Annotated in this window: 56 protein-coding genes (2 of these 56 cut by a window edge); 43 read left to right on the top strand and 13 right to left on the bottom strand. The window is 41.3% G+C overall.

Going from position 1 to position 57671, the window contains the following annotated elements:
* The 6 genes from CLV38_RS03100 to rpiA all read left to right on the top strand — a co-directional run.
* On the top strand, positions 1–568 hold the 3' portion of the coding sequence (locus CLV38_RS03100) for a Gfo/Idh/MocA family protein (protein WP_106191380.1). The gene continues 353 nt to the left of window position 1, outside the view; only the last 568 of its 921 coding nucleotides appear in the window; its start codon lies off the left edge, out of view; its stop codon occupies positions 566–568.
* Between the two features lie 195 nt (positions 569–763).
* On the top strand, positions 764–1894 hold the full coding sequence (locus CLV38_RS03105; protein WP_106191383.1) for an ABC transporter ATP-binding protein: 1131 nt from the start codon (positions 764–766) through the stop codon (positions 1892–1894).
* On the top strand, positions 1887–2696 hold the full coding sequence (locus CLV38_RS03110) for an ABC transporter permease (RefSeq protein ID WP_106191385.1): 810 nt from the start codon (positions 1887–1889) through the stop codon (positions 2694–2696). Before CLV38_RS03105 ends, CLV38_RS03110 begins: the two co-directional genes overlap by 8 nt.
* Entirely contained in the window at positions 2696–3523 is an 828-nt protein-coding gene (locus CLV38_RS03115) for an ABC transporter permease (protein WP_106191588.1), read from the top strand. The genes CLV38_RS03110 and CLV38_RS03115 overlap by 1 nt, the downstream gene beginning before the upstream one ends.
* On the top strand, positions 3523–4593 hold the full coding sequence (locus CLV38_RS03120) for an ABC transporter substrate-binding protein (protein WP_106191388.1): 1071 nt from the start codon (positions 3523–3525) through the stop codon (positions 4591–4593). The genes CLV38_RS03115 and CLV38_RS03120 overlap by 1 nt, the downstream gene beginning before the upstream one ends.
* A gap of 92 nt (positions 4594–4685) precedes the next feature.
* The gene (rpiA, locus tag CLV38_RS03125) at positions 4686–5363 is read left to right on the top strand and encodes a ribose-5-phosphate isomerase RpiA (RefSeq protein ID WP_106191390.1); all 678 of its coding nucleotides are present in this window, start codon (positions 4686–4688) and stop codon (positions 5361–5363) included.
* Between the two features lie 807 nt (positions 5364–6170).
* Here rpiA and CLV38_RS03130 read toward each other — a convergent pair.
* The 3 genes from CLV38_RS03130 to CLV38_RS03140 all read right to left on the bottom strand — a co-directional run bounded on the left by CLV38_RS03130 (position 6171) and on the right by CLV38_RS03140 (position 9644).
* A complete protein-coding gene (locus CLV38_RS03130) occupies positions 6171–7277 on the bottom strand; it encodes an IS4 family transposase (protein WP_106191392.1) in 1107 nt (368 codons plus the stop codon).
* A 134-nt stretch (positions 7278–7411) separates the two neighbouring features.
* Positions 7412–8362, bottom strand: coding sequence for an L-threonine 3-dehydrogenase (locus tag CLV38_RS03135; protein ID WP_106191395.1), 951 nt, complete (start codon positions 8360–8362; stop codon positions 7412–7414).
* Between the two features lie 88 nt (positions 8363–8450).
* A complete protein-coding gene (locus CLV38_RS03140; RefSeq protein ID WP_106191398.1) occupies positions 8451–9644 on the bottom strand; it encodes a glycine C-acetyltransferase in 1194 nt (397 codons plus the stop codon).
* A 189-nt stretch (positions 9645–9833) separates the two neighbouring features.
* On the opposite strand from CLV38_RS03140, the gene CLV38_RS03145 reads away from it, so the two are divergent.
* The 4 genes from CLV38_RS03145 (at position 9834) to CLV38_RS03160 (ending at position 12722) form a co-directional block, all read left to right on the top strand.
* Positions 9834–11135 carry a pyrimidine-nucleoside phosphorylase gene (locus CLV38_RS03145; RefSeq protein ID WP_106191400.1) on the top strand — a complete coding sequence of 434 codons (1302 nt, stop codon included), beginning with the start codon at positions 9834–9836 and terminating at the stop codon, positions 11133–11135.
* A gap of 112 nt (positions 11136–11247) precedes the next feature.
* Entirely contained in the window at positions 11248–11952 is a 705-nt protein-coding gene (locus CLV38_RS03150; RefSeq protein WP_106191402.1) for an AzlC family ABC transporter permease, read from the top strand.
* Complete coding sequence (locus CLV38_RS03155; protein ID WP_106191405.1) at positions 11945–12268, top strand: AzlD domain-containing protein; 324 nt, start codon at positions 11945–11947, stop codon at positions 12266–12268. The genes CLV38_RS03150 and CLV38_RS03155 overlap by 8 nt, the downstream gene beginning before the upstream one ends.
* A 16-nt stretch (positions 12269–12284) precedes the next feature.
* Positions 12285–12722, top strand: coding sequence for a GNAT family N-acetyltransferase (locus CLV38_RS03160; RefSeq protein ID WP_106191407.1), 438 nt, complete (start codon positions 12285–12287; stop codon positions 12720–12722).
* 60 nt (positions 12723–12782) lie between these two features.
* Here the strand turns inward: CLV38_RS03160 and CLV38_RS03165 are convergent, their stop codons facing one another.
* From CLV38_RS03165 to mvk, 5 genes are read right to left on the bottom strand one after another with little or no spacing between them, the layout of a single operon-like run.
* Positions 12783–13283: a hypothetical protein gene (locus tag CLV38_RS03165; protein WP_106191409.1), complete on the bottom strand. Its 501-nt coding sequence runs from the start codon at positions 13281–13283 to the stop codon at positions 12783–12785.
* Positions 13284–13343: 60 nt separating this feature from the next.
* Positions 13344–14396 (bottom strand): type 2 isopentenyl-diphosphate Delta-isomerase, encoded by a 1053-nt coding sequence (gene fni / locus CLV38_RS03170; RefSeq protein ID WP_106191412.1) that lies wholly within the window; start codon positions 14394–14396, stop codon positions 13344–13346.
* A 21-nt stretch (positions 14397–14417) separates the two neighbouring features.
* Positions 14418–15488: a phosphomevalonate kinase gene (locus CLV38_RS03175; RefSeq protein WP_106191414.1), complete on the bottom strand. Its 1071-nt coding sequence runs from the start codon at positions 15486–15488 to the stop codon at positions 14418–14420.
* A 16-nt stretch (positions 15489–15504) separates the two neighbouring features.
* Positions 15505–16491: a diphosphomevalonate decarboxylase gene (gene mvaD, locus CLV38_RS03180; RefSeq protein ID WP_106191416.1), complete on the bottom strand. Its 987-nt coding sequence runs from the start codon at positions 16489–16491 to the stop codon at positions 15505–15507.
* On the bottom strand, positions 16484–17437 hold the full coding sequence (gene mvk / locus CLV38_RS03185; protein ID WP_106191418.1) for a mevalonate kinase: 954 nt from the start codon (positions 17435–17437) through the stop codon (positions 16484–16486). The genes mvaD and mvk overlap by 8 nt, the downstream gene beginning before the upstream one ends.
* Positions 17438–17645: 208 nt before the next feature.
* Here mvk and coaA point away from each other — a divergent pair, with 208 nt between their 5' ends.
* From coaA to CLV38_RS03235, 10 genes are all read left to right on the top strand, one after another.
* The gene (gene coaA / locus CLV38_RS03190; protein ID WP_106191421.1) at positions 17646–18569 is read left to right on the top strand and encodes a type I pantothenate kinase; all 924 of its coding nucleotides are present in this window, start codon (positions 17646–17648) and stop codon (positions 18567–18569) included.
* A 20-nt stretch (positions 18570–18589) separates the two neighbouring features.
* The gene (locus tag CLV38_RS03195) at positions 18590–18886 is read left to right on the top strand and encodes a DUF3221 domain-containing protein (RefSeq protein WP_106191423.1); all 297 of its coding nucleotides are present in this window, start codon (positions 18590–18592) and stop codon (positions 18884–18886) included.
* Between the two features lie 158 nt (positions 18887–19044).
* Positions 19045–20031 carry a GGDEF domain-containing protein gene (locus CLV38_RS03200; protein ID WP_106191426.1) on the top strand — a complete coding sequence of 329 codons (987 nt, stop codon included), beginning with the start codon at positions 19045–19047 and terminating at the stop codon, positions 20029–20031.
* Between the two features lie 90 nt (positions 20032–20121).
* Entirely contained in the window at positions 20122–20859 is a 738-nt protein-coding gene (locus tag CLV38_RS03205) for a WecB/TagA/CpsF family glycosyltransferase (RefSeq protein WP_106191428.1), read from the top strand.
* Positions 20856–21941 (top strand): glycosyltransferase family 4 protein, encoded by a 1086-nt coding sequence (locus tag CLV38_RS03210; RefSeq protein WP_106191431.1) that lies wholly within the window; start codon positions 20856–20858, stop codon positions 21939–21941. The genes CLV38_RS03205 and CLV38_RS03210 overlap by 4 nt, the downstream gene beginning before the upstream one ends.
* Before the next feature lie 135 nt (positions 21942–22076).
* Positions 22077–23561 carry a nicotinate phosphoribosyltransferase gene (locus tag CLV38_RS03215; protein WP_106191433.1) on the top strand — a complete coding sequence of 495 codons (1485 nt, stop codon included), beginning with the start codon at positions 22077–22079 and terminating at the stop codon, positions 23559–23561.
* 44 nt (positions 23562–23605) lie between these two features.
* The gene (gene nadE / locus CLV38_RS03220) at positions 23606–24433 is read left to right on the top strand and encodes an ammonia-dependent NAD(+) synthetase (protein WP_106191591.1); all 828 of its coding nucleotides are present in this window, start codon (positions 23606–23608) and stop codon (positions 24431–24433) included.
* 93 nt (positions 24434–24526) lie between these two features.
* Complete coding sequence (gene nagA, locus CLV38_RS03225; RefSeq protein ID WP_106191436.1) at positions 24527–25663, top strand: N-acetylglucosamine-6-phosphate deacetylase; 1137 nt, start codon at positions 24527–24529, stop codon at positions 25661–25663.
* 10 nt (positions 25664–25673) lie between these two features.
* Entirely contained in the window at positions 25674–26372 is a 699-nt protein-coding gene (locus CLV38_RS03230; RefSeq protein ID WP_106191594.1) for a glucosamine-6-phosphate deaminase, read from the top strand.
* A gap of 27 nt (positions 26373–26399) precedes the next feature.
* The gene (locus CLV38_RS03235) at positions 26400–27110 is read left to right on the top strand and encodes a GntR family transcriptional regulator (protein WP_106191438.1); all 711 of its coding nucleotides are present in this window, start codon (positions 26400–26402) and stop codon (positions 27108–27110) included.
* A gap of 60 nt (positions 27111–27170) precedes the next feature.
* On the opposite strand, the gene CLV38_RS03240 is transcribed toward CLV38_RS03235, so the two are convergent.
* Positions 27171–28238, bottom strand: a complete 1068-nt coding sequence (locus tag CLV38_RS03240) for an LCP family protein (protein WP_106191441.1) — start codon at positions 28236–28238, stop codon at positions 27171–27173.
* A gap of 134 nt (positions 28239–28372) precedes the next feature.
* On the opposite strand from CLV38_RS03240, the gene CLV38_RS03245 reads away from it, so the two are divergent.
* The gene (locus CLV38_RS03245) at positions 28373–29455 is read left to right on the top strand and encodes a glycosyltransferase family 4 protein (RefSeq protein WP_245920524.1); all 1083 of its coding nucleotides are present in this window, start codon (positions 28373–28375) and stop codon (positions 29453–29455) included.
* A 67-nt stretch (positions 29456–29522) separates the two neighbouring features.
* Here CLV38_RS03245 and CLV38_RS03250 read toward each other — a convergent pair whose 3' ends face one another.
* Together CLV38_RS03250 and CLV38_RS03255 are read right to left on the bottom strand one after the other, a co-directional pair.
* Entirely contained in the window at positions 29523–30611 is a 1089-nt protein-coding gene (locus CLV38_RS03250) for an LCP family protein (RefSeq protein ID WP_106191443.1), read from the bottom strand.
* Between the two features lie 141 nt (positions 30612–30752).
* A complete protein-coding gene (locus CLV38_RS03255) occupies positions 30753–31388 on the bottom strand; it encodes a YigZ family protein (protein WP_106191446.1) in 636 nt (211 codons plus the stop codon).
* Between the two features lie 135 nt (positions 31389–31523).
* Between CLV38_RS03255 and CLV38_RS03260 the strand changes: the two genes are divergently transcribed.
* The 17 genes from CLV38_RS03260 to CLV38_RS03340 all read left to right on the top strand — a co-directional run bounded on the left by CLV38_RS03260 (position 31524) and on the right by CLV38_RS03340 (position 51603).
* Complete coding sequence (locus CLV38_RS03260) at positions 31524–32381, top strand: DegV family protein (protein WP_106191449.1); 858 nt, start codon at positions 31524–31526, stop codon at positions 32379–32381.
* 144 nt (positions 32382–32525) lie between these two features.
* Positions 32526–33872, top strand: a complete 1347-nt coding sequence (locus tag CLV38_RS03265; RefSeq protein WP_106191452.1) for an ATP-dependent helicase ComFA — start codon at positions 32526–32528, stop codon at positions 33870–33872.
* Positions 33873–34057: 185 nt separating this feature from the next.
* Positions 34058–34561, top strand: coding sequence for a ComF family protein (locus tag CLV38_RS03270; RefSeq protein ID WP_106191454.1), 504 nt, complete (start codon positions 34058–34060; stop codon positions 34559–34561).
* Positions 34562–34710: 149 nt separating this feature from the next.
* On the top strand, positions 34711–35277 hold the full coding sequence (gene hpf / locus CLV38_RS03275; protein ID WP_106191457.1) for a ribosome hibernation-promoting factor, HPF/YfiA family: 567 nt from the start codon (positions 34711–34713) through the stop codon (positions 35275–35277).
* Between the two features lie 175 nt (positions 35278–35452).
* Complete coding sequence (secA, locus tag CLV38_RS03280; protein ID WP_106191459.1) at positions 35453–37918, top strand: preprotein translocase subunit SecA; 2466 nt, start codon at positions 35453–35455, stop codon at positions 37916–37918.
* 71 nt (positions 37919–37989) lie between these two features.
* Positions 37990–39097 (top strand): peptide chain release factor 2 gene (gene prfB / locus CLV38_RS03285; RefSeq protein ID WP_170068799.1). Its coding sequence is split into 2 segments (ribosomal slippage): positions 37990–38061 and positions 38063–39097, totalling 1107 coding nucleotides; the frame shifts between segments, so codons are not numbered across the junction.
* 562 nt (positions 39098–39659) lie between these two features.
* Positions 39660–40346, top strand: a complete 687-nt coding sequence (gene ftsE / locus CLV38_RS03290) for a cell division ATP-binding protein FtsE (protein ID WP_106191464.1) — start codon at positions 39660–39662, stop codon at positions 40344–40346.
* On the top strand, positions 40336–41223 hold the full coding sequence (ftsX, locus tag CLV38_RS03295) for a permease-like cell division protein FtsX (RefSeq protein WP_106191465.1): 888 nt from the start codon (positions 40336–40338) through the stop codon (positions 41221–41223). Before ftsE ends, ftsX begins: the two co-directional genes overlap by 11 nt.
* Positions 41224–41288: 65 nt before the next feature.
* Positions 41289–42461, top strand: a complete 1173-nt coding sequence (locus CLV38_RS03300; RefSeq protein ID WP_106191468.1) for a C40 family peptidase — start codon at positions 41289–41291, stop codon at positions 42459–42461.
* A 155-nt stretch (positions 42462–42616) separates the two neighbouring features.
* On the top strand, positions 42617–43819 hold the full coding sequence (locus CLV38_RS03305; RefSeq protein ID WP_170068800.1) for a PDZ domain-containing protein: 1203 nt from the start codon (positions 42617–42619) through the stop codon (positions 43817–43819).
* Positions 43820–43957: 138 nt separating this feature from the next.
* A complete protein-coding gene (locus tag CLV38_RS03310) occupies positions 43958–44254 on the top strand; it encodes an ArsR/SmtB family transcription factor (RefSeq protein ID WP_106191473.1) in 297 nt (98 codons plus the stop codon).
* Position 44255: 1 nt separating this feature from the next.
* A complete protein-coding gene (locus CLV38_RS03315) occupies positions 44256–45392 on the top strand; it encodes a cation diffusion facilitator family transporter (RefSeq protein ID WP_106191476.1) in 1137 nt (378 codons plus the stop codon).
* Between the two features lie 60 nt (positions 45393–45452).
* A complete protein-coding gene (locus tag CLV38_RS03320) occupies positions 45453–46118 on the top strand; it encodes an HD domain-containing protein (protein ID WP_106191478.1) in 666 nt (221 codons plus the stop codon).
* Positions 46119–46282: 164 nt separating this feature from the next.
* A complete protein-coding gene (gene uvrA / locus CLV38_RS03325) occupies positions 46283–49135 on the top strand; it encodes an excinuclease ABC subunit UvrA (protein WP_106191480.1) in 2853 nt (950 codons plus the stop codon).
* Positions 49136–49239: 104 nt separating this feature from the next.
* Positions 49240–50943, top strand: a complete 1704-nt coding sequence (liaX, locus tag CLV38_RS03330) for a daptomycin-sensing surface protein LiaX (RefSeq protein WP_106191483.1) — start codon at positions 49240–49242, stop codon at positions 50941–50943.
* Positions 50944–50967: 24 nt separating this feature from the next.
* Complete coding sequence (locus tag CLV38_RS03335) at positions 50968–51270, top strand: PspC domain-containing protein (RefSeq protein ID WP_106191485.1); 303 nt, start codon at positions 50968–50970, stop codon at positions 51268–51270.
* A gap of 3 nt (positions 51271–51273) precedes the next feature.
* A complete protein-coding gene (locus CLV38_RS03340) occupies positions 51274–51603 on the top strand; it encodes a phage holin family protein (protein WP_106191487.1) in 330 nt (109 codons plus the stop codon).
* Between the two features lie 133 nt (positions 51604–51736).
* Here the strand turns inward: CLV38_RS03340 and CLV38_RS03345 are convergent, their stop codons facing one another.
* Together CLV38_RS03345 and CLV38_RS03350 are read right to left on the bottom strand one after the other, a co-directional pair.
* On the bottom strand, positions 51737–52552 hold the full coding sequence (locus CLV38_RS03345; RefSeq protein ID WP_211295407.1) for an ABC transporter permease: 816 nt from the start codon (positions 52550–52552) through the stop codon (positions 51737–51739).
* A 16-nt stretch (positions 52553–52568) separates the two neighbouring features.
* Positions 52569–53513: an ATP-binding cassette domain-containing protein gene (locus CLV38_RS03350; RefSeq protein ID WP_106191490.1), complete on the bottom strand. Its 945-nt coding sequence runs from the start codon at positions 53511–53513 to the stop codon at positions 52569–52571.
* Between the two features lie 283 nt (positions 53514–53796).
* Between CLV38_RS03350 and CLV38_RS03355 the strand changes: the two genes are divergently transcribed.
* From CLV38_RS03355 to galU, 5 genes are all read left to right on the top strand, one after another.
* Positions 53797–54546, top strand: coding sequence for a MerR family transcriptional regulator (locus CLV38_RS03355; RefSeq protein ID WP_106191493.1), 750 nt, complete (start codon positions 53797–53799; stop codon positions 54544–54546).
* 178 nt (positions 54547–54724) lie between these two features.
* Complete coding sequence (hprK, locus tag CLV38_RS03360) at positions 54725–55663, top strand: HPr(Ser) kinase/phosphatase (RefSeq protein WP_106191496.1); 939 nt, start codon at positions 54725–54727, stop codon at positions 55661–55663.
* A 14-nt stretch (positions 55664–55677) separates the two neighbouring features.
* A complete protein-coding gene (gene lgt, locus CLV38_RS03365; protein WP_106191499.1) occupies positions 55678–56553 on the top strand; it encodes a prolipoprotein diacylglyceryl transferase in 876 nt (291 codons plus the stop codon).
* 22 nt (positions 56554–56575) lie between these two features.
* A complete protein-coding gene (locus CLV38_RS03370) occupies positions 56576–57577 on the top strand; it encodes an NAD(P)H-dependent glycerol-3-phosphate dehydrogenase (protein ID WP_106191502.1) in 1002 nt (333 codons plus the stop codon).
* Positions 57578–57618: 41 nt separating this feature from the next.
* On the top strand, positions 57619–57671 hold the 5' portion of the coding sequence (gene galU / locus CLV38_RS03375) for a UTP--glucose-1-phosphate uridylyltransferase GalU (RefSeq protein WP_106191504.1). The gene runs 883 nt beyond the window's last position; only the first 53 of its 936 coding nucleotides appear in the window; its start codon is at positions 57619–57621; its stop codon lies beyond the right edge, outside the window.

The raw sequence follows: 57671 nt of genomic DNA on the forward strand, positions 1-57671 counted from the left end.
GATCGGCTTTAACCGACGTTTTGCTCCGCAAGTCAACCAGCTTTCAGAGATAAAAGACAAAAATATGCTGATTGTTCAGAAAAACCAATTCGCCGCTACTGATTTTTCTGTCAGGTACCGTATATACGATTTGATGATCCACCCGATAGACACAGCTGTTTATCTGATGGATGACCCATCATTATCGATCACTGCTTCTGAAGTCGTCGTGGAGGATGATCAGTTTAAGCGTGCGTGGGTCCTTTTGAAGTCTGCTCAGACTACAGCACTCGTTTCCGTAAATAATGAATCAGGTGCAAAAAGAGAAACCCTCGAGCTTCAAAGCCCTTCAGGAACGTATACTGTTGATAATCTGACAGAACTCTCACGATTTGATCAGAAAGGAAAGTTCAGTCAAACCGCAGGAGACTGGACAGAGACACTCGAAAAAAGAGGGTTTCACCCCATGATCGAGGCTTTTTTAAGTGCTTTGGAGAATAAAACGGTAATGCCTGTTTCAGTAGAATCCGCTTTGATCAGTCACACCATTTGTGAGGACATCATTTTGACCTATGAAAATAAGAAATAAAAGGGCTGTAGCTATAAATTCCATATATTAAAAACGAACAAAACGATTATTTTGAAACAGATTAGTCAGGACTGTCAATTTTTCAACAAATTTGAGTATCACGCGCTTTAAAAAATTGAATAAATATTGCTTTTCACCCCTTAATCGCTATAATTATAAAGGTTAATTAAATCGGTTATAAAGGGGTGTTTTTTGTTGACTGAAGAAATAATTGTTTCCTTCGATCAGGTTGAAAAAAAATATGATAAAGAAAGTGTACTAAAGACCATCACTTTTGAATTGGAAAGAGGCAAATTTTATACTTTACTGGGTCCATCCGGATGTGGGAAGTCCACTATACTGAATTTACTGGCTGGATTTACGTCCCCTACTGAGGGCTCTATTTATTTGAACGGAGAGGATACAAAAAACACCCCTCCAAACAAACGGAAAGTAAACACTGTTTTTCAGGACTATGCTTTGTTCCCACATATGAACGTGTTTGATAATGTCGCGTTCGGATTGAAAATGAAGAAACTCTCAAAAGAGGACATTAAAAAGAAAGTTAGTGCTGTACTGAAATTAGTCAGACTGAACGGATATGATGAACGTGAAATTACAGGTATGTCCGGTGGTCAGAAGCAACGTGTGGCAATTGCACGAGCTTTAGTCAATGAACCAGATGTGCTTTTGCTGGATGAACCCTTGTCTGCTTTGGATCTCAAACTGCGCACAGATATGCAGTATGAACTGAGAGAACTGCAGCAGCGTCTGGGCATCACTTTTTTATTCGTTACACATGACCAGGAAGAAGCACTCGCGATGAGTGATGAAATAATGGTCATGAATGAGGGTGAAATCGTTCAGACAGGGACACCTATCGATATTTATGATGAACCCATCAATCGTTATGTTGCTGACTTTATTGGTGAAAGTAATATTGTAAAAGGGCGAATGATAGAGGATTATGTCGTATCTTTTGCAGGCAAGTCTTTTCAGTGCGTCGATGGCGGGATGAATCCCGATGAAAAAGTGGATGTCGTGATCAGACCGGAAGATCTGGTCTTAACTGAAGCAGAAAAGGGTGCCTTGCAAATCAGGGTAGAGACGCAATTATTTAGAGGTGTTCATTACGAAATTGTGGGAATGGACAATGATGGTAATCAATGGATGGTGCACTCCACTAAAAAGACTGAACCCGGAAGACGTGTTGGCTTACAATTTGAACCTCAAGATATCCACATTATGCGAATTAACGAAACGGAAGAGTCATTTGATGAGCGGATCGAAAACTATTCAGCACCTGCCTCCTTTTCAGTTGAGGAAGGAGACAGGTTAGATGGTTAAACAAAGGAAGCTTTTGTCTGTCCCATACTATTTGTGGATCCTGCTGTTTGTCATATTTCCCGTTCTCTTACTGTTGTTCCAGTCGTTTCGTGGACTTGACGGGTCGTTTACATTAGTTAATATTCAAACATACTTTACCTCTCGTGTCTATTTAACGATGACGCTGCAGTCGTTTATCTATGCGTTCCTTATTACGGTACTGACGCTGACTATCAGTTATCCGGCAGCCTACTTTTTAACGCGGACAAAAAACAAGCAATTGTGGCTGCTTGTACTGATATTACCGACCTGGATGAACATCCTGCTCAAAACTTACGCCTTTATAGGGATTTTGAGTCAGACAGGAATGGTCAATCAATTGCTGGACTTTATGGGACTTGGTGCACAACCGTTACTTTTTACCCGGATCAGTTTTCTGATCGTAGCGACTTATATTGAAATCCCGTTCATGCTGCTTCCTGTATTCAATGCGATTGATGATATAAATGATTCCATGGTATATGCTAGTCGTGACCTGGGAGCCAGTGAATGGAAGACATTTTCCACTGTGATTCTGCCCCTTTCGCTGTCAGGCGTAAGAAGTGGTGTACAAGCGGTATTTATTCCTTCTTTATCTTTATTCATGCTGACCCGTCTTATTGCCGGAAACCGTGTGATCACATTGGGAACAGCCATTGAGCAGCATTTTCTGGTCACTCAGAACTGGGGTATGGGTTCGACAATGGGGATTGTACTGATCATCATCATGTTCGCCGTCATGTATCTGACCCGTAAACGCAAGAGAGGGGTGGCGGTCAGATGATCAAAAATAATAAATGGGCTTCACTATATCTAGTTGTCGTATTCATTCTGCTGTACACACCGATTGCGTATCTTATATTCTACTCATTCAATGAAGCGGGCACGATGAATCAGTTCAGCGGCTTTACCCTTGAGCATTACGCTGCTCTCGCGGAAGACACACGACTCATGATTATTGCGCTGGATACTATTCGAGTAGCGCTGCTTTCAGCATTGCTGGCAACGACTATTGGGACGCTCGGGGCGATTGGTATTTATTATTCCAGAAGGCGCGAGACTCAGAATCTCCTTTTAGGCTTCAATAATATTTTACTGGTATCGCCGGATGTTATTATTGGGGCCAGCTTTCTGCTGCTCTTTACTGTCGTCGGGTTCAGATTAGGGTTTTACTCTGTCCTTCTGTCTCACATTGCGTTCAGTATACCGATCGTTGTTCTTATGGTCCTGCCGAGGCTGGAAGAAATGAATGAAAACATGATTACTGCAGCCAAAGACTTGGGTGCGACTAACTGGCAGGTCCTCAAGGAAATTATTTTACCAAATATCACACCTGGTATTTTAGCTGGTTACTTTATGGCTTTTACGTATTCGATAGATGATTTTGCCGTTACCTTTTTCGTTACAGGAAACGGGTTTGCCACACTCTCTGTTGAAATCTATTCTAGAGCAAGGCAGGGCGTCAGTCTGGAAATTAATGCGTTGAGTACAGTTTTATTCCTGGTAGCGTTCAGTCTGGTTGCAGGTTATTACTTCATTCAAAAACAGCAGAGAACCAGAAAGCTGGCGCATATGGATCCGACAAATCATGAGAAAGCGGTGACGCCATAATGAAAAAATTAGTGAACCTGTCTTTACTCATTATCGGACTTTCAGCAGCTGCTTTTGCCGGTGGTCGACTGATTGAACAGGCACAGGGAACAGGTGGATCGGATGTCTTTCATCTGTATAACTGGGGAGACTACATTGATTCAGATTTGATCGATCAGTTTGAAGAAGAGACCGGCTACCGTGTTGTTTATGAAACATTTGATTCAAATGAAGCCATGTACACCAAAGTTCAGCAGGGAGGGACCGGCTATGATCTGGCTATCCCGAGTGAGTATATGATTGAGCGGATGATCGAAGAAAATCTGGTGGTTGAGCTGGACCATTCCCGAATAGATGGACTTGACCATATTGATTCCGATTTTCTGAATTTGAATTTTGACCCTGGGAACCGGTATTCAATTCCTTATTTCTGGGGGACGTTAGGGATCGCCTATAATGAAGACATGCTGGAAGGCTTCGAACCAGAAAGCTGGGAGGATCTATACCGTCCAGAACTGGCGAACAGTATACTCATGATCGATGGAGCTAGAGAAGTCTTAGGCATTGGCCTTCAGACGCTTGGCTACTCATTGAATTCAACAGATAACAGTGAACTTCAAGAGGCGACCGAACAGCTTCGGGGATTGTCTCCCAACATTAAAGCACTGGTAGCTGATGAGATAAAAATGTATATGATTCAGGAAGAGGCTGCCATTGCGGTGACTTATTCTGGAGAAGCTGCGGATATGATGTGGGAAAATGAATCGATTGTATACATCCTTCCAGAAGAAGGCTCAAATCTCTGGTTTGATAATATGGTGATTCCTCATACAGCTCAGAATGAAGAGGCAGCCTATGCGTTCATTAATTTCATGCTGGATCCTGAAGTTGCGGCTCAAAATGCTGATTATGTTGGGTACAGTACACCCAATGAAACCGCCATGGATTATCTGCCGGAAGAAACCATTGAAGATGAGCAGTTTTATCCAAGCGAAACAATGATGGATAACCTTGAAGTCTATGAAAATCTCGGACTCTATCACACAGGGATTTACAATGATCTGTTTCTGGAATTTAAAATGATCAAATAGTTGTAAAGGAAGCTGGGTTCCTATTTTAGAGTCCTGGCTTCCTTTTTAGTATGCTATAATTTAATTACTATACGTGTAAAGGGGTCAGTACAGTGAACTTGAAAAAAATGGTGGGGTATAAGGCAGCGGAATTTGTAAAAGATGGCATGATCGTTGGACTGGGAACAGGCTCAACAGCTTATTATATGGTAGAAGCTATTGGCAAACGGGTCAAAGAAGAAGGCTTGTCGATCATTGGAGTGACAACATCACATCGCACAACTGAGCAGGCCGGGGAATTAGGTATTCCCTTAAAAGACTTAAATGACGTTGATCATATTGATATAACGATTGATGGGGCTGATGAAATTTCCGATGATTTTCAAGGGATTAAAGGTGGTGGAGCTGCCCACTTGTTTGAGAAGATGGTCGCTAATCAGTCCGAAGAAGTCATCTGGATCGTAGATGACAGTAAAATGGTCCACAAACTAGGCGCGTTTCCTTTGCCGGTGGAAGTCGTTCAATTTGGCTGTGATCAGGTATTTAATTTATTCAACAGGGAAAACTTGAGTCCTTCTTACCGACTTGATGAAGGTGGCAGTAAGCTGATTACGGATTCCGGCAACGTCATTATCGATTTGCATCTGGATGTGATCGATCAGCCACACGAGCTCGCCAAATGGCTGGACTCAGTGACCGGTGTTGTAGAGCACGGTTTGTTTCTGGATTGTGTGACAAAGGTGATTGTAGGAAGAGAAGACGGACCCGAAGTAATAGACGTCACACGCTGAATGCATGAAAAGCCCAGATGAGACAGGTAGAAGTCGTCTCTGCCAGGTAATCGAGACGAGTAGGCGGAATGAACGGCTTATATGCAGTGCTCGCTCAATTAATCGAATCGAGTAGACGTAATGAGGGCTTATATGTAGTACTCGCTAAATTATTCGAATCGAGCAGACGTAATGAGGGGTCTATATGTAGTGCCCGCTCAATTATTCAAACCGAGTAGACGTAATGAGGGGGTAGTATGTAGTACTCGCTCATTTATTCGAATCGAGCAGACGTAATGAGGGCTTATATGTAGTGCTCGCTAAATTATTCGAATCGAGTAGACGTAATGAGGGCTTATATGTAGTGCTCACTCAATTATTCGAGTCGAGTAGACGTAATAAAGGGTCTATATGTAGCGCTCGCTCTAGCAGGTGAATCGGGCTGACAGAATAAGGCGAGATATGAGGCACTCGACCAGATAAACTTTCCGAGTGCTGCAAATGAGTATCTAATAAGAAGAAGTGATACACATTTCTCAAACCATCAGTCTTTAATGTCTTTAATAGCGGCTCTAGTCATGCTTTTAAACAATTAAAACGGACTAAAAAAATAGCCTGTATCCTGTCAGTTCCTTAAAGAAAGGAATAAACGTGATCACTAGTGTTGCATAAAACTTAGAATAAATAGGTTTTATAGGTTGTTACTTTTATCACAAGTAGTTTTCGTTAAAATTTCCAAAAAAGTCAATTGCTGGCGCAAGGGATGACTTTTTCCAGAAATTTTTAGGTTATTCAGTTGTGGATTAATCTATTTGAACTCTCGTTCACTTAACCAGGGGCGAACGATTCTTTGAAACACTCAAACGGTTCATACTGTAACGCTCTGATTTGTCTCAAAATAGTGAAGAGGGTTGATTTCAACTTTAATTCAAGTTTCAACAGTAACGTCAGTAAGTAGACAATCATCGCAAGAATCACTTGATTCTCTACGCCTTGTTCAGACTGTGAATAGTACGTTTTAATGGTCAAATGTTGTTTGATGTGCTTGAAAAACAACTCGATCTGCCATCTTGATTGATACATCTTTCCGATAGCCTCTGCTGAAAGATCCATTCGGTTCGTCAGGATACGTAGATTCGATTGATGCTTACGTTCAATCGTTACTAAGCGAAACAAACCCGTCAGGTAGGTCGATTTTCCCAGCTGAACCAATTGATCACTGATAATCCCTGATTCATGAGACACTTCCAGGTGCGCTTGAACATGAACGGCTGTATTCTTTTTAATGCGGGAAACGAAAAAGTAGCCCTCCCAGTTCATTTGATCAAACTGAGCGAAATCCAGATACCCGCGATCAAAAACATAGGTCGCCCGTTTCTCATTGATAAAGACGTTCAAGTGATCATGGTCGTGTTCAGATGCATGGGACAGTTCAAATTGTTCAGGGTGCACCCATCCTTCTTTCATATGACAGACTTTTAAGTGCAGTTTGATTCCCGACTTAGTCGGGCGAAACGTGCCCCAGGGATACAGTGTTTTATTGAGTGAAAAAGTGGATGAATCAATTAGAAACACTCTTTCTTTTGATTGCATCACTGTTTTTTCATGAACCACTGAAAGTAATTGCGTGAAAATATCCATCAATACAGAGGGTTCGATCTGTCGTAAGGCACGTGATAATTGAGAGAAGCTAATGGACTCAATATCAATCACTTTTTTTAAGTTTGGGTTGACTAACTGTTGATCCAAATGCCGTAGGCTATCGGTTTCATCATTAATCGCATAGAGAAAGAGTTTCAGTACTTTTTTAAACGTTAATTTTTTTGAATACCGATCAAACTGGCCGATAGCCTGTCGAGACGTTTCACTTAATTTTTCTAAAGAAATATACGAAAACCATTTATTTATGGTCATTTTTGTTTTATACTTATCCATGCTGTAAGTCCTTTGTTTTGGTCTTGGATAAGTCATCCACCCCCATTATAAAGGACTTTTTCATGTGTTGAAACAGTTAAAATTTTTAATGCAACACTAGTGAAACGTGATACAGACTATTTTTTTAAATCAGGTTATACAACTTTAACTTTTAACTTTGACAGCATGTCTGCGGTCATTTTTTCCAGATCGTATTTGGGAGAGAAACCCCATTCTTCTTGAGCGGCACTGGTATCGATGGCATTTGGCCAAGAATTAGCGATCCCTTGTCTAACTGGATCTACATCATAACTCAATTTAAAGCCAGGCTGATGTTTTTGAATAGCTTTCTCCACATCTTCCGGTGCAATGCTCATGGCACTGACATTGTAGGCATTACGGTGCGTTAGCTGATCGCTGTCTGCTTCCATCAGTTGAATGATCAAGTCTACTGCGTCGGGCATATACATCATATCCATGTATGTTCCCTTGTCAATGAAAGACGTATAAGCATTATTTCTAAGTGCCTCATAATAGATATCAACGGCGTAGTCCGTTGTACCGCCACCGGGTAGAGTGTCATATGAGATAAGACCAGGGAAGCGAACACTGCGGGTGTCTACTCCAAATTTCTGGAAGTAGTAGTCGCCAAGCAGTTCACCACTGACTTTAGTCACACCGTACATCGTTGTCGGACGCTGGATGGTAACTTGTGGCGTCTGATCTTTAGGTGTTTCAGGTCCAAATGCGCCGATCGAACTTGGCGTGAAGAATTTTAAATCAAACTCACGTGAAACTTCCAGAGCGTTCATCAATCCACCCATATTAAGTGTCCAGGCGAGTTGCGGTTTAGCTTCAGCCACAGCAGATAAAAGAGCAGCCAAATGGATGAATGTGTCAACTGTATAGTCTTCTACTAATGCTCTCATACGTTCTGCATCAGTAACATCCAGGACTTCAAAAATGCCGTCAGTTACTACTTTTGAATGCTCAGGCTGTCTGATATCGGTTGCTACAACATTTTCAGTACCGTAGACTTCGCGTAGTCTGGTTGTCAGTTCTGAGCCGATTTGACCCAGGGCCCCAGTAATAATAATTTTTTTCACTAAAAATCCTCCGATTTTATGTTTGGTTTAGTAAGTAATAGAAAGAGAAAAGAGCACGGCGCTCCTTTCTCCAAATCAGAAAAAATGACTAGCTGATAACGTTCAGTTCTTTACCGACTTTTTCGTAAATCTTCAGCACTTTATCCAGTTGATCTTTAGTATGTGCCGCACTTGGCATATTTCTTACGCGACCTGTTCCACGAGGGACAGTTGGGAAAACGATTGATTTACAGTAGACGCCTTCCTCAGTTAAACGCTTAGAGAAAGTTTGAGTCAGTTTCTCTTCTCCAATAATACATGGAGTGATCGGTGTGTCAGAATTCCCGATATTGAATCCCAGATTTTTCAAGCCTTCTTTCAAGTATCGGCCATTATCCCACAGGCGGTCATGTTCGTCTGTTGAATTTGACATGATATCAATTGCTTCGATACAGGCAGCAGCCGCTCCTGGTGTTAGAGAAGTAGAAAACAGGAACGGACGAGCACGCACCTTCAACCAGTCAATCAGGTTTTGCGAACCGGCAACGTATCCGCCAACTACGCCTACTGCTTTAGACAAAGTGCCCATCTGGAAATCGATTTTATCCTGTAGCCCGAAGTGTTTCACGGTTCCGGCACCTTTACCCATAACGCCTGAGCCATGGGCATCATCGACGTAAGTGATCAAGTCGAATTCTTCTGCCACTTCAATGAGTTCAGGTAATTTTGCAACGTCTCCATCCATTGAAAAGACGCCATCAGTGATGTACATAATTTTTTCATACAGTCCGCTTTCAACTGCTTCTTTTGCTTTGGCACGCAGATCATCGATATCCTGGTGCTTAACTCGAATAACTTTAGCACCGGATAACCGGCAGCCATCGATAATTGAAGCATGGTTCAGTTCATCGGATAAGATGGCATCGTTTTTGTTCATGACGGCAGAGATAGCCCCCATGTTACAGTTGAAACCTGACTGGAATGCAACGGCTGCTTCTGTGTGCTTGAATTCAGCGATCTTTGCTTCCAGTTCTTCATGTATCGTTTGTGTGCCGTTGATAGTACGTACAGCACCCGCACCAACGCCATAAGTTTCTGTTGCTTCATTTGCTTTTGCTTTTAAGCGCTGATCATTTGCAAATCCCAAATAGTTGTTTGAAGACATATTGATCAGTTGTTTCCCGTTGACTTTTATTTCTGCCCCATTGGGACCTTCAATAACGTCGATTTCATTGTAAAGTCCATTGTCTTTTAATTCGTGAAGATTCTTTTCTAAAAAAGTATTTAATTTTTGACTAGTCATGATATCGCTCCCTTGATTATTTGTTGTCTGCGCTTCCTTCCAATTTTACCATTTTTTGAAAATATCGTGTAGTAGAGATGGTCTTTATTGGAATATTCTTATTATCTCTAAGGAAACTCTCCTTATATATCAGTTTAGATGTGCTAGAATAAGGCTTACAAGATACTGTAGAATGGAGTGTTTGACTTAATGAGAATGATTGATTTGATTGAAAAAAAACAGCATGATGAAGCACTAACTACTGATGAAATAAAATGGATGATCGACCAGTACACAAAAGAAGTGATTCCTGATTACCAAATGAGTGCAATGGCAATGGCTATTTACTTTAAAGGAATGACTGAAGAAGAACGAAGTGCCCTGACAATGGCAATGGTCGAATCTGGAGATCAGATTGATCTGTCTGCAATTGAAGGAGTAAAAGTAGATAAACACTCTACCGGTGGCGTGGGGGATACAACGACATTAGTATTAGCACCACTCGTAGCCAGTGTCGGCGTTCCCGTTGCTAAAATGAGCGGGCGTGGACTTGGTCACACAGGTGGAACGATCGATAAACTGGAAGCTATTCCAGGATTCCACGTTGAGCTTTCTCAAAATGATTTTGCCGAATTAGTCAACAAAAACAAAGTAGCCGTAGTAGGTCAGTCCGGAAACCTGACACCTGCAGATAAAAAACTGTATGCCTTACGTGATGTTACAGGAACTGTAGAATCCATCCCGCTGATTGCCAGCTCTATTATGAGCAAGAAAATTGCGTCAGGAGCAGATGCGATCGTCCTGGATGTTAAAACAGGTGCCGGTGCATTCATGAAGAATGTTGAGCAGGCTAGGGAACTAGCTGAAACAATGGTTAAAATCGGGAAATCTGTCGGCAGAGATACAATGGCAGTTATTTCAGATATGAGTCAGCCTTTAGGAAACGCAATTGGAAATGGACTGGAAGTTAAAGAAGCAATCGATACACTTAAAGGAGAAGGCCCTGAAGATTTGACTGAATTATGTCTAGTTTTAGGTAGTCAGATGGCTTACCTTGGCGGGGCTGCTTCTTCACTGGAAGATGCGCGCGAAAAACTGGAAGCCAACTTGCACAACGGTAAAGCACTGGCAGCCTTTAAAGTCTTTGTGGAAGCCCAAGGGGGAGATGCGACTGTAGCAGATGACCCGGATGGGGTGTTACCTGCAGCAGCCTTCACTAAGGATATTATTTCTAAGGAAAACGGTGTTGTCTCGGAAATCGTAGCGGATCAGGTCGGTATTGCAGCAATGATGCTGGGGGCAGGACGCGAGACAAAAGAGAGCGAGATCGATTTGTCAGCAGGTCTTTACCTGCATAAAAAAGTTGGAGATAAAGTAAGCGAAGGCGATTCGATTGCTACACTTTATTCGAACAAAGAAATCAAAGAAGAAGTGGTCAGCAAGGTATTATCTAATATCCGTTTATCTGAAACGGGAACTGAACCGACACTGATTTACGACATAATTCAATAATAAACAAACGAATAGAGTGGATGCTGATTTTAAACAGTATCTGCTCTTTATTGTGGTCTTAAATATGCTATACTGTCTAAATATTAACATAACAGAGTTGGGGTGTCGAAATATGAACCGTGAAACAATCGTCAGTGGCGTTAAGGCAAGTTCGCCTATTATGGTCAGTTACATTGCCCTTGGTATAGCATGTGGTATTGTCCTGTATGATGCGGGATTCTCAGTCGTCCAGATATTCCTCATGAGTTTGTTTGTCTATGCCGGAGCAGCTCAATTTTTGGCAGCCAGCATGGTTGTTCTGGGTGCATCATTTCCTTCAATTATACTAATGGTGTTCTTTTTGAATTTAAGGCATGTGTTAATGTCAGCGAGTATATCCGGATTCGTTAGAAATCGGTCACTTAGATTCCTCGGGTTGTTTGGCCATACTTTATCAGATGAAACATTTGGGATCAATTATTCCAAATTTCAGCTGGGTAACTGGACTCCAAAAGAAGCGCTGGTCACCAGTGTATCCAATTATGGCACCTGGGTGTTGAGCACGATGCTTGGAGGCGTGATTGGCAGCCAGATTCCTATCAACACCTTAATTATGAATTATGCGCTGATTGCCATGTTCTTATGTATGATGGTGTTGCAGTTTGTTTCGAAACCACATATCATTGCGGCAGCTGTATCGATTATTTTTACTGTCATCCTGACTATAGTCCTTCAGCACAATATAGCGTTAGTTATTGCGACTGTTTTGGCTTCTTTCGCAGGGTATTATGTAGAAACGAGAGAACACAGGAGAAAAGGAGGGAGAGAACATGCTTAACCACCCATTATTTCTGATTGGCGGAATGGCTGTCGTCACATTCATTCCCCGATTTTTCCCGCTGCTCTTACTAAGCAAAAAAGAAATATCGCCATCATTGAGCCGCTGGATGTCGTTTATCCCTGTATCCATTTTCGCCGCTCTGGTTGCTTCTGATATATTTTTCTGGGAAGGGACCTTCAATATAAATCCAGTACTGAATATTAAACTGGTTCCGTCAGTCCTGGTTGTGCTGATCGCCTTGAAAACAAAAAGTTTATTATGGTCCATGGTGCTGGGTATTACGGCTATAACCATCATGTGGCTGATCTTTTAATACGAGGAGCATATACATGGAATTTAGGCTGATTGATAAGAATCATCAGATGTGGGAAGAGATGATAGACTATGCCAGAAAGTGTTCATGGAAAACAGCAGATCGCCTGGCTGAACTGATGGAGGAGGATACATTTGCTGACTGGGAAAGACTGTTAGTGGCAGTGGAAGGAAACCAGATCTTGGGCTTCTGCACGCTAACTAGGAAAGATACCTATCCGGAATTACCTTACAGTCCGTTCATTGGCTTTGTATATGTAACGGAAAACGCGAGAGGTCACAGGTTAAGTGAGCAGATGATTGAGGAAGGATCCCGATACCTTAAAAGGTGGGGATTCGAAAAAGTATATATAGTAACTGATCACGAAGGATTATATGAAAAGTTCGGATTCGATAAATGCGATAGATTAGAGCGGCCGAATGAAGTAGAAACGGTGTTCAGTAGAGACTTATGAAGAATGCAGATAAAAGGAAGAGACGTCTAAACTAGATAGAACGTCTCTTCCTTTTATAATTTAATGACTGATTGACGGTTTATTTAATATCTTTTCGCCTAAATTATTTGCCCACTTCTCTGTCCACAGTGAGGAGTAGGTAAGGCCGTCCTTTTTACGTTTGGTCTGGTAATATGTAGATCGTGACCAGATGAGGGACGTGATTCCGACAGTAAACAGATACAGTGGGCCTAAGATCAACGACTGATAGGTATGACCGTACTCATGAACTGAGATACGCTCACATGTGTCTTTTATCTTATCCCGACCCTGTGATGTTCTTTTGGATAAATTCGGGCTGTCCTCATTGGGAGTGAATATAAAGAAACCAAGAGAAATGCCGTTGAAAGTCGCCCATTTAGTACGTATGCTTCCATGATAAAAGTCGTGAGGCTCCTTTAGATGAATCAGGAACAAGCATAAGCCAAGTGCGCTTTGTAAAAAGCCCCATGTACATTGAAGAACAATATAAAGTGTCATCCACCAGGGTGAAGAAAAGGTCGACTGCTGTGTTTTCTTCATTACATCACCTCATCAGTTAAAGTGTATACGACCTGTTAGGGTAGGAAAAAATATCTCGTATCAGGAACGAGATGCATATTTCTGAATACTGATTTTTCTGGCTGAACACCACTCTGCTGTTTCTCCAGTAATAATGATGTCCGTTCTTCTGAGGTCTTCAATGGTTCTGGCCCCCAGTAATGTCATAATGTGTGTCAATTCAACTTTCCATTGATTGATCGTGTCGATAGCCTGATCGACATCATCAAGTGCCATGTGCATGAACTGGCTGGATAAGCCATTTAGTGAGGCCCCTATAGACAGTGCTTTGACCATTTCCATTGGTCGCCTGATCCCACCTGAAGCGATGATATGGGAATTAACGGCACTGTCTCCTGCTTCAAGTAGTGAGACAGCAGTCGTCTGACCCCATTCTTCAAAATCATCCAGTTTGAAATCTTTACGGCGGAAATTCTCGATTTGGGCAAAATTAGTTCCCCCTTGCCCGCTGACATCAATCAGCTTGACACCTACAGATTCTAATTGTCTGATGGTTTCTCTGCTCATCCCAAATCCGACTTCTTTAGCAATAACAGGGACGCTCAGACCATTAACAATCGATTCGATATTGGTCAGCCATCCTCTGAACTCACGGTCACCTTCAGGCATAACGACTTCCTGAGGAGCATTGATGTGAATCTGGAAAGCGTCAGCTTCCAGGAGATCTACGACTCTTTTTGCATTTTCCAATCCGTGACCTGCGCCTAAATTGGCAAAAATGAGGCCGTTTGGGTTAGTTCGGCGCACAACTTTAAAGGTCTCTTCTTGAGAAGGGTCTTTCAGCGCTGCACTGACTGATCCAGTAGCCATAGCTAATCCGGTTTCTCTGGCAATGACTGCCAGTTTTTCGTTTACTTTTCCAGTCCATTCACTTCCACCAGTCATGGCATTAATAAAAAAAGGAACAGAAAAGTTTAGACCTTCAACGGATACAGACAAATCAACATCTCTTACGTCCATTTCGGGAAAAGACTGATGAACAAATCTGATATCTTTGAAAGAAGAGACTTGCTGTGGATAAAATTTTTCTGATAAAGAGACATGCTCATTTTTGCGGTTATTAGGTTTAGACATAAGGTCACTCCAATAAGTAGATTAGTGTGTATGAATAGTAAGCGGTAAAGGTGTGATACCCGCTTCTATCCATTCAAGAAGCAGCGATTCACGGTCAACGTCTTCTGAAATTAGTGCTATTCCGCAGTCGCCGCCACCGGCTCCGGAAGATTTGGCTGCAGCGTGAAAAGTCTCGGCTATACAGCATAATGTCGACAGAAGAGGGGTTTCTAATTCGAACTGCTTAAATCGGCTCATCTTAAGTAACAGCTGCCGATTATAAGTAATTTCTTTAAAGATATCCGACGTCTTCTGCTGTTTGATGGCTATAATCAGCCGCTCGACACATTTCTTGCTTTCTGTTAAAAACACTTCGTAAGGTAAGCGGTCATGATCCGTCTCTACATGACTGACTAATGATTCTGTAGAGGCCGGTGAGCCAGTCCATCCAACAAGCAGAGAAACTTGGTTTAAACGAGGAAGCTGCTCGATGGATAGATGTGGCCAGTCAGCCTCGACAACAGTTTTGATGGGGTTCAAATTCAAGTTCTCCTGAACAGAGCGTTTATCAAAACTCGAGTACGCTATCAGACCAGAGAAGCTAGCAGCAGCTAGATCTCCAAAAGAGCCTTTACTGTTTAGCGACAAATGGGCCACAGCAGACAGTTTGTAAAGAAGTAATGGGGTGTAGCCTACAGAAAAAGAGTCGAGAAGAGCCTGGATCAGAGCTACGGTGACTGCACCGCTTGATCCGAGACCATATTTCAGCCCCTTATCACTGAGCATATCACTTGTAATAGTGATGTCATAATAGGGAATAGACGGGATAAACGAACGAAGGTATGCCTCAGCAGTGACCATAGCTGCGAAAACAATATCAGCTTTCAAAATGGATGACTGCGATAGGATTTGATTATTCTTTCTTTCCCATTTTATGGGGCCGGTGGAAAGCACAGTCGAATTAATCGATCCGAAGGTATTTTCCGAAGGAGCAACTTCTACTGTAATGAACCGGTCAACAGCCGCGATAATGGACGGGTGACCCGGTTCAACAACGGCATACTCGCCAGCTATATATAATTTACCAGGTGCTTTTGCGTGTGCTTTTTTCATGACAAGGCCTTTCTGACTATATAGTGGGTTGGGACTGATCTACGAGATGTAATCCCGGACCCGGTCTCGCCTCAATAAGCTGATCGTCTGTAAAGAGCGGTCTCAGCTTGTCTTTTATATCAGTTAACTGAGACTGTCTGCAGATGATTTTCACATTCGGTCCAGCATCCATTGTGAAATAGGCAGTGTATTCCTGTTTTCTTAAATCTCTGACAGCCGTCATGGCGGTCATGCTTTCCGCTGTCCAATAAGTGAATGGAGGATTCGCTCCTAATGTAGTGGCATGCATTTTCAACGCATTCCGTTCGGCAATACTGCCTACTTTTTCAATATCCCGTTCTGATATAGCAGCTTTCATGTCCCTTAAATCTTTATCAAGAGAGTCCAGCCACCCCTGGTAGAAAGGCGATGTTTCAACCGTTCTTCTCATCCCGTCGCGACTCGATACTTCTTTGACGGCATCGTTAACAATGACAAATAGCATGCCGATATCCCAGTCTGCATCATCTACAGGAACTGCAAAAGAGGAATCATGGTCGTGACCTTTAACCCATTCGGCAAATCCCCCATAAATGCTTCTGGAGGCTGAACCTGAACCGATTCGAGCCAGTTTCGAAAGCTCAGTATCAGATAGAGATAAGCCGGCTGCCTGACTGGCCGCTCCAGCTAATGCTGCTAATCCGGAAGCCGAAGAGGCCAGACCGGCTGCAGTAGGAACGTGATTTTTACTCTCTACACGGGCTTTCAGCTGAATACCGGCTTGAGATCTGACTTCGTCTAGAACACGCTGGACCTTATTTAGTGCAGAAGCATTTTGCATGACATTATCCAGAATCAGTTCGTCTTCTTTGAGGGTTTTGTCAAATATAACCTGTGTATCCGTATAGAATGCATCCAGGGTCAGCGATAAAGAATTATTTTTCGGAATGATCCATTCTTCATTTTCTTTGCCCCAATACTTGATTAAGGCTATATTCGTATGTGCTCGTACCCATTTAGTCATTAAAGTCCTCTCCTAATGCGTGGATCCATGTTTCAACCGCGCCGTTTTCCATTAGTTTATGAGCGATTCGTTTTGCCTGTTTTGCTGTTTTAGCCAGTGCGATCATACAGCCGCCACGTCCCCCGCCGGTTAGTTTAGCTCCCAGCGCTTTCTGTTTAAGTGCTGTATCGACCAAGTGGTCTAATGCCTCGTTACTTACATTCAGCTGTTTAAGGCAGTCATGAGAAAGAGTCATCAGTTCTCCAAGATGGACGGTGTGATTTTCTTCGATCGCCGTTTTGGCTTCTTCTGTCAGCAGACCTATTTTAGTGATTAGTTGTCTGGTCTGTTTATAGGACTGTTTCATTTGTTGAGCCACATCTTCAACAGCTTTTTTAGTCTGTCCTTTCATTCCAGTGTCAGCGGCAATCAGATAACCTGATACATGCAATGGAATGGATGTGAAACGACTGTTCTTTTTGAAATAAACAGGGGATTCGCTGCTCGTTACGCGAGCGTCAAGTCCACTGGGATTTCCATGAGCAATTTTTTCAGAGATATCGACATAGTTTAACAGGCTCGTCTGATCCAATGATTTCTTAAAGTAAGAAAACAGTGCACGAACGAGTGCCGTCGCTACTGCCGCACTGGATCCCATGCCCCGTTCGGGAGGAATCAGGCTTGAAATGGAAATGCTCATTCCATCAGCCGACTGATTTAAGTCAGCACAAATGGTTTCAGTTAATGTGTATATATTTTTTAGAGAAGAGGGCACATTCTTGAAAAACCCCTGATAATAGCTTGACGAGATAACGCTGTCGCCATCGATCTTCTCTATAATAACTTCCACAGGAGTGGCAAGAAACGGCATTGCGATTGCCGGTTCATTGTATACAACGGCGTGCTCTCCGATAAGAATGATTTTTCCGTGTGCAGTTCCCACTGCCTGATCAGAAAGTGTCTTCATGAATTCACCTCAGCTTGTTATGAGACTTAATATCCTGTATATCATAACGTATTTTGTACAGAAACTCTAACTTATGATACCAAGTTAAACTTAAAATTAATTAAAGATTCAGTCAGCGTTCATTATTTATTAATGACCTTATATTGTGAAAGCATCACGACATTTGGTAAACTAGTAAAGATAATTAGGAAAGAGCGGAGGAAACCGCATGAAAGAGTCCGATTCATTTTATATAATCGACAGGGACGAATGGAAACAGTTAAATAATAAAACGGAAATTTCGTTATCCGATCAGGAAGTCGATTCTTTGCGTTCATTGAATGATCAGGTATCTGTTCAGGACGTTAAAGAAATCTATCTTCCTATTCTACAAATACTGCATCAATACATTAAGTATTATCATGCGAGACAGAGTGAAATAAAGAAAATTTTAGATAGACCGGAGTCTAAAGAGCCTTACATAATAGGGATTGCAGGGAGTGTGGCTGTCGGAAAGAGTACTCTGGCACGTTTTCTTCAGACGATGATGGCTAGAGCTTATCCTGATAAGAAAGTGAATCTGATCACGACTGACGGATTTTTATACCCGAATGAAGTGCTCGAAGAACGGCATATGCTTAACCGGAAAGGTTTTCCGGAAAGTTACGACATGCACCGTCTAATTTCTTTTATGGGGGATGTGAAAAGTGGGAGACGGGACATTAAAGTGCCCCTGTATTCACACCGTTTGTACAATATCGTTCCAGACGAATTTGAAATAATCGATCAGCCCGATATTCTGATCGTTGAAGGCATTAATGTCCTTCAATTACCAGCGAACGAAAAGATTTTCGTCAGTGATTTCTTTGATTTCAGTTTCTATGTCGATGCTGAACCGGATAGAATAGAAAAATGGTACCTGGAACGGTTTGGGCTCCTTTTACAGACAGCCTTTAAAGATCCGACAAACTACTATTACCCCTATGCAGCCGGTGACAGGAAAGAGGCTTTTAAAATGGCTAAAAACGTCTGGCGGACAGTCAACTTGAAAAATCTTCAGGAATACATTCTGCCGACGCGTTTTAGGGCAGATATGATTATTCATAAAACGACTGATCATTTTATCGATCAATTGCTTCTGAAGAAACATTAGGCTGAAAGGGTGGGTAATTAATGGTAAACAGATTTATGACACTCGTTGCCGTCAGTCTGTTTCTGACAGGTTGTTTTGAGCAGGATCAGACAGATGAATTTACAGGGATCGTCATCGAAGTACAGGTAACGAATCATTTAATAGTTGAGCCCCATGAAGGTGAACCCATCAGGTCGTCGGGCACTGAAGTATCTATATCAGCACCGGCAGATCAGAACTTTGAAATAGGCGATGAAGTGAGGGTGACGCATGAAGGACCTGTAATGGAAAGTCACCCGCTGCAGGTTCATTTGATTTCTATTGAACTCGTAGACTAATCGAATCAGACCATAGGGGTAGGAGCAGCTGGAAGGGCCAATATCGGAACGAAAATCGACAATTGTGTGAACTCGTTCTAATTCTATTGAATAGAAGCATCCCTGACATATTAAAGCCCTGGTATCTGTATTATACTAGAATTAGAGGAGTCGGTATCATGGCAGACGAAATGCAGGAATTAGAAAAATTAAAAGTTGAATTTGAAACGATGAAACGATTGAATAAAGAATTACTTTCAATGCAGGAAAACCAGGACTCTCTTGAGTTTTCTTGGACTGGTAATTTAGGCCACTGGTTCTGGGATTTCCCAGCAAATAAAGTAACATTTAACCCAATGAAAGCTGCAGCACTTGGCTTTAATAAAGAAGATTTACCGGAAACTGTAGATTTTCAGTTTTTCACAGATCGCCTCCACCCGGATGATTACGAATTTGTGATGGATGAAATGAGAAGACATTTAGCCGGTGAAATCTCTGTCTGGGAAGTCAAATACCGTATAAAAGCACTGGATGGATCTTATAAAACATATTATGATAGAGGAAAAGTAACGCAGCGCACACCGGAAGGTAAACCCCTTTTCTTATCAGGCATCGTTTTTGATATTACTCATCATGAAAATGAAAAAGAAGAATTGCTGCGTAAGAATAAGGAATGGGAATTTCAGTCAAGAAGGGACACGCTGACTGGCTTATTTAACCGGTCGAACATCCTGGTAAAATTAGGCCAGGTCGTCCAGAGAGTAAATACTGGTAAAGTAGAAACGGTCTCACTAATCGTTCTTGATATCGACAACCTGGAACATCAGAATGCCCTGTTCGGGCCACTGTTTGGAGATGAAATGATCAGAGAGGCTGGAAGAGTAATCAAACATACGATCGACGATTCGCATTTCGCCGGAGTATTTGCTGGAGGGAAGTTTCTGATTGTCCTTCCGGATACTAGACTGAAACAGGCAAAGCAAATAGCAGAGACAATTAGGTTGTCTTTCCACGGAAATGGGTTTACTGAACCAGCTGAAGTAACTAGCAGTGCAGGAATAGCGGAGTACAACCCAAGTGAAACCGTCAGCCAGCTGTTCAATCGAGCAGATCAGCTGCTTAATAAAGTCAAACGAAATGGTAAAAATCAGGTCATGTCAGATTAAGTCAGTTAAATAATCCCATAAAGTCAGCCACTTGAGGGACATTGACGGTCTGTCTGAGTATGTCTAGTATTTAGAATGGATGGAATAAAAATGCAGAACAAAATAACGATTCTCGGTATTCCTTTTGACAATTTGACACGAAAAGAATTTTTGAAACAGCTTTACACACGGATGGAAAATAACGATAAAACCTTTCTGGTAACAGCTAATCCTGAAATTGTAATGTATGCACTTGAAAATCCTTCTTATTATAATTTGCTGATGGAAGCTGACTACATTGCGCCTGATGGGATTGGGATCGTGAGAGCATCGAAAAAACTGGAAACACCGATAAAAGAAAGAGTACCCGGTTTTGAGCTGATGCTCGGCTTACTCGAGATTGCTAATATCGATCAGAAACGTGTGTATTTCATTGGGGCGAAAGAAGATATTCTCGATTTGACACTCAAAAACGTCAAAGAAAAATGGCCCGACCTAGTTATTGCAGGGTCGCATCACGGATATTTTGATCACGATGATCCTGTTATGATTCAAAGAGTTAAGGCATCACAGCCGGATATAGTCCTAGTGGCATTTGGCTTCCCGAGACAGGAAAAATGGATTAAAACCTACCTTAGTAAGGCTGATAAAGGTATTGCAGTGGGTGTCGGTGGAAGTTTTGATGTGTTGTCAGGTAAGACGAAACGGGCACCTTTTTTGGTTCAGCGTTTTCACATTGAATGGCTGTATCGATTGATCAAGCAGCCGTCAAGATACAAACGAATGCTGGCCCTTCCCTACTTTATTAAAGCTGTAAATAAACAGCATAAACAGGAAGAGTCCTCATGAAAGTAGCCCATATAAATGCAGGAAATGAATTCGGTGGTGGGCTTGTCCACATCATTTCTCTATTGACTGCTTTGCAGGAAACTGGAACTGAAGCTGAGCTGATCGTGCTGGAAGAAGGACCTGTCGCAAAGGCTGCACGGGAAAAAGGGTTGTCAGTAACGGTGTTTGAACAATCAAGTCGGTATGATTTAAGTGTTTTAAAACAAGTCAAAGCTTATATTCAGTCAAATCAGTTTGACCTGGTGCACACTCATGGGCCACGTGCCAATATGCTGGTCAACCTGCTGAGGCCATTTCTTAAGGTGAAGTGGGTTGTCACGGTTCACAGTAATCCTCTCTTGGATTTTGAAAATCAAGGTTTAAAAGGGAGACTGTTTGAAAAAATAAACACTAAAAGTCTGATTAAGGCAGATGGCGTCATCGCCGTCTCAAATGAGATCAAAATGATCGTCTGTGAACTGGGAGGGCGTGCGAGTCAAATCGCTACGATACATAATGGTATAACGTTCTCCGAGCCGCTCTCATCTGTATCCCATGAAGAGATATTTACTATAATTGCAGTAGGAAGGCTGCATCGAATCAAGCAGTTCGATTTACTGCTGGATGCCTTGACCGAAATGGGCACGACAAACTGGCAGTTGATGCTGTGCGGTGAAGGGGAAGAAGAAGGCAGGCTGCGCAGGCTAGCTGAAGAACTCCATTGTTCACCTCATATTCATTTTGAAGGATGGCTTCCAGCTGAGCGCTTAAAAGAGGTTATTGCTCAGGCAGATATAATGGTCCATCCATCTAAAAGCGAAAGCTTCCCACTGGTCTTGTTAGAGGCAGCCGAACAGGAAGTACCGGTGATTGCAACTGATGTAGGAGATGTCAGGGAACTGATCACTGATTATGAACTAGGCTGGCTGATTGAATCAGCTGATAAACAGGAGCTGGTCAGAGCCCTGAATGAAGCCTACAGTGAATGGATCGAAGGGAAATTGCCAATAAAAGGGAAACAATTGCGTGAGCATGCTTTAGCCTATTCGCTGACCGCTCAAGCTGAAAAAGTAACTTCTTTCTATAACAGAATACGCTATTAAAGACAGAAAAGTGAGCGGAAGCCTTCTCTGTCTTTTTGTTTTTTAATAGTACCAAAGTAAACACATCGCATTCGAAAACAATAGAAATATGGTATACTTGCTAACAGAGATGTGCCTGTTTGAGGAGGAAAAGTAATGGTTAATACTTATGCAGATGACAGTATGGCATTGCATACAGATTTTTATGAATTGAATATGATTTACACGCACTGGAAAAAAGGTAATCACCAGAAGAATGCCGTATTCGAAGTTTATTACCGCAGTAATCCTTTTGGAATGGGGTATACGATCTTTGCGGGACTGGAACGTGTGATTGATTACATTTTAAATGTAAAATTTTCTGAGTCGGATATCGAATACCTGAGAGAAGAAAAAGAGTTTCCTGAAGAATTTTTGGATTTTCTTAAAGAGTGGCGGTTTAAAGGGACGGTTCGGTCGTTCAAAGAAGGGGAAGTTGCTTTTGCCAATGAACCTATCATTCAGGTAGAAGGTCCAATTGTTGATTGCCAGCTGATTGAGACAGCTGTTTTAAACATCGTCAACTTTCAGACACTGATAGCCACTAAGGCGTCACAGGTTAAAAGTGCTGCTGGAGATGACCCTGTTCTTGAGTTTGGGGCTAGAAGAGCACAGGAATTTGATGCAGCTTTATGGGGATCAAGAGCCACATACATAGGTGGTTGTGATTCGACGAGTAATACAAGGGCATCTAAAGTTTTTGGCATTCCTGCCTCCGGAACGCACGCTCATGCACTTGTTCAGGCTTACCGGGATGAGTACCAGGCATTCAAAGCTTATGCTGAAACGCATAAGGACTGTGTCTTTTTGGTGGATACGTATCACACAATCGATTCTGGTGTGCCAAATGCAATCAAAGTAGCTGATGAAATGGGAGACAAAATTAATTTTCTCGGAGTGAGACTGGATTCAGGAGACTTATCCTATTTGTCCAAACGAGTCAGACAGCAGTTAGATGAAGCGGGTTATCCAGATGCGAAGATTTTTGTTTCCAATGATTTAAACGCTGAAACCATTTTAAACCTGAAGATGCAGGGAGCTAAAATAGACGTCTGGGGTGTCGGAACCAAGATGATCACTGCTTTCGATCAGCCTGCATTAGGAGCTGTTTATAAAATCGTATCTGTTGAAGGAAAAGATGAAGATATGCACCACACCTTAAAACTGACTGCGAATGCTGCCAAAATTTCGACACCTGGGAAAAAACAAGTCTGGCGAGTCAGATCTTATAATAACAAGAAACCGGAAGGCGATTACATCACCCTTCACGATGAGCAGCCGAATGCTGAAGATTCTCTGTTCATGTTTCACCCACAATACACTTACATCAATAAGACTGTTGAAAATTTCTATGCACGTCCATTGCTGGAGCATATCATAGTAGAAGGGGCGCTTGTATACGATCTGCCTCAACTTGATGAAATAAAAGAATATGCAGAAACAAGTTTGTCTGAACAATGGGCAGAGCATAAGCGGTTATTAAACCCGGAGCCTTACCCGGTAGATTTATCACAGAAACTCTACGATGCTAAAGTTGAAACGATCAAGCTGTTCAAAAAGATTGCGAAATCGACGAGTTCTGAAGAAAATGCTATATTTTAATTAAGGAGTAAAAGACTAATAATAAAAAGGGGCTGTTTTATATGATGTCTGATTTACAGAAAAAAATTGTTGAAGAGATGAATGTCCAGCCGGTGATCGATCCAAAAAATGAAGTGAGACGAACGATCGATTTCATGAAAGAGTATATGAATAAGCACTCTTTTCTGAAAACGATGGTCCTTGGTTTATCTGGCGGACAGGATTCGACACTGCTGGGTAAATTGGCTCAGATGGCAATGGAAGAGTTAAGATCAGAAACTGGTGATGATGCTTATGCATTTATCGCTGTCCGTTTACCTTATGGAGAACAAGCAGATGAACAGGATGCAATGGATGCTATTGACTGGATCAAGCCGGACAAAGTGCTGAGAGTCGATATCAAGCCTGCTGCTGATGCGATTGAAGAGAGCGTAGGGGCTAATGACTTCAAGTTGAGTGACTTCAACAAAGGGAATATTAAAGCGAGACAACGGATGGTGGTCCAGTATGCCATTGCCGGAGATGCCAATGGCGTAGTACTGGGCACGGATCACCCTGCAGAAGCGGTGACTGGATTTTTCACAAAATACGGCGATGGTGGAACCGATCTGAACCCATTATTCCGTCTGAATAAGGAACAGGGAAAACAATTGCTTAGAGAACTGGGTGCACCGAATCATTTAGTCCAGAAAGTACCAACGGCTGATTTGGAAAGCGACAAACCCGGTCTTGCTGATGAAGAAGCTCTGGGAGTGACATATGATGAAATTGACCAGTATCTGATTGGAGAAGAAGTATCCAGTGAAGCTGCTGAAACAATTGAAAAATGGTATTTACAGACTATGCACAAACGCCATCTGCCAATCACACTATTCGATGATTTCTGGAAGTAACGACCACTAAACCAACGTATAAATGCATGACCCTTTGCTGGTTTTTAGTGAAGGGTTTTGTATACATAACCAAGTTAACTGGAGGGGAACATAATGCCAAAGGTCTATATTAATGCTACACTCTACACTGGTGAAGGTCAGATTGAGAAAGGGTATATCCGTTTTTCAGATGAAATCATGGGTGTGGGGAAGATGGAAATCTATGAAAAAGACGATAGTGATGAAGAAGTGGATGTCGAAGGAAATATAATCATTCCCGGATTCATAGATGTCCACAGTCATGGAGGGTATGGTGTTGATAATATGGACGCCGAACCTGAGAAGATAGATAAGATGATCAATAAAATGCTGGCTGAAGGAATTACGTCTTATTTCCCGACAACGATTACCCAGTCAGATGAACAGATTGAAGCCTGCCTTAAAGCAATAAAAGAAGTAGAAGAATCGAACCCGCTAATTCAGGGTATCCATATTGAAGGGCCATTCATTTCTAAAGAATTCAAAGGCGCTCAACCTGAAGCGTTTATTCGTCCGGCCCAGCTGGATACACTTAAAAAATGGCAGAAAGCAAGTGGAGATTTAATTCGTCTTATAACCTATGCACCCGAAGCAGGGGACGTCTCTGAATTTGAAGAGTATTGTAAGGGAAATAATATCGTTTTGTCAGCCGGTCATTCCGGCGCAACTTACGAGCAGCTTATAGAGTCTGAAGCTACTCATATCACGCATCTTTTTAATGGGCAAAGGGGACTGCATCACCGTGAGATCGGAGTCAGCGGATACGGACTACTGGAAGATGATGTGATGGTCGAGATGATAGTGGACGGCTATCATATCTCTAAACCAATGGTTCAGCTGGCGTTTAAAGCTAAAGGAGCAGATGGCATCCAGCTTATCACTGATTCGATGCGCGCAAAAGGGTTACCGGATGGTGACAGCGAGCTGGGAGGCCAGAAGGTCACAGTGAAAGATAAACAGGCTCGTCTAGAAGATGGGACGCTTGCAGGGAGTGTTTTAACATTCAATGATGCCTTTAAAAATATGATTGAATTTACGGGCTGCTCTATACTGGAAGCCGTAAAAATGAGTTCGACCAACCAGGCTAAAGAATTTAAATTAGAAAAAAAAGGGCAGTTAAAGCCTAGCTTTGATGCAGATATGGTATTGATGGATAAAGATCTGACCATTAAAGAGACAATAGTAGGAGGAAAAATACATGAATTCAACTGAAAATGGGAATATGAAAATCATAAAAGTGAAAAATAAACAGGATGGGGGAGAGATAGCTTACAAGCTAATCAGAGAAGCCCATGAGAGTGGAGCGACTGTTTTTGGACTGGCGACCGGCAGTACGCCCGAAACGCTTTATTCAGTTTTAAGAAAAAGTGATTTAGATTTCTCAGATAAAATTGCCATAAATCTCGACGAATACATCGGTTTAGCTGGAGATCATCCTCAAAGTTACAAAACGTTTATGAAAGAGCATTTGTTTAATGATAAACCCTTTAAAGAAACATTTATTCCTGATGGACTTGCTGAAGAAGAGTCTGAAGTTAAACACTATAATACTGTTATTGAGTCAAATCCTATAGATGTACAGATTCTGGGTATTGGAACGAATGCTCATATCGGCTTTAATGAACCTGGAACACCTTTTGATACGCAAACACATAAAGTGGCTTTGACGGATGCAACTATCGAAGCCAATAAGCATAACTTTGATTCCGAAAATGATGTCCCTCGCTTCGCTTATTCTATGGGCATAAAGTCTATTATGTCAGCAAAAAAGATCATTCTACTTGCATATGGTGAAAACAAAGCCGAAGCTGTGGCAAATACAGTCAGTGGGCCGGTGACCGAAGATGTACCTTCCAGCATCCTGCAGAAACACCCTGATGTGGTCCTAATATTGGATGAAGCAGCTGCCAGTCAACTTTAAACTGAGCAGATTAAGAAAGGATGGGGCATGTCAAATAAAATTCCTGTGTATATTGAAATGCACAATAAAATGAGGCAACTGATTGTATCAAATGAATGGAAAAAAGGAAACAAAATACCTTCTGAGAGAGACCTGGCGGATGAATTTAATGTCAGTAGAATGACTGCAAGACAAGCCGTCAGCTCACTTGTCGAAGAAGGTCTGCTGGAACGAAAAAGAGGATCAGGCACTTTTGTCGCTTCTGAAAAGGTACGCGAAAAACTAAGTGGGATTCCCAGCTTTACTGAAACGATTGAAAAGTTGGGGAAAACGCCATCAAGCAAACTTGTCTCTTACTATACTAAACGGGCAAGTGAAAGTGAATCTGAGAAGTTGGCGATTCATCAGGATGAGATGGTATTGGTAATGGAACGTATTCGTTATGCAAATGGAGAACCCATCTGCTTCGAGGTTGCTACGCTTCCACTGGTTATTATTAAGACCTTCAGTAAAGAGCAGCTGACGAAGCATTTGTATCGGACTTTATCAGATAATGGCTATGAAGTGGCTCGAGCAGAGCAGACTCTTTCAGCAACACTTGCTTCTGAGAAAGTAGCTGACTTACTTCAAATCAAAAGAGAATCGCCTATTCTGCGCTTGCGACAGGTCAGTTACACACAAGACAGTACGCCGTTTGAGTATGTTAGAGCACAATATGTTGGATCACGCTATGAATTTTTTTTAGAAGCATTAAAATAAAACAACAATGCAGACAACGCTCAAATGAGAATTGTCTGCATCGTTTTAGTTTGTTTTTAGTTAGTCAAAATCTTCCCCGGAAATATCTGACTCGTCTGACTCGCCTTCGATTGTTTCGTAAAGAGATTCGTTCTCACCCTGCCTAACGGGTTCGTCGATGTTCATGTGATCTCTCAGTTCTTCCTGCAGGTTAAGCAGATTCTGCTCATAGGGGAGATAGACGTAAAGTTCCTGCCCGTATTCTGGAATGTATACATAATCATCAGTTCCCAGAATTTCAATTGATTCAATCGTTTCTGCTGCTGCTCTGTAGCTGGAAGCGACAGCCATTATCTGCTGGCCGGACATATTAGTCTGTAGATTCGGCCTGACAGCATTAAGGATCGGCGTTAAATTAGTGATTGACCCGAATGACATCAAATCCTCAATCATGGTTTCAATAACCTGGCGCTGGCGTTCCTGTCTTCCGAAATCGCCTCTTGGATCCTGTTTCCTCATACGGGCATATCCGAGGGCCTGCTCACCATTCAATTCCTGCAGGCCTTCTTCGATTTCGATTGCACCAGTATTTTCTTCGCTGTCCTGAACGGTGAATGAGAGAGGAGAATCGATGGTAATGCCACCTACAGCATCTACAAGGTCAACTAATCCTTCAAAATTCAAAGTAGCGTAAAAAGATATGGGTATCGTCAGATAATCTTGAACATAATCGATTACACCACTGATACCATATATTGCATACAGCGCATTAAATTTTTCCTGTCGCTCACTGTTAGGTAAAGTAATCAGTGTATCTCTAGGAATAGACACCAGTTTTGTGGATTCTTCTATGGGGTTGATCGTGGCTACCATAATAGAGTCAGAACGACGGGCGCCGTCCTCTTCATCCAGACCAAGGATAAGAATTGAAATCGGGTGCATTGCTCGAATCGATTCGTCGCTTTCTGAAGTATCTTGTAATTCTTCAGGGGTTTCTTCTGATACATCCGCCAGTAACTGAACAACCTGGTAGCCGTAATAGCCGGCAGCTGATCCAATCACAAATGCTAATATAATAGTTGCCGTTAAAATGATGCGTTTAATCAATTTTGTTCGATTATTTTTCTTTATATGTTTGTCAGATCGCATAAGGGCCTCTTTTCTATAACGAGAATTGTTAAAGTCTTTTATAAGTTTAATCTAAGTACTTTTCAATTGCAATTGTGATTTTCAATATAGTGATGCTATAATTAAAGAAAATGTCTATAGAAATGAGTACTGTTATGTATAATATGTTTATTGTTTTGATGGTCTGTATATTTACGATGCTTGGTACATTGGTTCTGACGCCTATTTTCAAAGTGTTCGCCAGGAAATTCAAGATTGTGGACGAGCCTGAAGCCAGACGTGTCCATGAAAAAGTTATGCCGACAATGGGGGGCATAACTATCTTTATTGTGTTCTTTTTTTCATCCTTTGTCTTGTTACCCATTCCAACCTCTCAAATAATGCCTATTTTCGCAGGGGCTGCAGTGATTGTTATAACGGGTGTACTCGATGATGTGTTTGAATTAAAACCACTGGTTAAGCTGACCGGAATGATTGTAGCAGCAAGTCTCGTTTATGTATTAGGGGATGTAGCACTTGAAACAATGACGATTCCATACTTCGGAACGCTTACTTTCGGATCATGGCAGATGCCATTTACTATATTATGGATAGTGGGCCTGACAAATGCAATCAACTTGATAGACGGTCTGGACGGTCTGGCTAGTGGAATATCGATGATTGCGCTCACCACCATGGGCATAATCGGATTTTTCTTTCTCACTATAGAAGAAGTATCAATTTCAATCATGATATTTGTTCTGGTTGCTGCGATTGCCGGTTTCTGGCCGTATAATTTTCAACCTGCCAGTATTTTTCTCGGGGATACAGGGGCTTTGTTTCTAGGTTATATGATTGGTGTTTTTTCACTACAAGGTTTGAAAAATGCAACGCTTATCTCGCTGATCCTGCCTATTGTCATATTAGGTATACCAGTTACAGACACTTTGTTTGCTATTCTAAGAAGGACCTTAAATAAGCAATCGATTTCAGCAGCTGATAAAAATCATATCCATCATCGTTTGATGAGCATAGGCTTGTCACACAGACAAACGGTTCTGGCTATCTACTGTGTTTCAGCCATCTTCTCCGTTATAGCAATGCTGTATAATTTCTCAACTCTGATTGGATCGATTCTATTGACAGTATCAGTCATTGTCGGTGTCGAATTATTTGTAGAGATAATTGGGCTGGTTGGGGAGGAAAGAAGACCTTTATTGAAAAAATTAAGTGAGTTCGGCAGAAAGCTCAATAACTAACCTAATTTCAATAAAAAGCGACCGCTCATTCAAATCTGGATGAGCGGTCGCTTGACGTATCGTTTATTTAATCTACTGAATCAGTTGAATTTGAGGCCTCTTCACTATTATAGCTGGAGCTGCTTGTATTTGAATCATTCGTTTCTTCAGTGTATCGAGAGGAATTGTTTGTTTCTGTCTGAGTCAGTGAGTTTTGAAGAGCGCTTTGGATCGTTGTAAAACTGTCCGGTATGATTCTAACTAAATCCATATCCCGTTCCATAAAACTTGTCCATTCGAATACATGGGATTCAATTGTAAATGACTGATTTAAACCTGTTTGTGCTACGGCACTCATATCTCTTAAACGCATATTTGTGCGCATATTACTGCCGACTGTTTCAGCCATAGCTGTATATTTTGGAACAGATTGGAAACCAAGTGCTTTCTGGATAATCGCTTCAATAATCATTTGCTGACGGTGTCCACGTGCGACATCATCATCAAGTTTACGTGTACGAGCTAACGCCAGTGCTTGCTCACCGTCAAGGTTTTGTATCCCTTCTTCTAGGTAAATGGCGCCAGATTCATCGTTAGAATTCATTTCAGTGATTGTCACAGGGACTTCCATTTCAATACCACCTAATTCATCAATGATTTCTAAAAAGGCATTAAAATTAAAGGTCGCATAGTAATGCACCGGAACGTCCAGCCATTCCTCAATGGTTTGAACCATGACACTTTCTTCGCCGACAGCATATGCCGCATTGATTCTGTCCCATCTGACAACTGATCCGTTTCTCATGATTGGAACATAAGTATCTCGCGGAATTGACAGCATGTTCATTTCGTGTGTATGTGGATTCAATGTTGCATATATGATTGAATCAGCTCTTGTCGAACCAAGTTGTCTGTCTTCGTCATTATCGATACCTAGAAACAGAAAGGAGACAGGCTGATCTATCGGGTTCACTTCTTCGACTGGTTCTGGTCGGTCTATCTCAACGTAAGAAGCGTCGATTTCGTTTTCAACAGTGGCGAAAAGATGTGCGATATATACCGCAGCAAATAATGCGACTGAAAATAAAGGAATAAGGATGCATAAGATGATACGTTGCTTTTTCTTTCGATTTCTATGGTTTGATTGCATTCTGGACGTTTTCTGATGGTTTGCCACTGTAGTTTCTCCTTCATTTCCAAACTCTGTAGTATATCTTGTACTATTATCAGTATAATTAGCAGATGTGTCAATAGTCTATAAAGAAATAGACGGTCAGACTGATAGAGTAGTCACTGTTTGTTCATTGTTGAGGTCTTCTTACATTTCTACGGGAACTTCTAACCAAGCGTGATCTCCGTATTCAATAACTGCCTGGTCGCTGGTCCATTCAATGATATCTCTGCTAAAGGCATCTTTTTTTTCAGCGTCGATGATACATTCGAATATGACTTGATCGGTGTAATCCACTGACTCAAGACGGTAATCAGACTGATGAAGTGCGTTTTGGAGTTTACCGCTGATGTGGTAAGAGACCGTAATTGAAATGAATTGATGCAGGCGCTTCTCTACGATACCAGTTTGTTTGACGGCTTCACTTGTTGCCTTCCCGTAAGCTCGTATCAATCCTCCTGCACCAAGTTTGATACCACCGAAGTATCGTGTGACAACAGCTGTCACATTCTGGAGCTCATTCTTTTTTAGGACTTCCAGGATTGGGACACCAGCTGTTCCGCTTGGCTCTCCATCATCAGAAGCACGCTGGATACGGTTGTTCTCACCAATCAGATAGGCGGAACAGTTATGATTAGCTTTCGTGTGCTCTTTCCTGACTGATTCCAGAAACTGAAGGACTTCTTCTTCTGTCTCCGTTCGTTTCAAAGAGCAGATAAAGCGGGATTTTTTTACTGTTGATTCATAGACGGTATCTTCTTTAATTGTCCGATGGTTTTTCATACTTAAGTCCCTTTCAATTCATACTTTAGATAGTGTATAATAAGGTTCAGCCTTCTATAGGAAGGGCTCTGCATTTGATTACTGCTGAGAAAGTCTACCAGTTTAACTTATAAATCAGGAGGTGAAGAAAAATACATGCGTATAGCAATTGTAACAGATAGTACAGCTTACTTAAATAAGGAAGAATATAATCAGAAGGGCGTTCACTTCGTTCCTTTGTCCTGTATATTCGGGACAGACATTTATAAAGAAGAAGTGGATATCACCACTGAAGCTTTTTTTGAAAAAGTGGCTCTGTCCGAGCAGCTGCCTACCAGCTCTCAACCAACTGTAGGAGATTTTACCACCTTATATGAAAGTCTGCAGAAAGATTATGATGCCATCATTAGTATTCATTTATCCAGTCGGATTTCTGGAACTTATCAAAATGCCTTCAGCGTAGCTAAATCTATGGATGGAACTACCATTTACCCATTTGACTCCGGTTTAGCCGGCGCCGGACTTGCTTTTCAGGTCAAGGAAGCGGCAAGGTTAGCAAAGCAGGGAGAATCAGTCAATACAATCATTGACAGATTGGAAGAATTAAAAACGATTACGGATATTTATTTTGTAGTTGATGATGTGACGAACCTGATCAAAGGGGGGCGAATATCAAAAGCAGCAGGTGGAGTGGCTACCCTTTTAAAAATTAAACCAGTTTTGACCATGAGGGCAGGCGAAATCGTGCCCCAGGATAAAATCAGGACAAAGAAAAAAGCGATGAAGAAAATGGAAACTCTCTTCGAAGAGTCCGTTAGAAATGCACATTACCCTATTCAGGCTACTATTGTACATGCTTATTGTGAAGATGAAGCAAGAGCATTCATGAGTCAGCTGGAAGAGAAATACCCAACGGTTCGATTTAATTTCAGCTTTTTAGGCCCTGTCGTCGGAGTACACACGGGTCAAGGCGCAATTGGAATGTCATGGACTAAGGATTATATGAGAATGTGACCATATTGCACTTATATATTTATATTATAAAAGACATCAGGATTCTGATGTCTTTTTTTCGTGATTTTTTCATTGATTGAGCAATAGTAATAAGTAAGGAATCCAACGAAGAAGTCTGTATTACAAGATATTGAGAGGAGATTTATGAACGATAGAACAGTATTATACGGTCGTGAGTTAGTGCTGCGGGATGCACTTGCCCAATTTACTGATGACGTGATAGATGAATGTGCAAAGAAACCCGGGTTTGTCAGTATAAAAGGGGTTCTTCGGTGTAACCGATGTCAGACAGTCTTATCTTTAAAACAGCCTTATCCTTGTATATGCGGTAAAAGATGCTTTTACTGCAGGGAATGTATACAGCTGGGTAAAGTTAGAGCGTGTGATGAACTGGTAACCATGACAGAACCGAATCAGTTTTCACCTGTGCAGAAACCTTGTCTGAAGTGGAATGGAACGTTATCTCAGCAGCAGAAAGAAGCCTCTATAGAGATCAATGCCTCCCTGGCTGCAAATGAAGAGAGGATCATATGGGCTGTTACTGGAGCAGGAAAGACGGAAATGCTTTTTTATGGAATCGGTCAGGCTTTGGATCAGGGGAAAAGAGTTTGTATCGCCTCTCCCAGAATCGATGTATGTCTGGAGCTGGCACCGCGTCTTCAACGTGTGTTTCCCGGTATATCTTCGATACTGTTATACGGAGGATCAGAAGAAGCCTACAGGTACACACAATTGGTTATCACGACGACACATCAGCTCCTTCGGTTCAATGAGGCATTTGATGTTCTGGTTATTGATGAGATCGATGCTTTCCCGTTCTATTTGAATACTGCTCTGTATTATGCCGCGGAAAAGGCAAGGAAAAGAGTTTCCAGCGTTATTTACCTTACCGCCACACCAGACAAAGAAACGCAGAAGAAAATAAAAAGAGGGGACATCAAAGCGTCAATTTTACCTGCACGCTACCATAAACATCCGCTGCCTGTTCCTAGAGCTGTATACAGCAAAACAACTCTGACAGATGGCTCTATAGGGAAGTCTGCTGTATTTAATCATATCTGCAGGTTGATTGACTTGAAAAAACCATTTCTCGTCTTTATTCCAACAATTAGTCTAATGGAAAAAGTCGCACCGTTGTTCAAGACCATTTTTAAAGAGAGTCAATTCGAGTGGGTTCATTCCAAGGATACAGACAGAAAGGAAAAAGTGATGAAAATGCGCAGAAAGGAGTTGGATTTTTTGCTGACGACGACTATTCTCGAAAGAGGGGTAACATTTGAAAATATAGATGTCATTGTTTTAAAAGCGGATCATGAGGTATATACAGAAGCAGCTCTGGTTCAGATAGCGGGTAGAGCCGGAAGATCAGTCGCATACCCTGACGGCGAGGTAACGTTTTATCATCAGGGATGGACTCGAACTATAAAAAGGGCAATCAGTCAGATAAAGTACATGAACAAATTAGGGAAAGATAAAGGACTGCTGATATGAACAGGTGTTTATGGTGTGGATCGTCTGTTACTTCAGTTATAAGCGTAAAGGACTTCATCCAGTTTAAAATAATTGAGCATCCATTGTGTGAGAAATGTAGAAACAATTTGAATAGGCTTGAGAATCATGAAACCTGTAAAGGGTGCAGCAGAATCTACTCCGGTCAAGATTACTGTCCGGACTGTTTGAAATGGAAACGACACTATCCAAGCTATGAGGGCTGTCATTACGCAGTTTTTGAATATAATCTTTTTGCCAGAGAACTGATTGAACAGTTCAAGTTTACTGGGGACTGTGAAACAGCTGATTTGTTTAAAAAGGAGGTAGGCGCCTTTTTCAGAAAAAATATGAAGGATACAATTGTGATCCCAATCCCTTTATCTGCAGAGAGCTTCTCAAGTAGAGGATTTAATCAGACAGAAGTACTGCTTGAATCTGCTGGAGTGGATTTTGTGTGTGTGCTTGAAAACAACTATCAGATAGGGAAACAGTCCAGAAAAAACAGAGCAGAAAGAATGAAATCACCACAGCCATTTGCGCTTAGTGAGTATCATAAGGACATCGTCAGGGGAAATAACATTATATTAGCAGACGACATATATACCACCGGACGGACGATTTATCATGCGATCGAACTGATTAGGAGTCATGAACCGGCAACTGTTAATTCCTTCTCATTGTTCAGATAGTGTGAGTAAAGAGTTTGTTCAATTTCATTGAGAAAGTAACCGCTCTCATGTATAATTAGGATAAGCAATAAGGAAAGATAATTGCTTAGAGATAGTATGGGATGTATACTGACATTTATACTATACTAGATTTGGAAGGGTGAAGTATTATGCTTAGATACAATGTTAGAGGAGAAAACATTGAGGTGACTCAAGCAATTAGAGAGTACGTAGAGAAGAAAGTAGGGAAAATTGAAAAATATTTCAATGATGTTCCTGAAGCGAACGCACATGTCAATCTTAAGACATACTCTGATAAAACTGCTAAGGTTGAAGTCACTGTTCCACTCCCGTATGTGGTATTACGTGCGGAGGAAACTTCCCCAGATTTATATGGAAGCGTAGATTTAGTCGTTGATAAACTAGAACGACAAATGAGAAAATATAAAACAAAAATTAATCGAAAAAATCGTCGGTCTCAAGGTGTTGAGGTTCCTCAACCAGTCGATCAGGATTTGTGGGCTGACTTGAGTGAGGATGACGAAGAAGCAGATTTAAGTGCTTCAATCGTCAGAACTAAACGGTTAAGTTTAAAACCGATGGACGCTGAAGAAGCTGTTCTTCAGATGGACATGCTAGGTCATAATTTCTTTATTTTTGAAGATGCAGATACGAATGGAACCAGCATAGTTTATAGACGTAAAGATGGAAAATATGGACTAATTGAAACGGATTAGGACTCATGAGTTAAGGCGGGCAGCTTGCCCGTCTTTTTTATTTGAACAAATTAACACACTTCAGTGGATATAGGCCGTGAAGCCTTTTTTTTGGGGGACAATAGTGGTATGATAATACAGTATGAGAAAATCTGGAAGTGTATAAAAGAATCAACAATAGAGGAGATTTGTATTCATGGCTCATTTATTAAAGAAAATTTTTGAGAACGACAAAAAAACATTAAGACGATACGGTAAAATCGCTGATAAAGTCGAAGCATTATCTGATGAAATGGCTGCTTTGACAGACGATCAGCTGAAAGCTAAAACAGAAGAATTCAAGAAACGCTATGCAGCTAATGAAACACTGGATGATTTGTTACCGGAAGCATTCGCTTCAATCCGTGAAGCAGCCAGACGTGTTCTGGGTCTTTATCCCTTTAGAGTACAACTGATGGGTGGGATCGCTTTACACGAAGGGAATATCTCGGAAATGAAAACTGGGGAAGGTAAAACACTAACTGCTACTATGCCTGTTTACCTTAATGCAATTGCGGGTGAAGGGGCTCACGTGGTAACAGTCAATGATTATCTGGCTACTCGAGATGCAGATGAAATGGGAGAGCTTTACCGATGGATGGGGCTGACGGTTGGCTTGAACCTGAATGCGAAATCCTCTGAAGAAAAACGTGAAGCATATAAATGCGATATCACTTACTCAACGAACAATGAGCTTGGCTTTGATTATTTGCGTGACAACATGGTTGTGTACAAAGAACAAATGGTACAAAGACCATTGAACTTTGCAATACTGGATGAGGTCGACTCAATTCTCGTCGATGAAGCTAGAACGCCACTAATCATTTCTGGACAGGCAAATCGGTCGACATCGTTTTACACGCGCTGTGATTTCTTTGTTAAAGGACTTAAAGAAGAACGTGATTACACAATCGATCTGCAGTCCAAGTCGATTTCCTTAACTGAAGAAGGCATTGAAACAGCTGAAAAGACATTTCGTGTCACTAATTTATACGATATCGAAAATCAGGCTCTGATCCATCACTTGGACCAGTCATTGAGAGCTAACTTTATTATGCACAGAGATTTTGACTATGTTGTCGATGATGGCGCAGTTAAGATCGTGGACCAGTTCACGGGGCGTATTATGGAAGGTCGTCGTTATTCTGACGGACTGCATCAGGCTATCGAAGCAAAAGAAAATGTTGAGATTCAGAAAGAATCGAAAACAATGGCTACTATTACATTCCAGAACTATTTCCGTATGTACAGAAAACTGTCAGGGATGACAGGGACTGCTAAAACGGAAGAAGAAGAATTCAGAGAAATCTATAACATGAATGTTATTGCGATACCGACAAACCGTCCGCTGATTCGTGATGACCGTGATGATTTACTTTATCCAACTCTGGAAAGCAAATTTAATGCTGTTGTTGAAGATATCAAGGAACGTCACGCTAATGGACAGCCGGTTCTTGTAGGGACTGTAGCGGTTGAAACATCAGAAGTAATCAGTACGCTGCTTAAAAAAGCAGGTATTGCGCACGAAGTATTGAACGCTAAAAACCACTTTAGAGAGGCCGAAATTGTTGTTAACGCTGGTCAGCCGGGTGCTGTAACCATTGCGACTAACATGGCCGGACGTGGAACAGATATTAAACTGGGACCTGGAGTTAAAGAATCAGGTGGACTGGCTGTTATTGGTACTGAACGTCACGAATCACGTCGAATCGACAATCAGTTAAGAGGACGTTCTGGTCGTCAGGGAGACCCTGGGGTTTCTCAATTTTATCTTTCACTTGAAGATGATCTGATGAAACGTTTTGGTTCTGAACGAATCAGAATGGTGCTTGAACAGCTTAAAATTTCAGAAGATGATGCCGTTATTCAAAGCAGAATGATCAGTCGTCAAGTTGAATCAGCTCAGAAACGTGTTGAAGGAAATAACTACGATACAAGACGTAACGTACTGAAATACGATGACGTCATGAGAGAACAGCGTGAAGTGATTTATTCTCAGCGTCAGGAAGTTATTCTGGAGCAGGAATCACTGAGTTATGTCACGATTCCAATGATTAGACGGACAATCGAACGCTATGTTCAATTGAATACACAACAGGAAGATCCGTCAAAATGGAACCTTGAGCACATTGAAGAATTCGCTCATACTGTTTTGGTTCATCCTGAAGATTTGACTACCCAAGATCTTAAAGGTAAATCAGCTAAAGAAATTGAAAATCTGCTGGTTGAACTTGCCCGTTCCACTTATGAAGAGAAAACAGCTCAGCTGAATGGGAAAGAACAGGTACTTGAATTTGAAAAAGTCGTTATGCTAAGAGTAGTGGACAGAAAATGGACAGACCATATCGATCAGATGGATCAGCTGCGTCAGGGTATCGGACTTCGTTCTTATGGACAATTCAATCCATTGACAGAATACCAGCAGGAAGGATTCACGTTATTTGAAGATATGATTGGTGAAATCGAATATGAAATCACTCGATTATTGATGAAGTCTCAAATCAGACAGAATCTGCAAAGAGAACAGACCACACCTAATGGCGGTAAAAAGCAACAAGTCCGCCGTAAAAATGAGAAGCCAACCTTCTCTCATGATGAAGAAACACACACACGAATGGGTTAAATAGAATAGTGAGTAGAAGGAGCGGATATCTTTATCTGTTCCTTTTACTTCATTATAATCGGAGGTTTAATATGGAAATAAGTGAAATGATTCAAATGTTAAATGCATCAAAGAAAAAGGTCGAAGACTTTAGGGGGTCTCTTTGACTTAGAGACTATGGAAACGGATATTGCGGAATTTGATCATATGATGGCTGATCCAGAATTCTGGAACAATCAGGAATCTGCTCAAAAAGTAATCAAAGAAGCAAACGAAGTGAAGTCGGTTTATCAGGCGTTCAGAGATATCGAAACGAAATCTGAAGAAATTGAACTGCTCCTGGAAATGTTAAAAGATGAAGAAGATAAAGATATTCGCGAAGAAGTCGAGAATAGACTAAAAGAGTTGTCGAAAGTGGCGGATCAGTTTGAACTGGATATGCTGCTCAGTGAACCGTATGATAAAAATAATGCAATCCTTGAGCTGCACCCTGGTGCTGGAGGAACGGAATCCCAGGACTGGGGAGAAATGCTGTACCGAATGTACACACGCTGGATTGATAAAAGGGGATTCACTTATGACATTCTTGATTATCAGAGTGGAGATGAAGCCGGGATAAAAAGTGTCACTCTTCTAGTAAAAGGGCTGAATGCTTATGGGCTTTTGAAGGCTGAAAAAGGCGTTCACCGATTAGTGAGAATATCTCCTTTTGATGCCAGTGGTCGTCGACATACGTCTTTTGTATCAGTCGATGTCATACCTGAAATAAATGAAGATATCGATATCGAAATCAATCCTGATGATATAAGAGTGGATACATTCCGTGCAAGTGGAGCGGGTGGACAGCATATCAACAAGACTGAATCTGCTGTTCGTCTCACGCACAAAGAAACGGGCCTGGTTGCTTCAAGTCAAGCCGGACGTTCTCAATTAGCGAACCGTGAAACAGCAATGAACATGCTGAAAGCTAAACTGTATCAAAAAGAAGTGGAAGAAAAGCAGAAAGAAATGGATGATATTCGTGGAGAACAGAAAGAAATTGGTTGGGGATCTCAAATAAGGTCGTACGTATTCCATCCTTACTCTATGGTGAAAGATCACAGAACCAACCTGGAAACAGGGAATGTTGATTCTGTAATGGATGGAGACATTGATCCGTTTATCGAATCTTATTTACGTTTCAGCATGACTAAGTCGTGATTCAGGTAATTAGCAGATGAAAAAGAATAATTAATCAAAAAAGAAATGACTTGGTAATTGAAGTCGTTTCTTTTTTTTACGGCTATAATCAATAAAGGCTGAGTAGAAGGACGGAGAAAGTAGCCAATAAAATACAAAGACAACTAAACGTCAACATATTTATTAATATAGGGAAAAACTAATAAAGTTGCAGAAGATTTAGCTATAAAAGTATTTGTCGATTTTTAGACATAATTATATTGCAATATTTCGCGAATGTATGTAATAATCGATAGTGGTTTACCGTCCCACGAATAATACCTTTTTATGGATTTAAAAAATATAATATACCATAAAATGGGCTGAAATTGCTTGGTATTGGAGACTGCACAACTTAATTTGTTTGAATATTGAAAGCTTGCAGTTGTTTTAATACGAAGAGCTTACAATGAAATGTTTTTGTAATTGTTTTAAAACAGACTTATGGATTTCCAGTGATATACTAATTTAAGGCTGTGAAAAGCTTTAAGAACATACTCATCGGAATGAAAGAGAAAAATTTAAATAGATAGGTGATTATTTAATGATAGAAATGACTAATGTCTACAAAAAATACCCAAATGGTATTACAGCGATAAATGGATTGGATGTAAAAATCGACCAGGGTGAATTTGTATATGTCGTAGGCCCGAGTGGTGCTGGAAAATCCACATTTATTAAAATGATTTATAGAGAAGAAGTGCCGACCCAAGGTAATGTTAAAGTAGGCGAATTCGATTTAGTTAAATTAAAAGCTAAGAAAGTGCCTTATCTGAGAAGACACGTTGGAGTAGTTTATCAGGATTTTAAATTATTGCCTCGACTGACAGTATCTGAAAATGTTGCGTATGCTATGCAGGTCGTCGGAAAGAATCCTAAAGCGATACAGAAACGAGTATTGGAAGTTCTGGATTTAGTTGGACTGAAACATAAAGTCCGAATGTTTCCTAATGAGCTTTCCGGTGGAGAGCAGCAGCGTGTTGCTATCGCTAGGGCTATTGCGAATATGCCTCGCGTACTGATTGCAGATGAACCAACTGGAAACCTGGATCCTGAAACAGCTTGGGGAATCATGGACCTTCTGGAAGAAATTAACAATCATGGGACGACCATTATTATGGCAACTCATAACAGTGATATCGTTAACCGTGTGAGACACCGTGTGTTGGCAGTTGAGAACGGCCGTATCGCTCGTGATCAAGAGGGAGGAGAATACGGATATGAAGGCTAGAACATTCTGGAGACACATAGTTGAATCATTGAAAAGTATTAAACGTAACGGATGGATGACAATCGCAGCTGTTAGTGCAGTAGCTGTTACTTTATTACTCGTAGGAAGCTTTATTGCTATTCTTATGAACGTAAATAAATTGGCTTCAGATGTAGAAGAAGACGTAAGTGTGAGAGTGTACGTCGACCTTGCTGCTGAAGAAGAAGATCAGGAAGCTCTACAGGAAAGTCTGGAGGAACTTGATGAAGTTGAAACAGTGGTTTATTCAAGCAGAGATGACGAGTTGACTCAGGTCATCGGAAGTTATGGGGATGAATTCGGTCTCTTCGATGGTGATGACAATCCGCTCTATGATGTGTTTATTGTAAACACAGCAGCGCCAGAAGTGACCTCTGAAGTAGCCGGACAGGCAGAAGAGTTGAGTTATGTTGCGGATGTCAATTATGGTGGCGCAACAGCCGATCGATTATTTGAAGTAATGGCAACGGTCAGAAATGTCGGAGCTATCATTATTATCGCGCTGATCTTTACCGCTGTCTTTTTGATAGCCAACACGATCAGAATTACAATCTTCTCAAGAAGTACAGAAATCGAGATTATGAAGCTGGTAGGGGCAACAAACTGGTTTATCCGCTGGCCTTTCCTGATTGAAGGAGCATTGATTGGGTTTATCGGGGCACTGATTCCTGTATCAATAATCTCTTATGTTTATCTGAGTGGATTTGACACGTTAATGACCTATTTATCAGGAACATATTTTGCTTTACTTCCACCTAACCCGTTCTTATATCAAATTGTAGCATTATTGTTAACAATTGGAATAGTTATCGGTAGTGTGGGATCATCATTATCCATTAGAAAATTCTTAAAAGTTTAAGCACAAGAGGGGGGTCTCCCCCTTATACATATAAAAACAGAATAGTCGGAAAGAGGCAGACAGACGTGGACAGTAGAAGGAGACATTTAAAATGGATCATAGCAGGTATCATAGGACTAACAGTCTCAGGAGGATCGATCCTAAAAGTAGAAGGATCACCTTTGACATCGGGAAATTACTCTGAGCGAATACAGGATCTTGAGACGAAGGAAAAAGAAGCCAAAACAGAACTTGAAGCTATAGCAGAAAAAATGGCTAAAACAGAGCAGGAAGCTGAGAACCTTCTGACTGATTTAAAGCAGACCGCTGAAGAGTTGTCAGAGCTGCAGGGTACGATCGACCAGGTATCCAGCCAGATCGATGCGCGTGAAAGCAGACTTCAGTCGCAGGTTCGTGCAGTACAAGTGACAAGCGGATCAGCAAACATTTTAAGTTTCATTATGGAATCTAATTCTTTAGGAGATGCAATGGGACGGATCGATGTCGTTAATACATTGTTCTCAGCAAATCAGAACCTCATGCAAAAACAGATTGAAGATAAAGAAACTATAGAAGAAGCCAAACGCTCCCTATATGAAAAGCATGAAGAACAGACACTCTTGGCTGCTCAACTCGAAAACGCTAAAGTCGAACTGGAAGAGAATCAGGCTGAACAGGAAATGACTATGGTGCGTATTGCAGTTGAACGAGCGGAAATCGGTGAAGAAAGAGAAGCCTTAGCCGCTCAGCAGCTTGAAAGTGAGCAACGGTTTGAATCGATTCAATCCTCTCGTATAGAATCTGAAAATACTGCAGTAGTAGAAATTGCTGATGAAGTGGAAGCAGAAGAAGAAGCAGAAGTGAGTCTTTCATCATCAAATTCTTCTCCTTCAGCAACAGCTTCAACTGGAACGGTCGTCAATGTTGCTCACAGTCTGACAGGTACACCGTATTCATTTTCGGGAACGACACCTGCAGGATTTGATTGCTCAGGATTCACTCAGTTTACATACCAGCGTTCTGGGAAGAGCATTTCAAGAACGGCTGCTTCACAATTCAGTTCGAGCACACGTGTATCTCAGGCAGAAGCTCAGCCGGGAGACCTGATATTCTTTAATCAGTCAGGTTCTATCGATCATGTCGGGATATATCTTGGTGGAGGACGATTTATCGGCTCGCAAACATCTACAGGTGTAGCAGTTGCTTCGTTTACATCTGGCTACTGGTCTAATTATGTTGCTGGTTTCGGACGTCCATAATAATCAGTAAATGAGTCTTGCATGCGATTGGGAGCTGGTACCGTTCCGATTGTATGCAAGACTTTTTTTACTGGAATAAAGTGTAGGCTTTTATCGTCCTTTCAGGAAAGGTATGATAGAATAAAAAGGATGATAGATTAGAAGGGATGACAAATATGACCGTACTGCAGAATAGTTTACTAGCAATTGTCCTATTTATATTACAGCCCACTTTCTTAGCAGGGATTGCATTAGTTTTCCTTGCAAAAAGCAGGCGCTTCAAGTATTCTCGTGCTCAATTACGCGCTTCGATTTATAAAGACCATTATGAACTCAGACGATTCTTTTTTTGGGGAATTATACCTGGTATAGCGATTTCCTTAGTCTCATTTCTGGCTGGCTTGCCTGTCAGTATAGACTGGATCATTTCTTACCATATCATCACAATTCTCTTGCTTGGATTTGGATACCGATTTATCCATCCTGTTTTTACATTTACATTGTCTGCACTGGCTGCATTAGTCATTGGTCAGTTTGTTTCACTTGATGAACAACTCTCAAGCATTTTAAATCAGTGGAACAGCCCATTTGTTCAGACAGACAGTCTGTCTTTTCAAAGCATGCAACCTGTCCTGGTTCTGACCATCCTGTTACTGTTAAGTACTATACTAACGCTGCACATCAGCAAGTTAAATCAGTTTACCCCTCGTTTTATGAAGACAAAAAGAGGGAAGCTTGTTGCAAGGTACCGAATGACACCACTATGGCTGGTGCCTCTGGTTGTCATTGTACCAGGAGAGACATTTACTCAATTATTTAACTGGTGGCCGGTATTTTCAATTGGCAGTCAATCCTATTCTTTCCTGATCATACCTGTTCTTCTTGGTTTCAGATACACTGTACAAGCTCAGATGCCGACACAAGCTAAAAACGCTTTATTAAGAGATTTTCTAATATTAGCTGTCATTTCAGTGGCTATTTTTGGATTCACATTCTGGCAAGCGGAAATCGCGGTGCTGGGCCTGCTTGTTTTACTAGTAGGTGGGATAGTCGTTCTTTACAGACACCGTCTACGCGAAAGACAGTGGAGTTTCAGATTTGGACCGGCTGAAGAAGGATTAAGAGTTGTTGCTGTCAGGCCAGACAGTCCAGCTGAGAAAATGGATATTGAAATCGGAGACGTTATCATGGAATCCAATCAGCGGAAACTGGAAACTGCTGAGGACTTTACTGAATCCCTTTATTCCAGTCGCTCATATATTAAACTGAAAGTTAAGCGAATTGATGGGGAGCTCGTCATCACTGAAACGGCTTTATATGAAAATGATGCACATGATCTGGGCATGGTTTTGCTGGAAGATATTCAACTAATCAATTAACTAAATGAGTAAAGGAAGAGCTGCTTAAATGCGGCTCTTCCTTTTTTTAAAAAGAATGACATATGCTATTGACAGGGTGATTTAAACTGATAAAATGAACATATGAATAGATTTGCATATGTAATAAGGAGGATTTATATGGGACTTTCCAGTTTGATGATCGATGAAGTTACGGGCCTGTTTAAAGCATTGAGCGAGCCAGGTCGGTTGACTATTATTTATAAACTGTATGATGCTGAATTGAGTGTGACAGAGCTGGCTGAACAACTCGGCATCGAACAATCAGCTGTATCACATCAATTGAAAATACTAAAGAATGCACGGGTGGTTACATTCAGAAAAGAAGGAAAGAGGAGACTGTATTCATTGGCTGATGACCATATTTATATACTGATTGAGCAGGTGATGTCACATGCAAGAGAAAAGAGGGAATGAGATGTCTCGTTATCAAATAAAAGGACTTCATTGCAGAGAGTGCTCCAGCGAACTGGAGAGAAAATTGAACGCTGTTCAGCCAGACGGAGGTATATCGATCAATTATGATCATCAGCTGTTGAATGTCAGCAAGTCCTTATCTGATCTGTCGGCAATCAAGAAGGTGCTGGAGTTTGAAAAACTAACTTTGACAGACTATCAGACTAATGAAAATTCACTGAACACTGAATCAGATCCTGGGAATGGCCATAGTCATAGCCATGGAATAGAGAAGCTGGTGAATCAGACTGCTACTAAGAAGATAGCAGTAGTCTTCTACCTCAACCTGTTTTTTTCTGTTATTGAATTTATTTTCGGCTTTATGTTCAACAGTATGGCTATCATCAGTGATGCCGTTCACGATCTAGGGGATGCTATGTCAGTAGGGTTAGCAGGTTATTTTCAAAAAATAGCAACCAAAGAAGCGGATGATCAATATAGCTTTGGGCATCAGCGGTTTTCCCTGCTCGGAGCCATGGTGACCTCCATTGTATTGATTGTTGGGTCAGTCATTGTAATTTTCCATGCAGTACCCAGAGTCTTCTCACCTGAACCTGTTTATTATCAGGGGATGTTCTGGCTTTCTATAGTTGCGATCGCAGCTAACGGATTTTCAGCCTGGCTGATGAGTAGAGGATCATCACACAATGAATCGCTCATCAATCTACACATGATGGAAGATGTATTAGGATGGCTGGGTGTACTGATCGTCAGTATCGTTCTTACCTTCACTGACTGGTATTTTCTTGACCCATTACTGTCTATAGCTGTCGCCGTTTTTATATCATTTAAAACATGGCCCCTTTTTAAAGAGACAGTGGAAATATTCCTGGAGGCAACACCAAGATCGATTTCGAAGAAAGAAGTCGAGTCAGATCTTTTAAGCTACAGCAAAATAACTAACTGTTCTCATCTGCATATATGGTCTATTGATGGAAAGGAACATGCCCTGACTGTTACCTTAAGTACAAATGAGGCAGACAGCAAGGTTCTCGAGGACATTAAAGAAGATATTCGTCAGAAGCTTATCGCCTACGATATCACTCACAGTACGATTGAATTTGTCTATGATCCATCCAGTCTGCTGGAAAATTATTGATAATGGGCTGAAAAGTTGGTAGGATAGAGTAACTTTACACACTAATTAGGGGGAAATGTTATGGGGATGCATGAATATTTTAAAAGTTTAAGTGACCTGGAAAAGATCTACCGTTGCCCTGGTAAATTCAAGTATGAAGAACATTCAGTTGCAGCACATTCTTTTAAAGTAACTAAAATAGCGCAGTTTTTAGGAACTGTCGAAGAACGTAACGGCAAGGAAATCAATTGGAAGTCTTTATATGAAAAAGCATTGAATCACGATTACGCAGAGATATTCATCGGGGACATCAAAACACCCGTGAAATATGCTGATCCTGATCTGAGAGACCGCCTGGCGAATGTAGAAGAATCAATGACGAAACATTTTATTGAGCAGGAAATTCCAGAAGAGTATCAGGCCATCTATCATGAGCGACTGAAAGAAGGAAAAGATGATTCCATTGAAGGGAAAATTTTGTCAGTAGCTGATAAACTGGATCTCCTGTATGAATCCTTTGGCGAAATTCAAAAAGGGAATCCGGAAAATTTATTCTCAGAAATATATCAGGAGTCACTCGATACAATACTGGCCTTCAAAGAAATGACGTCTGTGCAGTATATTTTGTCTGAAGTCTTACCGGACCTGCTTAGTGGTGAATTCACCAACCAGGCTCAATTGGAAAAAATATCTGAAACGATACTGAAAAATCACAATATAGAACAAACATTCGCATTAGGAGAATGACTATGCTATAATTATAGGGTGTAAATTAGGAAAGAGGTGACCTCTTTCCTTTTTATTTACCCATAAGTATAAAGTCAAATAGTCGAATAATAGAAAGAAAAAACGTACAATAAACATAGTAGGCAAGAAGATATTAGATATCTATATAAAGGTAGGCAAACAGAATGGCAAATGACAAAATTGAAGTGCGAGGCGCTAGGTCTCATAACTTAAAAAATATTAACGTCACCATCCCAAGAGACAAGCTCGTCGTTATGACCGGCCTGTCCGGATCGGGTAAAAGTTCGCTGGCATTTGATACCTTATATGCGGAAGGACAGCGTCGATACGTTGAATCCTTGTCGGCTTATGCCAGACAGTTTCTGGGACAGATGGATAAACCTGATGTTGATAGTATTGAAGGGTTGAGTCCCGCTATTTCTATCGATCAGAAAACCACCAGCAATAATCCTCGGTCAACTGTGGGGACTGCTACAGAAATAAACGATTATCTTAGATTAATGTATGCACGGATCGGGAAACCAATCTGTCCAAATGACGGAACAGAAATTTCTAGTCAGTCAATCGAACAGATGGTAGACCGTATTCTGGAATACCCTGAGAGTACACGAATCCAAATTCTAGCACCGATCATTAAAGAGAAAAAAGGTCAGCATAAAAAAACACTTGAGAAGATCAAGAGTGAAGGGTACGTAAGATTAAGAGTTGACAATGAAGTCATGGACATTGGGGACGACATTGAGCTGGAGAAAACTAAAAACCACTCGATTGAAGTGATTGTTGATCGTGTAGTAATCAAAGACGGCATTCGTTCACGCTTGTTTGATTCGCTTGAAGCAGCATTAACCTTAGCGGATGGCTATGTCATAGCGGATATAATCGGACAAGAAGAGGTGCTGTTTAGCGAGCATTACGCTTGTCCGGTATGTGGGTTTACGCTCCCTCCTCTAGAACCCCGCCTGTTTTCTTTTAACGCCCCTTTTGGAGCCTGCTCTGAGTGTGACGGATTGGGAACCAAGCTGGAAGTAGATGTTGATCTGGTCATTCCTGATCCTGGATTGTCCATTGATGAAGGGGTCATTTTACCGTGGAGACCGATCAGTTCTAATTATTATCCGCAGATGCTATCGCAGGCTTGTGAGTCTTTTGATATTGACACAACGATTCCCTTCAATGAACTGCCGAAGAAAAAGCAGAACATTATCTTGAATGGGTCTAAAAACAAGAAATTCCACTTCCATTATAAAAATGATTTTGGAAGTGTGAGAGATACTATGATTCCATTTGAAGGGGTCATCAGTAACATATCCAGGCGGTATCATGAAACGAGCAGTGATTTCACACGCAATCAGATGCTGCAGTATATGACGGAACTGGAGTGTCATGTGTGTCACGGCAAACGATTAAGTGATGAAGCACTTGCAGTAAAAGTGGAAGGACAGGATATTGGGGAAATCAGCAGTTATTCGATCGAAAGAGCGTATGAGTTCTTTAATTCTCTGACCCTATCGGAAACGGATAAAACGATTGCGGCTCCCATCAGAAAAGAAATTAAAGACCGCCTGACGTTTCTTCGTAATGTCGGACTGGATTACCTGACGCTAAACCGAAAAGCTGGAACCCTTTCGGGTGGGGAAGCACAGCGGATTAGGCTGGCAACTCAAATTGGATCTAATTTATCAGGAGTTCTGTATATCCTTGATGAGCCGTCCATCGGTCTTCATCAAAGAGACAACAACCGATTGATTGATTCCCTTAAGAAAATGAGAGACTTGGGCAATACACTCATAGTCGTCGAGCACGATGAAGATACGATGCGGGCAGCAGACTATGTTATTGATATCGGTCCTGGTGCAGGAGAAAGAGGCGGCGAGGTAGTTGCAACGGGAACGCCTGAAGATATCGAAAATCATGAAACATCGATTACCGGAGCCTATTTATCTGGTAAAAAAGGGATCCCTGTACCTGAGACCCGTAGAAAAGAAAATCTAGGAAGCATTGATATAAAAGGGGCTCAGGAAAACAATTTGAAGAACCTGGATATTTCATTTCCTTTAGGTCGCTTCATTTCAGTTACTGGTGTATCCGGATCGGGTAAAAGTACACTGATCAATGAAATTTTGAAGAAGGCACTGGCACGGGAAGTAGGTCGTTCCAAAGCAAGACCAGGTAAGTTTAAATCCATCAAAGGATATGAGCAGCTGGAAAAAGTCATTGATATCGATCAAAGTCCGATTGGTCGGACGCCCAGAAGTAACCCGGCAACGTACACCAGTGTATTTGATGATATAAGAGACCTTTTTGCCAAAACGAATGAAGCGAAAATGCGAGGGTATAAAAAAGGCCGATTCAGTTTCAACGTTAAAGGCGGCAGATGTGAAGCGTGCAGAGGTGACGGGATACTGAAAATTGAAATGCATTTCCTTCCCGATGTCTATGTTCCGTGTGAAGTCTGTAAAGGAACACGCTATAACTCCGAAACTTTGGAAATCAAGTACAAAGGTAAAAATATTTCAGAAGTACTGGGAATGACTATTGAAGAAGCAGTAAATTTCTTCTCTAACATACCTAAAATAGAGCGTAAACTCCAAACCATAATCGATGTAGGGTTAGGTTATGTAAGGTTAGGCCAGCCAGCTACCACTTTGTCTGGTGGAGAAGCTCAGAGGATGAAACTCGCAAGTGAATTGCACAAGCGTCAGAATGGTCATAATTTTTATATACTAGATGAACCGACAACAGGACTGCACGCTGATGATATTGCCAGACTGCTGGTCGTACTTGACCGACTGGTAGAAGCCGGCAACACGGTGCTAGTTATCGAGCACAATTTAGATGTCATCAAAGTGGCTGATCATATCATCGATCTGGGACCTGAAGGCGGTCAGGGAGGCGGTTCGCTTATCGCCACTGGAACACCTGAAGAAATAGCAGAATGTGAGAACAGCTATACAGGGTATTATCTGAAGCCAATCCTGAACAAAGCAAATAAAGTAAAAGAAAAAAATCAGTCGTAAGCCCTATGACAAAATCCGGTCTTTCATTCATACTATAAGATAGATACCAAGATAGTAGACAGTTCCCGATATTAAAGGATGTAAACTAAATAGGAGGGTAAACAATGAATGAAAGAGAACGTATATTGGAATTAATGAAAACAGGCGTGATTTCTACAGAAGAAGGTTTGGATTTACTGGAATCGATTGCCACTAAAGAAGACAAGAAACAGGAAGACCCTGTATTCAACTCAGATGAAGTAGAATTTGAAGATCAGTCAGAACCGATTGAAGATGAAGCTGAGAATGAGAAACAGAAACAGGCAGAAGAATCCCTGGAGCAGTTAGTCTCTGAAATTAACGAATACTCTGTAGAATTAGACACAATCAGTGCTAAGCTGACGGACAGCAGAAAAGAACTGCAGCTTAAAAAAGAAGAGCTGGCTGGTATTGACCAGTCCAGTAAAGAATCAATCCAAAAAGAGAAAAATAACATTATCGAAAAAATTAAAACGATTCAGAAAGAACTTGAATTGATCAAGCAGCTGGATGAAGTAGACACTACAGAGGAAATTATCGCATTAAGAGACGAAATCAATGACCTTGATAAAGTCCTGACTGATATAGAAGAAAAGTCAGATGATGATGAAACAGGTAAAAAACGTATTGAGTTCGAAGAAGAAATTATCGAACTTGAAGAAAAAATTAGCGAACTGAGTGAGCAAAAAGCTGAGCTCATGAAGAAATTGCATAAATCTAAAATGAAACAATGGACCTTAAAAGCTAAGCAGGCAACTGCTCAGTTTGAGATTCCGGAAGACTGGGAGAAAAAAGCAAGTGAAGAATTCTCCAAAGCTGGTGAAAAACTCGATGCTGCGAGCAAAGAGTGGTCTAAACTGTTCAAAACGAAAGTCGATAAAGCATCTAAAAGCGATATTTCTGAAACGGTACGCTCTAATATCGAAAATGCTATGAGCCACTTTGACTGGAAAGATATCAATATGAAAGTTCCAGCATTGAGCACAAGAGATTTTACAAAAGAGTGGACGTATGAGAACACAACAGCCACTATCCTGGACTTCAAACTGGCTAACGGAAAAGTTGTCCTGAAACCTGGTACTGACGAGAAGATATCTTTTAAAGCAAAAGGAAAATTATATGGTAAAATGGATGAAGAAACACCAGTAGAATCATTTGATGCACGCAGTACTATGACGATTGATGAAGACAAACTGGTCTGTCATGTGCCGAATAAACGTGTGTATGTCGAATTGGAAGTGACGCTTCCTAAACGGACTTATGATTATATCTCCATCACAATGCTGAACGGGAAACTTTCGATCAAAGACCTGGCAGCAAAAGACGTTTTTGCCAAATCCACTAATGGATCACTTACCTTTGAGCAGTTACAGGCAACCATGCTGGAAGTGAAAGGCTCAAATGGTGCTATCAGTATTAAAGAGTCTGATCTGAAAGATGTTCTGGCGGGATCGGTCAACGGATCTATCCTGTTCCACGGCAAAACAGAGAGTGCAGACTTCTCAACCACTAATGGGGAAATAAAAGTAACATTAACAGATAAGAAAGTAGTCAGAGTGAATGCCAATACGATAAATGGTAATGTCAAATTAGCTCTTCCAGCAGGTAGAGGGATCGAAGGTAAAGCAAAAACGACATTTGGGAAAGTGAAAAGTCGCTTGTCTGATACTGAACCGATGGATAAAGTTGAACACACGATGTACATCAAGCGAGTTACGGGTGAAACACCTTTAGACTTTTTTGCAGGAACAACAACGGGTAACATCCTGATCAAAGATACAGATCAATAAATCAATGGAAACGAGGGGTGCAAAATGAAAAAGTTAGCTAAATCAAAAGATAATGCAGTTATTTTTGGAGTGTTAGGCGGATTAGGCGACTACTTTGGAATCGATCCAGTTCTACTGAGAGTTATTGTCGTAGTGGCAACTTTCATTGGCGTAGGTTCGACCGTTCCAATCTATTTGTTATTAGCGCTGGTCATGCCTGACACTAATGAAACAGTAAGTAAACCGTCTTCTCACACAAAAAAATCGTCTCCTTTCGGTAATTTAAACGAAAAACCCAAACGGAAAGAGGCAGAAAAAGTAGAAGACGAGGACTGGAGTGATTTTTAATTTATGAAATGGTGGCAACGAATATTAGCTAATACTATTATTTTTCTAGCGCTGGCAGGTTTTCTTGGAGGCTTTTACATTGATTCGTGGGCAACCGCACTAGTTGCAGCAGTTGTTTTCGGAATTCTGAATGTAATCGTCAAGCCGATTTTAGTGATACTGTCATTCCCCATAACGATGATGACGCTGGGACTTTTTTACTTCGTCATAAATGGGTTGATGTTATGGCTGACAGCTGCGCTCGTTAGTGGATTCGGGTTCAGTTCATTTATAATGGCACTGGTCGTAGCGTTTATCGTTTCAGCGCTCAATGCATTCTTTAATAACGCATAAATAAAAGTGCCGGAAAATAACTAGTTAAAGAAAAAACACCGTCAGACCAAGGATTATATTCCTTGGTCTGACGGTGTTTCTATATGCCTGCATTCCTGAATTTCTAAAAGCGACTTTAGTATCAGCCAGTCATTTAATTTTTGTTTTTATACAGATACATTGTCAAAGGACCAAAGAGGGTTACTAATAATCCGGAAGAGACAAGAGTCCAAAGGATTTCTGTCTGAACATCGTAACCATGCATTAACCCTCGAACGGAGTCGACTAACATCGAAATAGGATTAACATTTACGAACCATTCCAGCACAAGCGGCATTGTTTCCGGATCTACAAACGCACTGCTCAAAAACGTGAGTGGGAAAATGATCATCATGGCTGTTGCCATCAATGCATTTTCTGACTCCATGACAAGAGCGAGAACTGTCCAGATCCATGATAAACTGAAGGCAAACAGCAAGAGTAAAGCCACAGCCATGCCTACGCCAATGAGATTGCCTTCAGGTCTGAAGCCTAAGATCATCGCAAACCCAATCATGATGACCGAGGCTACGCTGTATCTTAAAGTGTCAAAAAGCATCGCACCGACAAGCGAAGAGGGAGACCAGATCGGCAAAGTTCTCTGACGGTCGAAGAATCCTTTCTGCAGATCTTTATTCAAGTCCAGTCCGGTGTACATGGTGATCTGGACTACAGTCTGGACAAGGATACCAGGTAAAATGTACTGAAGGTATTCCTGAACTGATCCAGCGATTGCTCCTCCAAAAAGGTAAGTGAACATCAGAAGAAAAAGTATCGGCATAGCAGTAATATCCATTAAGGCCATAGGTGTATGCTTTGTTTTAAGTAACGACCGCATCGCGAATGTACCGACTGAGGCCATCGCACCAGGTGGTGTCGGTCGTTTTGTAGATATGATAGCGTCATCGAGATTTTTTTGTCTAGTGTCCATATCAGGACCTCCTTCTCTATTCTTCATCTGTAAGCGCAAGAAATACTTCATCTAAGCTGGGCTGACTCAACGAGAAAGTGATTAGTTCAATCTCAGCTGCGGTCAGTTCATTGAGAGCTTTAGCGGCAACAGCAGGGTCAGTGACTTTAACCAGTAATTGAGATTTTTTTGTTGATTCCTGAAGGACGGACCCTATACTATCCTCCAATATGACTCTGGAACGATCATAATCATACTCGTTTTTTAACGTGACATGCAGCATTCCGGTCCCTACAGATGCCTTTAGTTCAGTGGATGTCCCTTCTGCTATGATTTTACCTTTATTTATCACAGCTATACGGTCAGCAAGCTGATCAGCTTCATCCAGATACTGGGTGGTCAACAGCACAGTGGTCCCGGCTTTGGTCAAAGTACGAATGACGTCCCAAACCTGATTTCTGCTTCTCGGATCCAATCCGGTTGTCGGTTCATCCAGAAATAGAAGGTCAGGTGTAACAACTATACTTGCAGCTATATCTAATCGTCTACGCATGCCTCCAGAGTAATCTTTAGACTGTTTACCGGCGGCGTCGGACAATCCGAAAGCTTTTAATAATTCGCTTGCTCTTTTTCGGGCATCTTTTCTTGAAAAACCAACTAGTCTGGAAACCATTACCAGATTTTCCATCCCAGTCAGATCTTCATCAATCGACGCATACTGACCTGTCATGGCGATTCTTGGACGGATTTTTTTTGACTCGCCTGTCACATCGTGACCAAAAATAGAAGCGGTTCCTTCATCTATCTTTAATAAAGTACTTAACATTCGAACCGTGGTGGTTTTTCCGGCTCCGTTAGGACCGAGGAATCCATAAACTGTTCCTTTTTCGATTTTCAAGTCGATTTCATCGACTGCATAGAAGGCATCAAACTTCTTAATCAACCCTTTGGCTTCTACTGCATACTCAATAGTCTGTGCCATACTTGCCCAACTCCTTCTGTTTTTTATGTTATTCGAAGCAACCTTTTCAATACTAAATACTGAGTTGCCTGATTCCGCACCTCCTTAACCAGTGTACAACACTTATGCAAGTCCCTAAGTAGTGCTGGTCTGGTCCTTGTCAGTTAAGGGGTAAAATTAAAAAAACCTGTCATGTGCTTTAACCTTTTACTTTAAAGTGGAATTGAACTATAATAACCAGAAGGTGAAGGTCACGTGTACAGTTACATGATTTCAAACACTGTTCAGCGAAAGGATGTAAACGATGAAGGGAATAGAAATAGCAAGGCTATGCAATGTGTCTACCAGTACTTTAAAACATTACGAAGAATGGGGTCTTGTTCCGGAGATACCCAGATCAGAGAATGGATACCGTAATTATTCACCTGTTCATTTAGCCTATTTCCAGTGCATTATCAGTTTGAATATTGGGTATGGTATGGCATTTGTTAAAGAACTGATGCCGCTGATTCACAAGGGAGAGACCATGACAGTATTATGGAGCGTGAACCAGGCTCAGTCAGTCCTGCAGGAGGAAAGACGTCAGGCAGAGCAGATACTGAAACTGCTTGAAAAGGAAGATGTAGACTGGTTCGATTCTATTCGCAGAAAAAAAAGTCACTACACGATAGGTGAAGCTGCAGAAATAGCAGGAGTTGCGACATCAGCCATTCGTCATTGGGAGCTGGAACAGCTGATCAATCCTGCACGGCATGCGGAAAGTGGATACAGGTTATTTTCTTCTGAAGATATCAGACGGATTTTGATTATACGCACAGTATCTAAAGCCGCCTGGTCACTTGATATTGTTAGAGAAGTACTTGAAGAAGCAGATAGACATGATCTGACTAGAACTAAAGAGATGGCAGCCCGTTCGCTGGAGTATATTGATGTCACACTGATAGCCCGCATTAAAGCAATGGCTTCGTTAACTGCCTTACTGGACCTCATATGCACCGAAAGCGATATTTGGGCAGCTGAGAATCTGGGTCATTATGCCTATTATCAGAAGTAAGGCTTTAAGACAATGCTGATCAGCGATGTTCCAGCAGCTAGGAGAGAGATGAGCAGACATACAGGCATCAGCAGCGATGTAAACTCCTTCGGAAGCCATCAGACTCTTTCATCTATAAAGGCAAGCTGAAATATGATATGATTAAGACATGTTTGATTATGTGTAAAGGAGATTGAGAATGGGCGCTTCAGTAAAAATACATGAACTAGTAGATGCAATGGATGACATAAGTGTAGTCATCGGAGAAGAGCATTTGGATCGTGAGATCGTAATCAGTGATCTATCTCGACCAGCACTTGAATTAACCGGTTATTTCTGTTTTTACCCACAAAACAGAATGCAGCTTTTAGGTAAAACGGAATTGTCATTTGCTGAACGAATGACAAGTGACGAACGCTATATCGTAATGAAACGAATGTGTCAGGCCGATACACCAGCATTTTTGGTGTCACGGAGTTTAGAACCACCTAAAGAGCTGATTAAAGCGGCTAAAGAGAAGGGGATCCCGGTTCTTGTCTCTAAACGGTCGACTACACGATTGTCGTCCAACGTCACCAACTTTTTAGAAGAACGTCTGGCAGAACGTATTTCTCAGCATGGTGTTCTAGTCGATATATACGGGATGGGTGTGCTCATAATAGGAGATTCCGGAATTGGAAAATCAGAGACGGCACTTGAACTTATTCAGCGTGGACACCGACTGGTTGCTGATGACCGTGTAGAACTGTATATGATGGATGAAAGACGTATCATTGGTGAACCACCAGAAATACTGAGACATCTAATTGAAATTCGTGGCATAGGAGTCATTGATGTCGTTAATTTATTTGGCGTAGGGTCTATACGATCGAAAAAAACAGTGGATTTGGTTATCAATTTAGAACACTGGGACAAGAACAGACAATATGATCGTCTGGGGCATAATTTGGACAAAATGAGATTCTTTAATGTTGAGATTCCTAAATTGTCGATTCCCGTAAAAGTAGGACGAAACCTGTCCATCATTATTGAAATAGCAACGATGAATATACGAGCTAAAGAAATGGGATATGATGCGACTAAAACCTTTGAAAAGAATCTGAATAATCTAATCAGAGAAAATACTCAAGGAGACTAACAGGAGGAACTTGAATGAACACTATTATTGGGAGTATTGATCCTGTTGCCTTTCGTCTTGGCCCTATTGAGCTGGCATGGTACGGATTAATTATTGTTTTTGGAATGTTTGTAGCCGTTTGGCTAAGTATGAAAGAAGCGGGAAAAAGAGGAATCGAAGAAGATTTCATCGTTGATCTGGCTTTTTGGATTTTACCAGCCGGAATTATCGGTGCCAGAATATATTATGTCCTATTTAAATTACCTACTTATCTTTCGAATCCTATCCGGATGTTTTATTTTTGGGAAGGTGGCCTTGCTATATACGGAGGACTGATATTAGGCTTCATAACTTTATACTGGTACAGTGAAAAACGTCGTGTTCCTGTTTGGCTGCTGGTTGACATACTGGCACCGCATGTAATGCTTGCGCAGGCTATAGGCAGATGGGGGAATTTCATCAATCAGGAGGCTCATGGAACAGAAGTGTCACGTCAGTTTCTTGAACGGCTGAGATTACCTGAATTTATTATCAATCAGATGAATATCAGGGATGTCTACTATCACCCGACATTTTTATATGAGTCGGTCTGGAACGTTATCGGGTTTACTATCTTGATGATCGTCAGAGCCAAGACGAAGCTGATGATTAGAGGAGAAGTCTTCTTAAGCTATCTGGCGTGGTATGGGTTCGGACGTTTCTTCATTGAAGGTATGCGAACGGACAGCTTGTATATTGGAGGCCTACGAGTATCACAACTCCTGTCACTCGCATTATTTATAGGCAGTATCGCATTGATGATTTACAGAAGAGTGTACGTGTATCCTAAACCTGAGTATTATACAGAGGGGACAGAACCGGAAAAAGTGTTTGAAGAAAAGAAACAAAAATATGAATCTAAAAAGAAATAAAGAGAGATAAGGAGAGAAAATAGTGGGACATAAAATTGCTGTATTAGGTGCCGGATCATGGGGAAGTGCGCTGGCCGGTGTTCTCTTTGAAAACGGTCATACTGTTTCTATTTGGACAAGAGATAATGATCAGAAAGAAGAAATCAATAATCAGCATACCAATAAAAAATATCTGCCACAGTTTTCTTTTCCTGAAGATATATTGGCTTCAACTGATCTTAAAGAGGCAGTGACGGGTGCGGAAGCTCTATTATTTGTCATCCCGACCAAAGGGATGAGAGCCGTCGCAAAACAAGTTAATGCACTAATCGATCATAAAGTAACGGTCATTCATGCTTCAAAAGGTCTGGAAGAGCACAGTCATAAAAGGATTTCTACTATATTGTCTGAAGAACTTGTTCCCTCCTGGTTAACAGGAATTGTAGCATTATCCGGTCCTAGTCACGCTGAAGAAGTTATCAAGAAAGATCTGACGACGATTACAGCTGCATCTGAAACGGCTGTTTCCGCTCAACTTACTCAGGAATTATTCATCAATGATTATTTTAGAGTATACACCAACAGTGACATTGTTGGTGTCGAAATTGGTGCTGCTTTAAAAAATATCATTGCTATCGGAGCCGGTGTCATTGCCGGTTTAGGATATGGTGATAACGCAAAAGCTGGATTAGTGACCAGGGGGCTGGCAGAAATCAGTCGTCTGGGCATCGAGCTGGGAGCAGACCCTTTAACCTTTATGGGCTTAAGTGGTGTAGGCGATCTGATCGTTACCTGTACAAGTCCTCATTCGAGGAACTGGAGAGCTGGCTATCAAATCGGTAAAGGAAAAGAAATCGACTCGATTCTAAGTGAGATGGGTATGGTCGTTGAGGGTATCTCGACTACGAGAGCTGCTTTTGAGCTTGCAGCCAGTCATGGAATAGAAATGCCTATTACTGAAGCCATCTACAATGTTGTATACAATGACTCAGATGTTGAATATGCTATACTGAATTTAATGCAACGAGAAGGAAAGTCAGAATGAGACAAACTGGAAATCGACTATTAATAAGGGAGTAGACAGTTATGCAAAAAGTTAGAAAAGCAATCATTCCTGCTGCGGGATATGGGACTCGGTT

Source organism: Alkalibacterium olivapovliticus, assembly GCF_003003275.1.
In the GTDB taxonomy this organism is placed as follows: domain Bacteria; phylum Bacillota; class Bacilli; order Lactobacillales; family Carnobacteriaceae_A; genus Alkalibacterium; species Alkalibacterium olivapovliticum.

What these genes read in the sequence shown, in the direction of transcription:
- CLV38_RS03130 (WP_106191392.1), bottom strand. Translation starts at nt 7,277, where the DNA reads ATGGATAAGTATAAAACAAAAATGACCATAAATAAATGGTTTTCGTAT.
- fni (WP_106191412.1), bottom strand. Translation starts at nt 14,396, where the DNA reads ATGTCTAAACCTAATAACCGCAAAAATGAGCATGTCTCTTTATCAGAA.
- CLV38_RS03110 (WP_106191385.1), top strand. Translation starts at nt 1,887, where the DNA reads ATGGTTAAACAAAGGAAGCTTTTGTCTGTCCCATACTATTTGTGGATC.
- hprK (WP_106191496.1), top strand. Translation starts at nt 54,725, where the DNA reads ATGGGCGCTTCAGTAAAAATACATGAACTAGTAGATGCAATGGATGAC.
- secA (WP_106191459.1), top strand. Translation starts at nt 35,453, where the DNA reads ATGGCTCATTTATTAAAGAAAATTTTTGAGAACGACAAAAAAACATTA.
- liaX (WP_106191483.1), top strand. Translation starts at nt 49,240, where the DNA reads ATGAATGAAAGAGAACGTATATTGGAATTAATGAAAACAGGCGTGATT.
- CLV38_RS03340 (WP_106191487.1), top strand. Translation starts at nt 51,274, where the DNA reads ATGAAATGGTGGCAACGAATATTAGCTAATACTATTATTTTTCTAGCG.
- CLV38_RS03310 (WP_106191473.1), top strand. Translation starts at nt 43,958, where the DNA reads ATGGGACTTTCCAGTTTGATGATCGATGAAGTTACGGGCCTGTTTAAA.
- CLV38_RS03140 (WP_106191398.1), bottom strand. Translation starts at nt 9,644, where the DNA reads ATGACTAGTCAAAAATTAAATACTTTTTTAGAAAAGAATCTTCACGAA.
- CLV38_RS03120 (WP_106191388.1), top strand. Translation starts at nt 3,523, where the DNA reads ATGAAAAAATTAGTGAACCTGTCTTTACTCATTATCGGACTTTCAGCA.
- CLV38_RS03150 (WP_106191402.1), top strand. Translation starts at nt 11,248, where the DNA reads ATGAACCGTGAAACAATCGTCAGTGGCGTTAAGGCAAGTTCGCCTATT.
- CLV38_RS03230 (WP_106191594.1), top strand. Translation starts at nt 25,674, where the DNA reads ATGAAAATCATAAAAGTGAAAAATAAACAGGATGGGGGAGAGATAGCT.
- mvaD (WP_106191416.1), bottom strand. Translation starts at nt 16,491, where the DNA reads ATGACTAAATGGGTACGAGCACATACGAATATAGCCTTAATCAAGTAT.
- nagA (WP_106191436.1), top strand. Translation starts at nt 24,527, where the DNA reads ATGCCAAAGGTCTATATTAATGCTACACTCTACACTGGTGAAGGTCAG.
- CLV38_RS03345 (WP_211295407.1), bottom strand. Translation starts at nt 52,552, where the DNA reads ATGGACACTAGACAAAAAAATCTCGATGACGCTATCATATCTACAAAA.
- CLV38_RS03260 (WP_106191449.1), top strand. Translation starts at nt 31,524, where the DNA reads ATGCGTATAGCAATTGTAACAGATAGTACAGCTTACTTAAATAAGGAA.
- CLV38_RS03335 (WP_106191485.1), top strand. Translation starts at nt 50,968, where the DNA reads ATGAAAAAGTTAGCTAAATCAAAAGATAATGCAGTTATTTTTGGAGTG.
- CLV38_RS03265 (WP_106191452.1), top strand. Translation starts at nt 32,526, where the DNA reads ATGAACGATAGAACAGTATTATACGGTCGTGAGTTAGTGCTGCGGGAT.
- CLV38_RS03350 (WP_106191490.1), bottom strand. Translation starts at nt 53,513, where the DNA reads ATGGCACAGACTATTGAGTATGCAGTAGAAGCCAAAGGGTTGATTAAG.
- CLV38_RS03200 (WP_106191426.1), top strand. Translation starts at nt 19,045, where the DNA reads ATGGCAGACGAAATGCAGGAATTAGAAAAATTAAAAGTTGAATTTGAA.
- CLV38_RS03245 (WP_245920524.1), top strand. Translation starts at nt 28,373, where the DNA reads ATGTATAATATGTTTATTGTTTTGATGGTCTGTATATTTACGATGCTT.
- CLV38_RS03155 (WP_106191405.1), top strand. Translation starts at nt 11,945, where the DNA reads ATGCTTAACCACCCATTATTTCTGATTGGCGGAATGGCTGTCGTCACA.
- mvk (WP_106191418.1), bottom strand. Translation starts at nt 17,437, where the DNA reads ATGAAGACACTTTCTGATCAGGCAGTGGGAACTGCACACGGAAAAATC.
- CLV38_RS03355 (WP_106191493.1), top strand. Translation starts at nt 53,797, where the DNA reads ATGAAGGGAATAGAAATAGCAAGGCTATGCAATGTGTCTACCAGTACT.
- CLV38_RS03145 (WP_106191400.1), top strand. Translation starts at nt 9,834, where the DNA reads ATGAGAATGATTGATTTGATTGAAAAAAAACAGCATGATGAAGCACTA.
- lgt (WP_106191499.1), top strand. Translation starts at nt 55,678, where the DNA reads ATGAACACTATTATTGGGAGTATTGATCCTGTTGCCTTTCGTCTTGGC.
- CLV38_RS03215 (WP_106191433.1), top strand. Translation starts at nt 22,077, where the DNA reads ATGGTTAATACTTATGCAGATGACAGTATGGCATTGCATACAGATTTT.
- CLV38_RS03175 (WP_106191414.1), bottom strand. Translation starts at nt 15,488, where the DNA reads ATGAAAAAAGCACACGCAAAAGCACCTGGTAAATTATATATAGCTGGC.
- CLV38_RS03305 (WP_170068800.1), top strand. Translation starts at nt 42,617, where the DNA reads ATGACCGTACTGCAGAATAGTTTACTAGCAATTGTCCTATTTATATTA.
- uvrA (WP_106191480.1), top strand. Translation starts at nt 46,283, where the DNA reads ATGGCAAATGACAAAATTGAAGTGCGAGGCGCTAGGTCTCATAACTTA.
- CLV38_RS03210 (WP_106191431.1), top strand. Translation starts at nt 20,856, where the DNA reads ATGAAAGTAGCCCATATAAATGCAGGAAATGAATTCGGTGGTGGGCTT.
- CLV38_RS03240 (WP_106191441.1), bottom strand. Translation starts at nt 28,238, where the DNA reads ATGCGATCTGACAAACATATAAAGAAAAATAATCGAACAAAATTGATT.
- CLV38_RS03235 (WP_106191438.1), top strand. Translation starts at nt 26,400, where the DNA reads ATGTCAAATAAAATTCCTGTGTATATTGAAATGCACAATAAAATGAGG.
- hpf (WP_106191457.1), top strand. Translation starts at nt 34,711, where the DNA reads ATGCTTAGATACAATGTTAGAGGAGAAAACATTGAGGTGACTCAAGCA.
- coaA (WP_106191421.1), top strand. Translation starts at nt 17,646, where the DNA reads ATGAAAGAGTCCGATTCATTTTATATAATCGACAGGGACGAATGGAAA.
- CLV38_RS03195 (WP_106191423.1), top strand. Translation starts at nt 18,590, where the DNA reads ATGGTAAACAGATTTATGACACTCGTTGCCGTCAGTCTGTTTCTGACA.
- CLV38_RS03205 (WP_106191428.1), top strand. Translation starts at nt 20,122, where the DNA reads ATGCAGAACAAAATAACGATTCTCGGTATTCCTTTTGACAATTTGACA.
- CLV38_RS03320 (WP_106191478.1), top strand. Translation starts at nt 45,453, where the DNA reads ATGGGGATGCATGAATATTTTAAAAGTTTAAGTGACCTGGAAAAGATC.
- CLV38_RS03165 (WP_106191409.1), bottom strand. Translation starts at nt 13,283, where the DNA reads ATGAAGAAAACACAGCAGTCGACCTTTTCTTCACCCTGGTGGATGACA.
- CLV38_RS03255 (WP_106191446.1), bottom strand. Translation starts at nt 31,388, where the DNA reads ATGAAAAACCATCGGACAATTAAAGAAGATACCGTCTATGAATCAACA.
- CLV38_RS03160 (WP_106191407.1), top strand. Translation starts at nt 12,285, where the DNA reads ATGGAATTTAGGCTGATTGATAAGAATCATCAGATGTGGGAAGAGATG.
- nadE (WP_106191591.1), top strand. Translation starts at nt 23,606, where the DNA reads ATGTCTGATTTACAGAAAAAAATTGTTGAAGAGATGAATGTCCAGCCG.
- CLV38_RS03315 (WP_106191476.1), top strand. Translation starts at nt 44,256, where the DNA reads ATGTCTCGTTATCAAATAAAAGGACTTCATTGCAGAGAGTGCTCCAGC.
- ftsE (WP_106191464.1), top strand. Translation starts at nt 39,660, where the DNA reads ATGATAGAAATGACTAATGTCTACAAAAAATACCCAAATGGTATTACA.
- ftsX (WP_106191465.1), top strand. Translation starts at nt 40,336, where the DNA reads ATGAAGGCTAGAACATTCTGGAGACACATAGTTGAATCATTGAAAAGT.